Origin of the sequence: Picosynechococcus sp. PCC 11901 (assembly GCF_005577135.1) — a bacterium.
In the GTDB taxonomy this organism is placed as follows: domain Bacteria; phylum Cyanobacteriota; class Cyanobacteriia; order Cyanobacteriales; family MRBY01; genus MRBY01.
Genome location: NZ_CP040360.1, coordinates 2350658 through 2407212, shown reverse-complemented (window position 1 = coordinate 2407212; position 56555 = coordinate 2350658). Strand labels below are relative to the sequence as shown.

The following is a 56555-nucleotide window of genomic DNA, read 5'->3' as shown; positions in this document are numbered from 1 at the left end:
ATTTGATCATTTTGTTGATGCACTTACTGCAGTGGAACTTTCAGGCAGAGAAACGTTCTGGTAGCTGAGAGTCAACGATCATTGATCACCGTCGCCGCATTATTGACGAGTTAGAAGATTCTCCGAGTTTGCGGCCCTATTTACAGCAGATTTTAGCCTCTGCCTACACCACGGCACGGCAACGGGCAAAGGCAGAAACAGGTTTATCCCAAGACAGCTTTCCCCAGAAATGTCCCTACGATCTAGAACAGATTCTTGGTTTGGGTTAAGCCATTACAATCTCCATTTTTGTGAACCAAAACCAGCAAATTTACGTCAAAAATTGTGACTCAGGGTTTAGTAATGGCGGGGAAACCTCACCTAAACCGGGAGAATTCAATTGCTAAGATTGACGATAAAACCTCCTGCGGTGTCTCTCCAACGCCCGGCTCGATGTGGCCATCATCCTAAAACTTTATACAGACTGGATAGAAAAACTTCTATGAGACGATCAAAATTTGTCCAACGATTTACAACCCACATTGTTGCCCTCTGTGTGGGCTGTGCCATTACCTTCGGGGCAATGCAAGGCTCTAGCCAAACCCTCAACCAACCTTTAGCTGATACCAATCCGCCCCAGGAAGTGGCAGCGGTACCCGTAGCAGCAGGTCGAAGTTTTGTCGCCGATGCGGTGGCCAGGACAGGGCAAGCGGTAGTGCGTCTAGACACAGAAAAAACTGTGGTGCGCCGCTTCCAAGACCCGTTTATGAATGATCCATTTTTCCGGGAGTTTTTTGGCGATCGCTTTGGGATGCAATTTCCCGATGAACAGCGCCAGGTGGTTACCGGACAAGGCTCTGGGTTTATTACCGATCGGTCTGGGGTGATCCTCACCAATGCCCACGTCGTGAGCGGCGCTGACCGCGTTACTGTCACCCTAAAAGATGGCCGCAGCTTTGAAGGGGAAGTAAAGGGTACTGATGAAGTCACCGATTTGGCTGTCGTCAAAATTGACCCCAGAAATGAGTCTATTCCCGTGGCTCCCCTCGGTGATTCTGGGTCTGTGCAGGTGGGTGACTGGGCGATCGCCGTAGGGAATCCAGTGGGTTTGAATAATACTGTTACCCTCGGCATTATCAGTACCCTAGAACGGTCTTCGGCCCAGGCAGGGATTCCCGATAAGCGGGTCGATTTCCTCCAGACCGATGCCGCCATTAACCCCGGTAACTCCGGTGGCCCCCTCCTCAACGCCGACGGTGAAGTGATTGGGATTAACACCGCGATCCGCCGGGATGCGATGGGCATTGGATTTGCGATCCCGATCAACAAGGCGAAGGATCTTGAACCCACCCTCGCCGCTGGCAAAGAAGTGCCTCACCCCTTCATTGGGATTCGGATGGTGAGCCTCACCCCAGAGATGGCTAAGGAAAATAATGCCGACCCCAATTCCATCGTGCTCTTACCGGAAGTAAACGGAGCGCTGGTGCTGGGTGTGGTGCCGGGTAGTCCAGCGGAAACAGCAGGTCTGCGTCGGGGCGATGTGATCACGAAAATCAACGGTAAGGCGATCGCCAATGCCCAACAACTCCAGGAAACCGTGGAACAGAGCGGCGTTGATGCCAGCTTGAAAGTGGAACTGCGCCGGGGCGATCGCACCTCAGAACTCACCTTGAGAACGGCACAAATGCAAGGGGTTTCCTAGGTTCTTTTAGTTGAAATTTCCCCCAAGGTCTCCGGGTTCACAACCTGGGGACTTTTTTTGCGCTCTAGCCCAAAGATTCACCGACAGTTAAGCGCATCCCATTGACCATATCCCAACCGGACTGGGGCTTTTTGCCGCTGGGTTGCACCTGTTTGAGCAACAAAAGTCCGTCTCCCGTTTGGATGATGGGGCCAAATTTTTTGGCGATCGCCACGATTTCCCCAACCTTCCCTGTGTTCCCAACAAATTCCTTGAGGGGTTCATATGCTGCGGGATATTGCGCAAAACATTCCGGTACGAGGGGGATCGTTTCTAACACTTTTAACGGTTTATCGCGGCAGGTGGTGAGGCAGTTGGGATAGAAACCGCGCACTTGGTTATGTAAGGCGATCGCCCCTTTTTGCCAATCTAGCTGAAAATCTTCTTTCTGAATCAACGGCGCATAGGTGGCTTGGTCTGACTCCTGGGGGATGGGGGTGATGTTTCCCTGGGTTAGTTGAATTAAGGTTTCCGTCAGTAAAGCCGCCCCGGAGGTCGCTAATTTCACTGCCAAATCATGGGCATTATCCCAAAGATCAATGGGCGTTTCGGCTTTGAGGAGCATTGCCCCGGTATCCATCCCCTCATCCATGAGCATGGTGGTCATCCCCGTCACCGTTTCCCCCTGGACTAAGCTCCACTGGATCGGCGCGGCTCCCCGATATTTCGGCAACAGAGAACCATGGCCATTGACACAGCCGAGCCGGGGCATCTGGAGAATTTGCGGCGAGAGCAACTGGCCATAGGCGACCACCGCAAACACATCGGCTTGGAGATTTTCGAGAACCGCTAAGGTTTCAGGATCTTTTTTGATGCGCTTCGGTTGCCAGACGGGAAGATCATGGGCGATCGCCACCTTTTTTACCGCCGACGGAATCAGTTGACTACCCCGACCCCGCCGCTTATCCGGTTGGGTAACGACCCCCAGCACTTCAATGTCCGGGTGATTCAAAAGGGCTTCTAGGTAGGGCACTGCAAACTGAGGCGTACCGAAAAAGACAACTTTAAGCATGGGAAAAAGAGCAACCAAGCGTGCGATCAGCCTTTCACTTTAGCGCAGATCTCCCCCGACCTTAGCGATTATGCAAACCTCATCGGTCTTTTGAACTGCCCCTAAATCTCCCCCAAACTGGGGGCAGGGGGGCCTCGTTAATTAAGCACCGACAGACTCCTTAGCGGCGTAGAGCACTTCCAGGGAAATTTCACTGAGTCCCTGGGCGCGGGCATATTTTTCGGTGTTGCGCTTCACCTTGCCCCGCACAAATCCGGGGACTTTGTTGAGTTGTCCCTGGGCTTCCGTTGTCCAATTCAGATCAGAACTGGCCGACATGGTTGTGGTAATGACTTCTTTGGTATCGTGGCCGCCGAAAATTTCGAGCAAATGGTCTTCCATGCCTAGGGTAAAGGAGTTATAAACCAGATCCGCGATTTGGTTAGTGCCCTCATAACCCACGAAAGGCCGATAACCAATGGGAAAGTTTTGGATGTGGATCGGGGCGGCGATTACGCCACAGGGAATATTCAGCCGTTTACCCACATGGCGTTCCATCTGGGTGCCGAAAATGGCAGCAGGTTCTAGGCGGGCGATCGCATCAGCAATTTCGCCGTGATCTTCGCTAATTAAGATCTCATCACAGTATTCGCTCACCTCTTGGCGGAACCAGTCAGCATCATATTTACAATAGGTTCCCGCCAGCACCACATGGATGCCCATTTCCCGCGCCAGAATTTTCGTCATTGCCACAGCATGGGTATTATCCCCAAAGACGATCGCCTTTTTGCCCGTTAAATTTTGGCAATCAATGGAACGACTAAACCAAGCGGCCTGGGACACATGGAGGGTTTGTTCTTCGATAAAGGCTTCATAATCTGCCGTGGCTCCCTGGTCATTAATCACCTTCTGGATCGCGCGGATGCAACGGGCCGTTTCCACAACGCCCATCGGTGTAATGTCCACATAGGGTTGGTCAAATTCTTGTTTTAAATATTTTGCCGTGGGCAGGCCCAATTCCCGGTAGGGCACGAGGTTAAACCAGGCCTGGGGCAATTTTTTCAAATCATGGACAGAAGCCTTATCAGGAATTACTAAATTCACACTAATCCCCAACTCGGCCATCAAAGTCTTCAGTTCGCGGATGTCGTGGTTGTTGTGGAAACCAAGGGTCGAAATCCCAATAATATTCACCGACGGTTGCGGGGTTTTCTCCGTGGCTAAGTCACCTTTTTTTCTTGCTTTATTGATATAAAACTGGACAATTTGCTGGAGGGTGCGATCGCCAGCCTGGAGTTCATTGACCCGGTAGTGGTTCACATCCGCCAAGATGACATCACCCTGGGCATCTAATTGGGCGCGAGCGACGAAATTTTCGAGGTCTTCCTGGAGAATGCTTGAAGTGCAAGTGGGGGTCAAGACAATTAGATCGGGTCGTTCCTCTTGATCCTTGCGGACAATATTATCAACAACTTTTTCTTGGGAGCCCCGCGCCAGAACATTCCGATCCACAATGCTGGCGGTGACAGGGGTGAAATTGCGTTCCCGTTCTAACATCGAACGCATCACATTAAAGTAATCGTCGCCTAGGGGAGCGTGCATAATCGCATGGACATTTTTAAAAGAACTGGCAATGCGTAATGTGCCGATGTGGGCTGGGCCTGCATACATCCAATAGGCAAGTTTCATAGGTATTTTTACTCCCAAAAAAAACTGGTTTGTGATCAAAAGTGATCTCAGTCAGTGTCATTTTCGCAAATGATTTTCGGGTTCTCGGAGAAGAAAACAAAAGTCAATAAAACGATGTATCTCGCAAAGAAAATGGTTTCATTTCAAGGGATATTTCTATGAATAAAGGGTCATCGTCTGTTTCTTTCAACGAATTTCAAGCTTTGCCTCGATGATGATTCGCCGTCAAGAACTTTGGGGAAGGATATACAATGCACCTTATTAATGAATTTCGTTCGATTGCAATTGTCTCTGCTCCCAGCCATGACCCAAGTTTTTACACCAAAACCCATTCAATACGCTCCCAAAACGATACAGCGGGCACTGGTGGCTTTTGCTTGCACACCGCTCCGGTGGGAACTACTGGCAGCGATGAAAGATCAGAGTGTGGCGCTCCCTGATATTGCTGGAGAAGCTGGACTCCGGGCGGGTTATAGTGGGCGATCGCTGCCGGAAGGGGCCGTGGAAGAGTTGATGATGTGGCTGATTCAAGTGGGATTGCTCCGGCGGGAGGTTGATGGTCAAGGTTTGACAGATAGTTTTCGCTTAACGCCCCTGGGTCGTCAGGTGCTGGCCCAATGGCAATCGGCACCCCAGGCGGTAAAGGTGTCGTGGCTGGCTCGGTGCCAAAATGCTTTACAACGTTGGCTGAGTCGGTTTTCGGTCTAGACTGTACAATCTAAATCTATGCATCTATCTTTCGGTTTAATGTGAGGAAGCTTCATGCGGGCGATCGCCATTTTTAGCCCTAGTCGTCGGTCTGGAAAATCATGGTTAATTACGGCGCTGGCCCGTTCCCTAACTCGGCAAGGGTTGCGAGTTGTTCCTTTCCAAAGTCAAACGGAAATCACAAAAGGTTATCGGGTCAGTGCCGACGCAGAAGTCAGTCAATCAGCGGCTTGGCAAGCGTGGGCCGCAAAAATTCAACCAACAACCCATCTCAACCCAGTTTTACTAAAAGCCTGTAGCCCCCCTGGTGAATCAAAGCCCAAATTTCAACTGCTGATTCAAGGGCGGGGGATTGGTACTGTCAAACGAACGGCTTACTACGATAGTTATTACGATATTGCGCGACCGCTGATTCGAGAATGTTTGATGGCATTGCCGCCGAAATACGATGTGCTGCTATTCGATAGTTATCGCGACAGTCTTTACCATCCCCTCACCAGCGATACCGACCAAAATTTTGAGATTCTCAAGGGTTTAGAGGCGCCCGTCACGGGTATTATTTTGATCGACTGCACCCATGAAGGGGCCATTAATCAGCTCTGGGGCCTCTGGCAACGGCTTTCCCCAGAAAATCGTCAACTAATTCGGGGGGTAATCTTCAATCAGTGGCAAGGCGATCGCCCCCAAGAAACCCAAACCAGTCAATGGGTCAAAACGCATCTCAAACGACCCGTCCTCGGCTATATTCGGCCCCTCCAAAATCTGGCCTTTGACCCCGAAAGCCTGTGTACTACCGTTGCCCATAACCCTGTAAATTTGCCTCAAAATAAACTGCGCTTGCAGGTAATCCAGCTCCCCCACCTCTGTCCCTATGCAGACTTTGATGCCCTGATGGGTGAGGCTTCGGTACAGTTGGAATTTATTAATCCGACCGAGACCCTGGGTTATCCCGATGCGGTGATTGTGCCCCACACCAGCCAGGCGATCGCCGACCTCGACTATCTCCACAAATACGGCTATCCCCAACAGCTGCAGCAATATGTCAATGCAGGCGGCACGGTGTTAGGGATCGGCAATGGTGCCAATCTCCTCAGCAAAAAAATTGCCCTCCCTAGTGGCGATTTTCAACCAGCCCTCGGTTTAACGCCCTTTGATAGCCAACCCCATACCAAGGCCGCCCTCTTCCCCGCCGAAACATTTTCGCGCTTCCCCTTTCCAAATCTTCCCCTGAGCGGCATGACCCTCCCCTGTGACATCCTGAACTATGCTCCCAGTAGCGGTTATACCCAACTCTTTGAAACCCCAAATCTGGGTCTTGTTAACCAAAGTCAAAACATTTGGGCCGTCTACTTGCAAGGTTTGTTTAATAATGGCCCCTGGTGTCGCTTTTGGCTCAATGCCCTCCGCCAAAAACGGGGCCTCTCTTCTCTACCGACAGGTATTGCTAATTTCAACGAACGGCAAGAAGCAATCCTCGAAGCCCTCGCCAATCACCTTGAGCAATATGTTGATCCGACGATTTTATTAGAGGGTGCCGATTAATCGTCCTCGGTTGATAAAAAAACGGGCAATATTTTTGTTGGCGTAGATTACAGCAGGCGATCGCCTTTTGGGGCCGATGGTGACCTGAATGTTAGTATTTATTTGCAATAAGGCCAGATTGTTGCAAAAGTAGAAAAGGGCGTTTATTATTGTCAATAAGCTGAACTTGTTGAAAAATATGCTGGTACCTTCCTACGACGTAAGCGCCCTCAAGACCGAACTCAATGCTAAAGGGTGGCGGTTAACGCCCCAGCGGGAAAAAATTCTCCGCACCTTTCTAAATTTGCCGAAGGGGGAACACCTCAGCGCTGAAGATTTGCACAATGAGTTATTGGAGCAACAGGAAAAAATTAGTCTCTCGACGGTGTACCGTAGCGTAAAACTCATGACTCGCATGGGCATTTTACGGGAGCTGGAGCTAGCAGAAGGCCATAAGCATTATGAACTGAACCAGTCCCAGGCGCACCATCACCATTTAGTCTGTGTCCAGTGCAATAAAACCATTGAGTTTGAGGATGTCGCGATCAACAAACACAGCATCGCCCAATGCCAACAGCAGGGGTTCGAGTTACTCGATTGCCAGTTAACGATCACCACCATTTGTCCGGAGGCTCGCTTGATGGGTTGGCCCTCGGCGCTCCCCCACGATTGGGTCTGTTCGCGGGAAAAAGCCCAAACCCACCTCCATTAATCGAGGCGATCGCCTTTGACGGTAACATTGCAACCCCAATCGCCTTTATTGGTCACGGAAAATTTAACGGTGGGTTACCAACGGCGGGCCTTACTTCAGGATTTGAATCTGGCGATCGCCCAGGGTCAGTTTGTTTGTTTAGTGGGCGCGAATGGATCAGGAAAATCCACCCTAATTCGGACATTGGCAGGTCTTGAAGCGCCCCAAGCGGGTCAAGTTTGGCTGAACGGTACACCACTGACGGCCCTCAATGCGGCCCAGCGTGCCCAACGCCTCAGCTTGGTTTTAACGGAACGGGTTGATCTCGCCTGGATGTCGGTTACGGAATTAGTTGCCTTGGGGCGTTATCCCTATACCGATTGGCAAGGACGTTTGGGGCCAACGGATCGACAGATTGTCCGGGAGGTGATCGCCGCCGTGGGTTTGACAAATCTCCAGGCCCAACCCCTGAACAATATTAGCGACGGGGAACGACAAAAAGCGATGATTGCGCGGGCCTTGGCCCAGGCAACGGATTTGATGTTGCTGGATGAACCGACGGCCTATCTTGACGTGCCCCGCCGGGTGGAAGTGATGCAACTGCTGCGGTTTTTGGCGCACCAACAAGGACGCACCGTTTTGATGTCGACCCATGACCTCGATTTAGCCTTACGGAGTGCGGATCAGCTCTGGCTAATTACCCCCAGCCAAAAGTTAGTGGTGGGGACACCGGAGGAGTTGGCCCTAGAGGGATATTTGGGGACAACCTTTAGTAGCGATCGCTTTTACTTTGATCAGATGAGTGGTCAGTTTCAGTTACAGTACCAGCGGCGATCGCCGATCCAATTCATCGGTCAAGGTTTGGCAGCCACTTGGACAGAACGTGCTTTAACGCGTCTGGGTTTTGAAGCGGTACAAACGCCTTGTCCATTGCGCCTCGATCTCCAGGAACAGCCGACTCGCTGGCTTTTATCCCAGGGCGATCGCCAAGTGCAATTCATGAGCCTTGGAGCACTCAGCGCCCATCTCCAAGCTTTACAATGGGAAAACTGTTGACCAAAGCAACCATGGCAGAGATCAAAATTCCCCAACGCGACATCCTCAGTCTTAATTTGGCCCCCCTGAAAACCCTGGTGCAATCGATCCTGCTCGATGAGGCCCTCGCAGACCATGAGCAAAAGTTTCAGTTAAAGATCGATTTTCCCCAGGAAGCGAATGACCCACGCGAACTTTCAGAAATCCCAGAAATTCGTCTTTGGTTTGTGCGCCTCGATGCGATTTTTCCTTGGTTTCCCTTCCTCCTCGACTGGAAAGCAGGGGAATTAGGCCGTTATACGGCGATGCTCGTGCCCCATCAATTTCATCGCACCGAAGGTATTCAATATAACCCCGAAGCCCTCGAAATTTTTGTGATGAATAAAGTATTTTGCCTCAGCGAAACTTTACCGAAATTCGGCATTCAACCCCAGTCACGGGTAAAGGCGATCGCCCAATTACTAGGCTACGAACTAGACGACGACTTTTTAAATAGTCTTTAGGGAAATTTGATCTAGCTTTTGAATTTGAACGAGTAATATTCGGACAGACTAAGCCATTGGTTCTGTCACCGCAGCCCTAGATGTTGGTAGGATTTGGTATTCAATGGCCTGGGGATTATCAATGCGTTTTGAAGCTTGTAAAATCTCGATGCCAATGACCTGGCCTTTTTGATCATAGTCAAGAATGATGCCAGGATTTTCTTCGCCACTTTCCTCAATATCTACATCTTTGAAGGTGATGCGCAACACATCAACTTCAAGATCATACTTAACTTTCATTGCTCGAAAGTCGTTTGTCCTGAGCGATCCATCTCAAACATTTTATTGTTCGAGTGGATCGGGTTTTACCTGAATCTTAAATGCCTGCACCATCTAAATATTGTTGAATTTCCCGGTCAGACAAGCGACAGCTATCTTTGTGATTTTGACGACGGTGGGCTGTTACGAGATCCGGCTGCTGTTGACCTTGGAGAGTTTGGACTTGTTCTTCTAGGGCTTCAATGCGGTCTAAGAGGGTACGAATCACCGTTGCTTCCGAATCGGGTAGGCTGCCGTGTTCCAAAGGATTGACCTTGACCCCAGAACGATAGACAATCCGCCCCGGAATGCCGACCACTGTGCAATCCGAAGGCACATGGCGTAAAACCACTGATCCCGCGCCAATACGCACGTTATTCCCAATTTCAATATTGCCGAGCACCTTGGCTCCCCCACCAACAACGACATTTTCACCGAGGGTCGGGTGGCGTTTTCCAATCTCTTTCCCTGTACCGCCGAGGGTGACGCCTTGGTAGATCAAGCAATAGTCACCAACAATAGCCGTTTCACCGATGACAACGCCCATACCATGGTCAATAAAAACTCCGTGGCCAATGCGGGCACCTGGGTGAATTTCAATTCCCGTTAAAAAGCGGGCGATATGGGAGAGAAACCGGGGGATAAACGGCAGACCAGAGCGATAGAGGGCATGGGAGACGCGATGAAACAACAGCGCTTGGAGGCCCGGATAGCAAAATAGAACTTCAAGCCAGTTACGCGCAGCGGGATCTCGTTCAAAAATAATGCGGAAGTCGGCGAAGAGGGTGGAGAGCATAATGAATTCTAATCAGAGCGATAATTCATGCCAAAGGTCAAGGCCATTTTCTATAGTATCCCTTGGTTGTTCTGCCTGGGGCAATTTTTTAGATTTCATCATCCAGAGGATATTTACTTTAGGCGTCCTGACCGCAAAATACTAATGATTAGCCACAATCCTAAAAGACTGGCTGCCGCAAACAAAATTTCATTCACAATCATTAACTGACGGTTCGGCGAAATGGTAATGATCGCGGCTCCCATGATTAACGACCCCACCACAATACTGAAGGATAGGCGATTAGCGGAGTCGTCAATGCTGCGGCGCAGGCCGTCGAGTTCCCGCAGGTTTAAATTCCACTGGAGGGTTTCTGAGCTGAGGCGGTCGAGAATCACGTCAATCTGGCGCGGCGATCGCAAAGAAATGGTTTTCAGATCGAGAACCGTGCGGAACATGGTCTGAAACGGGGTGTCTCCCACCAATTGCCGCCGGAAAATATCAGTAATCAGGGGTTTAATTTCATCGAGTAAATTAACCTCTGGATTAAAACTGCGGGCGACCCCCTCCAAATTGGCGAGACTTTTGGCATACAAACCCAAATTTCCCGGCAGTTTAACCTTATTGTTGCGGGCTACCTGCAAAATTTCATAGAACACCTCACTAAAATTCAATTGTGTTAAGCTCCGGTCGTAATATTTACGCAGCAGGCGATCATAGTTAGCTTCTAGGCGGGCTAAGTTCGTCGTGTGCGCCCCTTCGGATAGTTCTAGGGTCAACTGAGCACAGCTCTGGGCATCCATATCCACAATGGCCAGTAGCATCTCTGTCAGTAGCTTCTGGGTGCGCGGATCAAGGCGACCAATCATCCCACAATCAATTAACGCCACCGTCTGACTATCGAGATAGAAAATATTACCGGGGTGGGGATCAGCATGGAAAAAACCATCCACAAAAATTTGCTGGAAAAAGGCCCGAAACAAAATTGTCGTGATTGCTTGACGTTGTTTTTCTGAAGTGACCTCCGCTTCAAGGAGGGGTTTTCCGTCGAGCCATTCCATGACCAGCAGCTTTTCGGTGGTCAGCTCCCAATAAATTTCTGGAATCGTCAGTTTTTGTTGATCGAACCAACTGCTTTTCGCTAAATTGCGCCGGAGCTGATCGGTATAACCTGCTTCAGTACGAAAATCGAGCTCCGCCTGGACAGCTTTTGTAAACTCTTTCGCGAGGGCAATCACATCATAATCTTGGCCAAATTCTGTGAGAGCAGCGAGTTCTGCAATTCCTTTAATAAGGGCAATGTCCTGGGCGACGATTTGATCGATGCCTGGCCGTTGTACCTTCAGGGCGACAGCTTGACCATTCCGCAGAACCGCCCGATGGATTTGGGCAATGGAACCCGCTGCAATGGGGTTGGGGTTAATTTCTTGAAAAACGTCTTCGAGGGGTTGAGAAAGTTGCTGACGAATGGTTTGCTCAATTTCAAACCAAGGCACCGTGGGGACTTTGGCTTGGAGGGCAGTGAGGGCCTCAATGTATTTCGGGGGTAGAAGATCGGGCCTAGTGCTCAGAAGCTGTCCGAGCTTGACATAAAAAGGCCCTAGCTCCACCAGAATATTGCGAAAAACTTCAGGGGGGGGGATCTGTGGTTTATCGGCTTTACCACCAGTCAGGAGACTCTTCATGAAGTCCCAACCATTACTGAAAACAATTTCAATAATTTCCCGCTGGCGTGAACTGCTCTGGGTCAGAGAAAAAACCATGGAACACCCGATGTAGAATTAGCTTGGTCTCTACTATACGTTAGTCGTTTCGGAAAATTCCACAGTGGCCAAAGAAAAAAATTCTTTAATTCTGGCTTTTTTTCGTGATAGTTGGATGGCCGAATGAGTCAAGAGGTTAAGGACTTGGTAAGCCAAAAATAAGGCAGGTCTATATGATATCGCCTATATCAAAAACTCTCTAAAGCCACTTATCTTTTACTGTGCTGACCTAAGTTATTTCATACTTGTTCTTTTAAATAATTGCTATCAGTCAAAGCAAACAAAAAGACATTGAAATAGCTGTAAATAATAATGCTCGATCAAAATCATTGGTTACCCTAGACGTTTTGAGAATAAAGAGTTAGTGGCATTCATAAACTCATCGAAGTCTGGGATTAATATTTATTATTTTTATCTTGGTATCCACTCAAATAATTTGATCGGAGGCAAGAAATTGTGGATCTAAGTGTTTTTGAAAATGGTGGTGGATGAGATCGGCCGCGGCATTGGGAGGAAAGTTACTGTACTTTTGTTTGTCGGGCATCACCATCAGATTAGGCGCTTTTTTACAGCGGCCCATGCAACCAGTGGTTTCGATACTAACTTGGTCAGCGATGTCTTGGTCACGGATCGCTTGTTGGAGACGGTCATAGATGAGTTGACCGCCCCGTTTCCAACAGGTGGATTTTTTGCAAAGAACAATTTTCTGAGCGCTATTGGTTTTTGCGCAGGGATTTTCTGCGATGTTGGTATCTTCGTTACCCGTTGAATCGGCAGTTTCTAGGGGGCGATCGCCAAAGGACTCATTAGGTGTTGCGCCTTGAGACTCTGACAAGAGAGCGATGTGCTGGATTTCTAACTTCTCTTTGGATTTTTTGGGATGACGCCAAATGATGCCCCGCACCTCTAGCTTGCTATGGAGTTCGAGCTGAAAATGGAGCCGTTTGTGGAGTTTGCTCGGAATCTTAAATCGGTAGGAGCCATGGTCCGTCTGGAGGTCAAAATGTCGAATCCGCTGGTGTTTGCCCAGTTTAAAGTTGCTGGCTGTACCGACAAAAGTGAAAGATCGATGGTGAACGGCTAGTGTAATCATAGATAAATAAAAATCTTTCTTAAACAAATGAACCAGATACAACCCTTGTTTTTGGCGATGATTTGAAGCTAAGGATGCTTTTTTCTGTAACGTCTTCAGGAAAATCTATGTTCTATTCGGAACGAGTATTTGGGAGATGACGCTGGGATGATTCGAGATTGGCCCGGAGTGAGACGGGGGAAGAAGGGGGATTTGTAGAAAGAGTCAGGGTGGTCTTGATGGCTTGTTTTAGTAGCGGTTTCCCCAATTTGAAGGTGGTCGATAAGGCGATCGCCCCCAACATCACCGTCCCGAGACTAGTTAGCGCCGTTGAATCACCCCGATGATAATCCTCAAAAATTTCCCTGAGATGCAAACTGAGGACGGACTTATTCCAGTGAATCAAAGACATGGCTAAATTTGAACCTCATTGAAAGTTTTGCAGGGTAAATCCGAGTTTATTATTGCACAGCTTTTGCAATTGAAGCATCTCTTATAGGGAAATTTAATGTATTAGGCTGGAGATGGCAACAGTGGCGACTTTTATTCTGTGACGAAATCTATAAACTCTTTCCCTAAAGACTTTTAGATATTGACACGAAATCAACAGAGAGCTATCTTGGGTGGTACTAAAAGGGTAATGACGGTTTTGTTAAGGTAGAACGGAAGTCATTGACTCCGACCCATGCCTCAATGTCCCAGCTGTCAATCCCAACATACAGTCAAAAATGGGCACATCCACAACGGTAAACAGCGCTTTCTCTGCAAGCAATGCGGTCGTCAATTCGTGGAACATCCCACCAATAAACTCATTGATGCTGAAACCCGCGCTCTGATTGACCGTCTGCTTTTCGAACGTATTTCGATGGCCGGCATCGCCAGAGCTGTTCAAGTTTCTGAACAATGGCTGCAAAATTACGTCAATATGAAAGCAGCACAAGTACCAAGAAGAGCCAAGGTTGTCCCCAAAAAAAGGGGTCTTTAAAGGTGCAGTGTGACGAACTCTGGTCTTTTGTTGACCACAAAGGCAATAAACAGTGGGTCTGGCTGGCCCTTGACGTTCAAACCCGGGAAATTATTGGTCTGCACGTTGGTTGCCGTGGTCGAGAGAGTGCAAAAGCACTGTGGGCGTCATTGCCTGGGGTATATCGGCAATGTGGAGTCTTCTACACGGATGAGTGGGAAGCCTACCGTGGCGTATTCCCTTCAAAGCGTCATCGGGTGGTTAGCAAACAGAGTGGTAAAACCAGTTATATTGAGCGCTTTAATTGTACTGTGAGGCAAAGGATGTCACGGTTTGTGAGACGCAGTCTAGCCTTCTCCAAGTGTGTATTTAATCACATTGGACTATTGTGGAATTTCATCCATCACTACAATTCCTCATTACCCCTTTAGTACTACCCTATCTTGAAGGTAGATAAAGTAATAGATTTCCCACATTTTTCAGGAGGAAAGATAATGAGAGGTAGAGGCGGAATGCGTCCCGGTGCAGGTCGTAAGAGTGCATGGCAGAGTGGCGCAACGAAAACGATTCGCGTCCCCGCAGCGATTGAAGAGGAGCTATTAACCTTGGGAAAGCATTTAGATCGCGGGCAGGCTGTTCTCACGGGGCAAACCCTCAAGCAACTCGAGGATATCTTGGTAAATTATCAAGCCCAGTGCGACACCAATCCCGGTGAAGCATGGGAACCGGTTCGTCAACTGATTGCAGAAATTCGGACCGTTCTTGATCGGGCCCCCCATCGAGGGCGTGGTGGAATGGGTCATCGAGGCATGACCGGGCAGGGTAACCGTTGCCGTGCGGGTCAGCCCTTGGAGATGGGGGGTGTTGACCTGGCGGCAGTGAATGTAGAGGCTCAAGCTCCAAAATTTCACTGCTAGCCAAAGGCGATCGCCCCCCGAAACATTAACGACAGCTCGTCCCACAGTGGCCAGACAGAGTTCTTCTGCGTTGACCATGTCGAAAGCCCCGCCCTTTCCTTCCCCCTGTGCCTCGTTGTCCATAGAATGTTGCCTGTTCGGGGTCGAGGGGTGGGGTATTGATCGGTAATCCTGCGGCCCGTTGGAAGGTGCGGAGGTGATTTTGTTGGGAAGCCCGTTGCAGATTGCGAAAGACCCGTTGCACATCGTCATAGCCTTCGCTGAGAGCAAGGAGTTTTTTGTACATTTCGCCATTTTCAATTTCCGCTTGTACTCCCGCTAAACAGGCCTCATGGAGGGTTGCGGGGGCAGGGATTTTGTTTACCCAAGGGTTAATGGGGATGGGCAGTTGATATTTACGAAAAAGGGGTAAAAGGGCGCGGATATGTCGTTTTTCAGCTTCGATAATGTTAATAAAAGGGCGCACTGCTCCAAATTTTTCAATGACAACATGGTAGGTTTCACAGGCTTTGTATTCGTCTTGGAGGGCTTCGTTCAGGGCAATTTCTAGATTTTTGAACATTTTAAAAAAGCAAAGATAAGTTAAGTTAGTGTCGGAAAATGACCATTGATTGTGCAACCCAACCGCTGGAGACGATTAGGACATAGTTTCTAATTGGTGTTGGAGCAGGGGACGGAGACTATTCAAACCAGCGGCGATCGCCGTACCGTTGTGGATCACCGTTGCCCAGAGGGGATTCAGCCCCACCGTGGCTGCCAGTCCCAAGCCGATCATATTGGGGGCGACCACCAGCAGGGTATTTTGTTCGATGAGGGCTTGAGTTTCCTTCGCAATGGCGATCGCCTCCAGTAATGTCCCCAAGTCATTATTCATTAGGACTACATCCGCCGTTTCCCGGGCAATGTCCGAACCATCGGCAAAGGAAATCGAGACATCCGCATAGGCGAGGGCGACCGAATCATTCAGACCATCCCCCACAAAGGCAACTACCCGACCAGACCGCCGTAAGTTGCGCACAATCCGCGCCTTATCCTCTGGGAAGGCTTCCGCATGGACATGGTGCGCGGGAATTTTTAGGGCGAGAGCCACCTGATGCGCCCGTTGGTGACTATCTCCAGTCAACACATGCACCGCCATTTGATGCTCATGTTGCAGCATCGCAATCAAAGACGCACTTTCGGGACGTAACGGATCGGTATAGGCCAGCCAACCGAGTAACGCTTGGTCAGAGGCGACATAAATCGTTGATGCCGCAAAATTATTAGTTTCTCGCTGATCGACGAGGGGACAAATGCCCTCTTGTTCAAGGAAAGTTGCACTACCGACGAGAATCGTTTGCCCCTCAATGGTGGCTTTAATCCCAAATCCCACCTGATAGTCCCAACCTTGACGGGGTAGGAGTTCAATGCCCTGTTGTTGGGCATGGTGGACAATGGCTTCGGCGACGGGGTGGGTGATCCGTTGTTCGGCAGAGGCTGCCAGTTGCAAGAGTCGTTCTGGGGAAAGGCGATCGCTCCAAGTCCCCCATGGTGTTACCGATTCAATAGCGATTTTTCCTTGGGTGAGGGTCCCCGTCTTATCGAAGACAATCGTGTCAATTTCCGCCAACAGTTCCAGGGTGCGCCCACTGCGGACGAGAATGCCGTGGCGGGTGGTATGGTTTAACGCCCCTAAAAAGGCTGTCGGCATCGATACCCGGACTCCCGTGACAAAATCAAGGGTCAGGATCGAGGCAGCCCGGGTTGGATCTTGGGTCGTGCCATACACCATGCTGGCAAGGACAAGGGACGGCAAAATCAGTTTATCGGCCAGCTGGGCGGCGTAGTTTGCCATGCGAGTATCGTGGACGGGGGCTTTTTCAAGCAATTCCACACTGAGGGCGGCTCTGGTATTGTGACCGACCCGCTCACAGCGAATCCGTAATTTTCCTGAACGGAGGAGGGTGGCGGCATAGACTTCTGTATCCACCTGGGCGACGATGGGCATCGATTCACCCGTCAGTTGCTGTTGATCGACGGTCGCTTCGCCACCAATGACCACACCATCGACAGGAATCCGTTCCCCTGGATAGACGATGACCGTTTCGCCGACTTGGACCCGATCACTCTCAATTTGAATAATTTCTCCCTCTCGCTCGACCCAAGCCCAACGCCCGATGGTATCCATCAAATTGGCGGTGGTGCGTTCCGTGGCGCGGGCGGTTTGTTCACGAATTAAATCCCCCAATTCATGGAGGGTAATTACCAAGGCAGGGGTGACGAGTTTGCCCTGCCAGCCGCTAAAAATCAGGGCAAGTAAATCTAGGCAGTCGATATTAAGTTTATGGTCTTGCCAAAGGCTGGCGATCGCCCGCTGTGCCACCGGAAAACCAGCCCCCAATAAAGTTAATCGCGCCAAACTTGTGAGCAACAAACTTTCCCACTGATTACTTGCTAGACCTAGTGCTGTTGCAAAGAGGGGTAGCGTTAAACTAGATTGCCGCACCTGTGTCCAGAGGGACAAAGCAGCGATTTTTGGGGGCGGACTGGCCGTTATTTGGGTTAGAGGTGCCGCCCGCAACTGTTCGGGTCTGTAGTAAATCACCACCGATGCGGCCCAAGGATTAATCCGAAAGGTTTCGACCCAAGGTAGTGTGGCGAAATAGGCTGATAAGCGACCGTAACCGTTCTCTGGAAAGGCGATTAACTTTAAACGAAGCCGCCCTACAAGTTGGTGGACAATCTTATAGTCAAAGGGAAAATCCCAGGTGAATTGCGAACTAAGCTGGAGAGAGGTCATTAATTTTCGATTGCTTGACTTAGGCGATCGCCTCACCGAGACGGGCTTTATTGAGAATATCCATCAGACGGAGCCCCAATTCCATATCCGAGAAGGAGCCGGCATCATATTGGATCGCCACCGAACTCGCCGAGGCATTAAAACGCACCCCCAGCACATGGTCATCATCCCGCAGCAGCCGTTCTAAATGTTTCGCAAAAAGGCGATCACCGGCAATTTGATCAATCCGGAGACGAATTCGACCGGGCACAGAATGAACAATTTTTACCCCATCCCCAAAGACATCACTGTGATCCATTTCTGGAGCTGTTGTTTTTTTCTCTGGGCTTACTGTGGGATGTTTTAACTCTTTAAAAACCTGCCGCAAAACAGTGGCAATCCCTAGATTTACCAACAGCGCATTTGCCCCTCGCAACTGGAGGCGACTGGTAATAAATAACCCTAACAAAACAGGCAAAATCATTTCGATTTTTTCATGCTCTTTGACAAAATTTGCCAGTTGAGTCACTTCTGAATTGGGGCTGGTTTGAGATGTATTTTCTACAGAGGTAATTGTGCTGACCATGGCACTATCCTTTTCATGGCAATAATTAACATTGAGACTGAAATTTCAGTCTTAAGAGGGTGTTTATAAAGTAAAGATAAAGAGAACAGGATTTTTGCCCGTGAAGTCGTTAAGGTCAAGCATAAGCGTAACGACACAGGAGAATAGCACCAATGTCTCAAGCTTCTTACCCCAGTGACCTGACCGATGCAGAATGGGCTTTACTAGAACCCTTGATTCCTGCTCCAAAGTCCGGCGGTCATCCACGTACTACTGATATGCGACAGGTCTGCAATGGGATTTTCTATCTCCTCAAAACCGGTTGTCAATGGGCCTATCTGCCCAAGGACTTTCCTCCCTCCTCCACGGTGTACTACTACTATCGCAAATGGCAGAGGCAGGGAGTTTGGGAAAACATCAACCATGCTTTGCGGACTCGCTGCCGTCAAGCAGTGGGGAAAACCCCAGAACCTAGCGTCCTGATTGCCGATAGCCAATCGGTCAAGACGACAGAAAAAAGGGCGATGTCTATGGCTTCGATGGCGGGAAACAGGTCAAAGGAAGACGGAGAAACTTGCTAGTCGACAGTTTAGGGTTACTTTACAAAGTGATAGTCTCCGAGGGAAATAGCTCAGAACGAACCTTTGCCCTTGCTGCAGTGATGGAGCTAAGGGAGCAGCAACAGCAGATGTTGAAGCGATTGCGGTTGATGTGGGTAGATGCTGGATATCGAGGAGGACGCTTTGCCTTAAGTCTCTGGTTAATGGTGCAAGCCAAGGTGGAAGTGATTAGTAGAAACAGTAAAGAATTCATGGTACTCCCGAAGCGTTGGATTGTTGAACGTACATTTGGTTGGTTGAATTATTATCGTCGCCTTAGTAAAGACTATGAGCAATTATCAGAAGTGTCGGAGGCAGGGATTTATGCTTCCATGAGTCGTCTGATGTTGCGTCGGCTAGTTTCCTAAAGATTTACTTTATAAATGGTCTCTAAGCATTGTGATCCTGTACGGCTTCGATGGCAGGAAGTTCTTGCTTAGCAGCCTGTTCCGCTAAAACTTCTGCCTTGGCTTCAGCGACAAGATCGCCAACTTGTTCTCCAGCTTCGGCGATCGCCCCTTTCGTTTTTTGATAGAGAACCACCCCTGTTTTAATGGAGGCTTTCGCCACTGGCTTCAGGATCGACGCAACGGCGGGGGCTAAGACCACAGCCCCTGCAACAAGGGCGACGGTTTTGAGGGTGCCGTGACGAGTTAAGGTTTGATTGTAGGCACTTTTGACTTGTTCTAACATTGATTTTCTCCAGAATTTCCGCGTTTTCGGTCAACTACTTTGAGGCTTGATGCTCTTGTGGGAACCTCGAAATTTTCAAAAAATGGATAGGCTTTGAGAAAAACTATCAGTCACAGCATAAAAGCAAAAATATTTGCTCATATGATGTTGTCAATTCACCCTATTTGCCTCCATTTTTTTTGATTTTAGGCACAAGATTGCTGCAAGTAGACGTACCGTCGGAAGTTGTAGGCTAAGTTCTTCAGGGCAATTTGTGTCTCAATACGAGCATGACCAATCACCCTTTCCATCTTGCCCCCCATAGAGGTCACAAAAGTACCAAAGATATGCTCCACTCTCGAACGGACATGAGAGCGTTCTTTATTTCTGGCTTTTTGTGTCTCACTTAGGGGATGATTACGGTTCCCCTTCTCATGAATATGACTGTCCATACCCATCAGTGCTAATACTCTTTCCCGTACTTGGATTTGGTAAGCACTGTCTGCCCAGATGCCATCCCCTCTATTACTGCCATCCAAGACTGCCGCAAACATTTGACTGTCATGCACTGAAGCTGCTGTCACTGCATATTTTCTGATGAGTTTATATTTCACATCGACATTGATGTGGTTCTTGTAGCCAAAGTGATTCTCCTGATTTTTCTTTGTCCAGCGAGCATCACAATCCTTCTGTCGCTTTTTCCTGGGCTTATCTTTCCAGTCTTCGGGAATTTTGCCTGATTTCACTACTTCATTCTCTTCCCGACGATTGCGCTGTCTCGGTACTGGGATGAGTGTTGCATCAATTATTTGTCCTTCTTCTGCTTGATATCCTTGTTTTTGCAAATAGCCTTCAAATTTCTCAAACAGTGCTGCCGCTAGCTTTTGCTCTACTAGCTTTTGTCTAAATAGCCAGACTGTTGTCGCATCTGGTACTTTATCTTCGATGCCCAAACCGACAAACTTCATGAATGATAGCCTGTCATTGACTTGATATTCTAGAGCTTCATCACTAATACCGTAGAGCCTTTGCAGTATCAGCAATTTGAACATTCGTACGGGATCTATTGCTTTCCTGCCCGCCTTACTTTTTCTCTCTTTTGGTTGAACCTGATTGAGAATCTCTCTAAATTCTTCCCAAGGAATCCATTCATTGAGCTTGACGAGGATATCTTGTTTCTCCTCCAAATACTGATGTCGTTTTTCCCAATCCCAGAATCCTAATTGACTCATCTTGAGACACTGCTTTGGCGATACTTTGGTATCTATGATCTCATATTCTTGCTTCGCTTCAAGCTATTTTTCGAGATCCCCTTGTCTTTATTATGGCATGGCCTAAGTTTTACCTTTATTAATTTTTACTGTGAATTTAAAAAGTTTTTTGGTGTTGTTTACAGGAATTTATATACACTTAATTTGTTGATTTTATTTCGCAAAAAATATTTTAAGTGCCAATATTTAATAGCAGAAAACTTTGGTAAACAACAAAACTAAAGATCCAAGCTGTAACAAAGGGAAGGATGATTGAAATAAGTAAATAACGCACTGACTTTGCCTCACCCCAAATAGCACCGAGGGTCGTCAAACAGGGCATATAAATAAGACTAAATAAACAGTAACTAAAACCCTGGGCAAAGGTAATACTATTGCTCAATTCTTGGGCTGTGGCGACTTCACTTAGGCCATAGAGAACAGCCAGGGCTGCAACTTGGACTTCTTTGGCAACAAAGCCAAACAACACGGAAATCGTCAAAAATGGATTAAAACCGAGGGGGGCCATTATGGGCTGAAATAAGCCGCCAATTTGTCCGGCGTAGGTGTCGAGCCCAGTACTGCCTTCTGGAAAGCTCGTAAGCAGCCAAATCAGACTACTGCCAATAATCATGAAAGTTGAGAGACGTACTACAAATTCTTTCATCTCTCCCCATACTCTCAGGGCGACTTGGGTGAGGGTGGGGAGACGATAGGGAGGCAGTTCTAAAACAAAGGGATCCCGCACGGCAAAATACTTAAAACGACTCAAACAAGCGGCCACGATAAAGGCGGTAACAAAACTCATGAGGTACAACACAAATAAGGCGATCGCCCCTTGGTAGCCCGGCATTACCGCTGCGAGAATAAACACAAACACTTGCAACCGCGCTGAACAGAGGGAGAAAGGAATCACCAGCATCGCCAAGAGGCGCATCCCCCGACTCCGCATCACCCTTGTGCCCATAATCGCCGGGACATTACAGCCAAAGCCCATCATTTGCAGCACAAAGGTGCGACCATCAAGGCCCAAACGCCCCATGAGAGAATCCATTAAATAGGCTGCTCTGGACAGATAGCCACTGCCTTCGAGGAAACTCATCACGATAAAAAAGATGGCCACCAACGGCACAAATGATAACAAGGCGGCAAAACCGGCCCAAACCCCATCTAGTAGTAAGTCATGGAGTAGCGTCGGCAAGGGAGACAGGAGCGGTTCTAAAATGATCTTCTGCAGCCAACTCGTGACGGCATCCACCGGATCAGCACTGGGTAAACCGACTGTCCAGATGAGCCAAAAGACCCTAAACATTGAGATGAAAAAGATCGGTAATCCCCAGACGGAATGCAACAAAATGCCATCCAATACATTGGTAAAGGTGCGGATAGTGGGCGAGGGCATCTGCAATACCCCTTCAAGGATGGCGTCTACTTCCTCGCTGTGGACGTAGTGGTCATGGAGCGATTGCCTTAAATCCTGAATACGATAGGCTTCTGCCTGTTCATGAACCGTGCGGGTAATGCATTGCAGAACACGGGGACAGCCTTCACCATATTTGGCACTAATGGCATACACGGGAACATTGACCCGTTCGCTGATTGTGGTGGCATCAAATTTGACCCCATAGCGTTTCGCTTCGTCGGCCAGATTTAACACGGCGATCGCCGGCAGACCGAGGGATTTTATTTGCAACAGGAGCCGTAACTGGCGATCAATCTGTGCCGCATTCAGCACCACCACCACCAAATTGACCGCATACTCCTCTAAAAACCGCCGTACCACCTGCTCGTCATCGGAATAACCATTAAGGTCATAAATTCCCGGCAAATCAATACATTCGACGATCTCTTGATCGAGCTTGATCACCGCCCGAAATAAGTCCACCGTCAAACCCGGCCAGTTGGCGATCGCCGCATTGGCTTTAGTGATCCGATTAAAAAACGTCGATTTCCCCGTATTCGGATGCCCCACGAAGGCAATTCGTCGCGTCACATCTTTCCGTTGCGAGTTGATCGGGGTTGCATGGCAATAGTGAACCATCAACTACACCTCAGCGATGCTCACAGAAATATGCTGGGCTTCATCCCGTCGCATGGCAACTTCCGTCGTACTACCAATCCGTAAATGGAGTGGCCCCCCAAGGGCCGCCTTCCGTAAAACCTGAATGGGTTTATCAGGAATAATTCCTAGTGCTTCTAGGCGTGTAATTAAACTTTGACCATATTTACTATCAGAAATTTCACGAACTAGCGCGATTTGCCCAACAGCTAAGTCTAAAAGGGTCATGCTGTTTGTCCTCTTAGCGGATTTAATTTTGAAGAGAATAATAAAAAATATTTGCATTTACTACTTTATAATATTTTTGCATACCGCTAAATCAATGAAATTTTTTGTAACCTAGACCCAGGTAGTCTAGACCTCGATCACCAAAGGCCCCACTTTCGCAACAAAAAGCCCTTGAACTAAAGAAAGCTCAAAGGCGTAGTTTGTCTTAGTTTTTCAGCGATCTAAGGGCGATAGAGTGGTTTACAGGAGCGCTTAAACCATGGATGAGTAACGCAGTTTTCTCAGCTAAATAGCGTAAATCACCATCGGGTTATTGAACCGTTTGGTTACGCCAAAGTTCTGGATCGATCGCCACGCCATTGACATAGAGTCCCCAGTGGAGGTGAGGCCCGGTGGAAGCACCACTAGAACCGACGGTGCCAATCGCTTGACCTGCTTGGACAAAATCTCCTTCCTTGAGGTTGCTGGGAATACTGTTGAGGTGTAGGAAAACGCTAATGACGCCCTGGCCATGGTCAATACCGACGGTATTACCGTGTACTTTAAAACCATTTTTCTCGAAGTCAATCAGGGCCACTTTACCGGCGGCAGGAGCGACCACCGGAGAACCATAGCCTGCTGCATAGTCAATGCCGCGATGGTAGTAATCTTGGGCAAAAACGCCATTGTAGTAGCGCCGCACGCCAAAAATCGTTGAAACGCGACCACTATTCGGCCGTAGGAAAGGGCCATTCCAATGTTTTGTGGGGGAGACAATGGCTTTGAGGGCGGCAACACGGTCAAGTTCGTATTGGGTTGCAGGTCCAGAGCCACTGCCAGAGAGGGTAATGCGTTGGGTCGGGAAACGGCGGTCTTGGATCCAAACGGCGAGGTTGCGGGCTTCATTACCATCACTCACCTGGAGGAGGGTTTTGCCGTGGGGTTCGAGGGGAGATGTCGGAATTAAAGCCCGGTAGCGATCGCCGGCCGGATCGAGAGGGAAAACAGGATAAGTATCGGCCTGGGTCGCGCCACTTTTGGTAAAGCGCACCGTTAAAGTATCGGCCTGTTGGGGATCGAGGGTGCCGGGGGGATCAATGATTACGGCCATGCTCTCCCCAAGTTTGGGACTGCTGGGATTGACTGTGACTTGGAGTTGCGGTTCGCTGGTGGCTGATTCTGAAAACCCCACAACTAGGGCAAGGCTGGCAACGAGGGGGAGAAAACGGGGGAAAGAAACAGTCATGGTAAATTGCGTTAGGTCAACAGATTAGAGGGACGGATCGCAGACGAAAAAGTTTACCGACAGTTTAAGCTTTGACGTAGGCGATCGCCTGGCGAGGAATCATAAATTCCCTAGTGGAGCTGCGGTCTACGACACAGAGACAGTGGGGATCTTGCCATAAAATTTTGCCAATGATGACATCATTGGTCAGGAGTTTAATCTCCACTTCCCCTTTTACTTTGACGAAGCTCTGGATGCGACGCACACTCGGATAGCCCGTATTAAATTCTGTCATAATGGCGAATTAACTTTTATTGATTAGCTTAACCGACAAGTATGGTGCTGGAATTTACGAAATATCAAGGTCTGGGTAATGATTTTATTCTGCTGGATAATCGCCAGCAAACGACGCCTCTCGTCACCCCGGAGCAAGCCATTCAACTGTGCGATCGCCACTTTGGCATTGGTGCCGACGGTGTGATTTTCGCTCTGCCAGGCCAGGCTGGTGCCGACTATACCATGCGCATTTTTAATTCCGACGGCTCTGAACCGGAAATGTGCGGTAATGGGATTCGTTGTCTAGCCCGCTTCATTGATCACCTAGAAGGAGGAAATTCGTCCGGTAAAACCTACAGCATCCATACCCTAGCGGGGATGATTCGACCCCGTTTAGAAGCCGATGAACTGGTGCGGGTTGATATGGGTGAACCGATCCTCACAGCAACAGATATTCCCACTACCCTCAAAGACGGTAACGCTCAGGCGGTGAATCAACCTCTCGACGTCGCTGGAAAAACCTGGACGGTGACCTGCGTGAGCATGGGGAATCCCCACTGTATTACCTTTGTCGAAGATGTGGCGGCGATCGCCCTAGAGACCATTGGCAAAGATTTTGAGCACCACCCGGCTTTTCCCCAACGGATTAATACTGAATTTATTGAAGTGGTTCGTCCCGACTACATCAAGATGCGGGTCTGGGAACGGGGCGCGGGGATTACCCTTGCCTGCGGGACAGGGGCCTGTGCGTCGGTGGTGGCTGGGGTCTTAACGGGCCATTGCGATCGCCTTTGTACCGTAGAACTACCGGGGGGGTGTCTCCAGATCGAATGGTCAGCGGCAGACAATCACATCTATATGACTGGGCCAGCGGCCATTAGCTTCCAGGGTCAAGTGACCCTCTAGGCTCTTGGGGCGATCGGCAAGCGAAACGAAAACGTCGATCCTTCCATCCAGCGGCTTTCAATCTCTAGGGCAGTGCCCATCTGGTTGAGGTAAGTCTGACAGAGCAATAACCCCAGGCCAGTCCCTTTCTCATTGTCGGTGCCTGGGGCTGACAGTTGGTAGCTATGGCTGCGAATTTTTTTAAGGGTTTCGGGCTTCATTCCCAGCCCCGTATCCCTGACCCCCAATTCCACATATTGACCACTCCGGCGCGCGAACAAGGTGATCGTTTCACCGTGACGGGAATATTTCACCGCATTGCCCAGGAAATTACGCAGCACAACCCCGATAAGTTCCAAATTTCCTAGGACTTGTAATTGGGGCTCCAGCTCAACTTGTAAGGTCACATTTTTTCGTTGGGCGCAGTCCTGGCACCAGGGCAACACATGGTCGGCGATCGCCTCGACTTTGATCATCTCAATGGGAACCACTTCCGTCTGGAGTTGCTGCTGCGCCCATTGCAACATCTGCATCACCTTCATTTCTGTTTGGTCAAACTTGTTGCAGACTTCGGGAATTAAAATTTCTAGCTCCTCCGGCTCTAGGGCCTGGGCGGCCAAGAGTTCTATCACCGACCGGAAACTAATCAGGGGACTGCGCAGATCGTGGGACAACACCGCTAACAGTTGATCCTTGAGGTTATTGCTTCGATCTAGGGATTGTACTTGCACCGTGAGCAGCTTAATTTTGTTTTGCTTGCGTTTTAGATTACGGCGTAAACGGAGCAAATCTTCTACCTGGTGCGCCAGCATTTGCAGCAGTTCCCGTTCAGTGGCCGTCAATTTACGGGGTTGTTCATCAATTAAACACAGGGTACCCAGGGGATAGCCGTCCCCAGAGCGGATGGGATGACCCGCGTAGAAACGAATGTAGGGTTTTCCAGTGACAAGGGGATTGTCCCAAAAGCGTTCATCGGCCAAGGTATCCGGGATTTCAAAAATGTCTGCCTCTCGAATCGCATGGCCACAGAAGGAAACATTGCGGGGGGTTTCCGTTGCCGTTAAGCCGACCTTAGCCTTAAACCACTGCCGACAATCATCCACGAGGGAAATCAGAACGATTTTGACCCCAAACAGTCGCGCCGCGAGGTTGACAATGCGATTAAATTCAGGCTCCTGGGGGGTATCTAAAAGATCCTGTTGGAACAATGATTTGAGACGTTCTGCTTCATGGGGCAAAGGTTCGGGGGTTCGCATCACTTCAGGATTTCCTTACTGCTGTGAAAAGATTATTTTCTCTCTCCAAGGTACCCAAACTAGAAATATTTTGTGCGCCCCTGAAACCTCAAAGGAGCCTTCAAATCAAGTCTCTGTCGCTAGGGGATCACTTTGGCTCAATTTTCAAATGACCTTTCAAATGACCTTTAGAGGGTCGCAAAGGCTGGGGCGATCGCCAAATTACTGGTGACCGTTTGCACATCATCAAGGGCTTCGATCGTTTCGATCATTTTGAGGATCGTTTGGATCTGTACTTCGTCGGTGAGGTTCATTTCTGTCTCCGGGAACCAGCGCAACTCCGCCTCTTTTACCGTAAAGCCCGCATCCTGCAAGGTTTGGTTGAGGTATTCTAGGTTCTCAACGGCACTGAGGACTTCCACCTCATCGCTGTCTTCGATGGCACTATAGCCTTCTGCTTCGCCAATTAAGGAAGCTTCTAGTAGGGCTTCTTCGTCGATCTCCCCCGTGAGCGTCACCACACCTTTGTGGCTAAACATCCAGCTCACACAACCCGTTTCTCCCAAATTGCCACCATTTTTACTAAAGGCAGAACGTAAATCCGCCGCTGTGCGGTTGCGGTTGTCGGTGAGGGCTTCGATCAAAATCGCCACGCCCCCGGCCCCATAGCCTTCGTAGCGAATTTCTTCGTAATTGGCTTCGCCATCATTGTAGGTACCCGCTCCCTTGGCGATCGCCCGTTCGATATTTTCATTGGGGATACCCGCAGCCTTTGCCTTTTCAATGGCAGTACGGAGTTGAAAATTCCCCGCCGGATCAGGGAGACCATGGCGCGCCGCAACAATGATCGCCCGGGATAACTGAGTAAACGTTTTCCCCTTCTTGGCATCAACCCGTGCCTTTTGTCGTTTAATATTTGCCCACTTACTATGTCCAGCCATGGTGAATGCTCATCAAATCATCACTGTTGCTTTCTTCTTAAACCATAACAGGCCACCAATACACAGCAGATTTTGAACCTGTCAGTAAAACTTTACCTTAGGTAATCCACCCGAAAGATTAGGTTATCCTGATTGTAATTGACAATTCCTGTATTTTTTGACCAGCGTTGGATGGGGGCACCAGTGAGCAACAACAGTCATAATGAAGCGCATAACTATCAAGATTCCGAGTTTGAAGACGAACTCCTAGAACTGTTTGAAGACCTCGACGCAGAAACCTCTGCCCCCCCAGCGACCGATTTTCCCAAGGAGATCGATCCGAAAGTTTCATTTATCAGCTTCGCAAATAACTTTGAAGAACTTTTAGCCTTCGAGGAAGTGACCTCCCCCCAGTCCCAAACGCCTCAGCAAGCCTCGTCCCAAAACGAAGCAGACCTCGAAGCCGATTTAGAAGCTCTCCTCCAGGATACTGATCCCAACCAACCCTCCGAAACAGAAACTTACGCCACCGAGAGCGAACCTTATTTTCCCCTCGAAGACCCCGTTTCCCCGCCCCTCAAACGCCCCAAGGCCATTTCCTCCCAGATCTCCCCGGTCACCAACGGTCAGATCACCTACTACCCTCCCCTAGAGGATCTCGGTCAATACCTAGAAGTGTCACCAAGCTCGTCGGCCAACTCTGTTGACTGGCAAGCCCTCACCCAACTCATTGAACAAAATCCGAGTGTTCCTAGCCCTAGTCCCTCTCCCAAAAAACGCCCCCAAATCACTATTTCCAAACAGACGGACTTTGGTGAATTAGAAGCCCTGCTCCAACAGGCAGACACCATGGGAGGGCCTCCCATTACCACCACCAGCGGCCCTAGTACAAATCGTCAACGCTCCCAAAAGGTCAACAGCTTTGAGCAGACCATGCGGATTCCCGTCAAGCAACTCGATAACCTCAGTAACTTGATGGGAGAACTCGTTGTCAACCGCAATACCCTCGAACAAAGCCAAGAAAAACTCCGGCAATTCCTCGACAATCTCACGGGCCAAGTCCAACGGCTCAATGACATTGGTAGCCAGATGCAAGATCTTTATGAACGTTCTCTCCTGGAGCGTTCCCTGCTGGCCAGTCGTGGTCAAAGTAGTGAATATCACTTTCCCCCAGGTTTCACCGATAAGGCGGATGCCCCCGGTCGCCATCGTTCCCAAGAATATGATCCCCTAGAAATGGATCAGTTCACCGGCTTTCACCTCCTTTCCCAAGAGATGATTGAACTGATTGTGCGGGTGCGAGAATCTTCTTCGGATATCGAATTTCTAGTCGATGACAATGAACAAGTTGCCCGTAATCTCCGGCAGGTCAGTACGCAGCTCCAGGAAGGCTTGACTAAATCACGGATGATTCCCTTTGCCCAAGCAGCCGATCGCCTGGTGCGCCCCGTCCGAGAAATTTCCCTCAAACTCAATAAGCGAGCCTCCCTCAATGTCGAAGGTCGAGAAGTGCTCATTGACAAAATGATCCTAGAGCAGCTCTATGATCCCCTGACTCACCTGATCAACAACGCCATTACCCATGGGATTGAGTCCCCGGAAGTACGCCTCAGTAAAGGTAAGCCTGCGGCGGGGGTTGTCTCCCTCAAAGCCTATATTCAGGGAAATCAAATTGTGATTGCCATTGCCGATGATGGTGCGGGGATGGATTCTGAAGCCCTCGTCCACAAAGCCCTCGAAAAAAACCTGATTACCCCTGATCAATTATCGGATCTCAGTCAACAGGATATTTATGATTTTATTTTTCATCCTGGCTTTACCACCAAGGCGCAGGCCGATGACTTTTCTGGTCGGGGGGTTGGCATGGATGTGGTCCGCACTGCCCTGGGGAGTATTCGAGGCACAATCACCATTGACTCCGCCCTGGGTAAAGGTACAACGTTTACCATCCGGCTACCCCTCACCCTCAATATCTGCCGCGCTTTATTTTGTCTCAATCGCCACGCCCGCATTGCTCTGCCCATGGATGGGGTTGAAGATATGCAGACCTACACCCTCGACCAAGTGGAACAGGAAGGCCGCAGACGTTATATTCGCTGGCGAGATTCTCGATTGCGGGTTTATCCCCTCAGTAATCTATTGACGCTCCAACGACAAATTGGGCGGGGCTCAATTTATGGAGGGGTTGGGGATCCTGACCAAATTCCCGTTGTGATCCTGCGCAGTGCGGGCAATCTCCTGGCGATTCAAGTGGATCAGGTGCTAGGGGAACAAGAAATCGTGATTAAACAGATCGAGGGGCCGATTCCGAAACCAGCGGCGATCGCCGGGGCGACAGTCCTGGGGGATGGCACGGTTATGCCTGTGGTTGATGTGTTAGAGCTGATTGAACTTGCGGCCCAGGGACGGGTCAGGGCCAAGGCTACCACCTGGCAAGATAATCCAGCCTTACACTTGCTCGTGCCAGAGATGGTACAAACGGAGCCCATTGTGTTGATTGTGGATGATTCGATCACGGTGCGCGAACTCCTCTCGATGAGTTTCACAAAGGCTGGCTATCGGGTTGAGCAAGCCCGGGACGGCCAGGAAGCTTGGGAAAAACTGCGGGGAGGCTTACCCTGTGAACTGGTCTTTTGCGATATTGAGATGCCGCGCATGGATGGCCTGGAGCTATTATCTCGCATTCAAAAAGACCCGAATTTAGAAAAAATTCCGGTGGCCATGCTGACATCAAGGGGGGCCGATCGCCACCGACAAATGGCCGCTGAACTGGGGGCAAGTGCCTATTTCACGAAACCCTATTTAGAAGAAGTGCTGTTGGATGCGGCCCAAAAAATGCGCCAAGGGGACGTGTTACTGCCGGGCAGTACGAAACAGCCTACGGTCTCGGAGCCTGGGGACGGGATGGGCGATTTTGAACCCCTAGATGATGTGTCGGTAAAAATAACGGCCCCAAGGATTTTGATTGTGGATGATTCGGTGACGGTGCGAGAATTGTTAGCCATTACCTTCCAAAAGGCGGGCTACCATGTGGAGCGGGCCCGGGATGGAGAAGAGGCTCTAGAGCAGTTGTTGGAAAATCCCGATTTTAGTTTGGTGTTCTGTGATATTGAGATGCCGCGCCTAGATGGTTTAGCGCTGCTCGAAGAAATTCAACAATATCCTGAATTGGCTCACATTCCCATTGCGATGTTGACCTCGCGCGGGGCCGGACGACACCGGAAAATTGCGGCGGCACGGGGGGCAAAGGCCTATTTCACAAAGCCCTATGTGGAAGATCATTTGCTAGAAGCAGCGGCCCGGTTAATGGCTGGGGAAATTTTACTAGACGAAAATGGTAAGGTGGTGGCGTAACTTTGGGCTGGCGATCGCCGTCTATATTTTCATCAATTGTTTTAGGTGTCAGGGGACTCGCCATGGTGCGCAGTGCTAAATTTCAGGGGCAGTGGCTCGGATTGGGGCTATGGATCGGACTTGGACTATGGGGGCCGGGGGCTTTGCCCGGTAATGCCGTTGAGATCGAAGTGGGCATTGTCCAACGATTCGGAGAAGAGCAAAACGATACTTTGACCATCTCCAGTCTGTCGGGCGATCGCCTTGAGGTGGACATTATCAGCGGCGGCCAACAACAGACGCTCCAGACCAATCAAGTCACCCTAGAGGTCGCCCAGCAACCTTTGCCCCAGGCGGAATTAGCGGAATATATCGTCCTCAGTGACCAGGGCACCTTTGAGACGGCAGAGGACAGCGCAAAATTTTGGCGTTCTCTTGGCATTGAAGTAGAAATTACCCAACCCGGTCGCTGGCAAGTCTGGGCGAAACGGGATGTCTACCAAACGCCTCTCCTCCGGCGGTTGTTGCTCCAGGAATTAAAAGCGAAGGGTTACACCACCCCTTATCTCAGTTCGACGGTGCGTACCGAAAAGGCGATCGCCTCCTTTGTGGTGGGGGGGTACCGGTACAATCGGGCCAATGTGACGATCCGTTCGCGCAACGGTTTGTTTAATGTCCAAGAAGATGGCGGCCCAGAAAGTCGCTTTGCCGGGGAACTGAGGCTCCAGCCCAACGCCTACGGCACTTTTACCCTTGTTAATGACGTCGATATTGAGGTGTATCTGCGAGGTGTTGTGCCCCACGAAATTGGCCCCAATGCCCCCGATAATGCCGTCGAAGCCCAGACAATCATTGCCCGCACCTACGCCCTGCGCAATTTACGGCGTTTTGAAGCTGACGATTACGAACTCTGTGCCACGATCCATTGCCAGGTTTATAAAGGTCTCCAGGGCACCAGTCCCCGCATTGACCAGGCGATCACCCGCACCAAAGGTTTAGTGCTCACCTACAACAACGAATTAGTCGATGCCCTGTATTCCTCTACCACTGGCGGCGTAACCGCTTCCTTTAGCGATGTGTGGGATGGGGCAGAGCGGCCTTATCTCAAAGCCGTGATTGATTCTCCGAATCCGGTTTGGGATCTAAAAGGCAACTCCCTCGCCGATGAACAGGCTTTTCGGAAATTTATCGCCCTCAACCAAGGCTTTAACGAAACGGGGCGGACTGTCTTTCGCTGGGAAAGATCCGCCACTCTCCAGGAATTAGCCACGACTCTACAAACCTATCTAGAGCGCACCCAAAATCCCCTCGCGGGCATCCAAACGGTACAAAAACTAGAGATTAAGCGGCGATCGCCTTCGGGTCGTGTCCTGGAGTTGGATGTCACCACCGACCGGGGCATTGTCAAACTCCTGAAAAATGAAATTCGCAGTGCCCTGGGGCCGCCCCGCAGTACCCTGTTTTACCTACAACCCAACCTCAATCCCCAAAATCAGCTCACGGGCTATACCTTTGTGGGGGGAGGGTTCGGCCATGGGGTCGGCATGAGTCAATATGGCTCCTACAATCTCGCTAACTTGGGCTGGTCAGCGGCGCGGATTCTCCAGTTTTACTATCCTGGCACCACCCTCCAACCCTTGGATGAGTCCATTGTCTTTTGGCGAGAAACCCCCTAGAGATAGGTGGCAACAGCGCGTAAAGAGTCAGGGATGGCGATCGCCTCAGGAAATTCTAAAGTTGTTTCCGAACTGCCGAGGTACCCGGAGGTGGTAAAGGCCATCAACATCCGCCCTAAAGCAACCCACACCACCCGGTCAAATTCCCAATCTCCCTGGCGCGGCGTGTAGCAAGCAATGGATTTCAACGCCCAAAAATAACTATTGCGCACCACCGAGCCGCCTTTTTTGTAGGGGGGCAAATCATCTTGGTGAATACAGAGAATGTCATCCTGGAGAGCTACAACACGCATAAACACTGATCGGCGAAACACACACAGGCCCATTTTAAATCACCGCAAAATTCTCAAGGTCAAGCCGAGCCGCTGCATCGGTTAATTTCTGTGATAAACAATTCGTGAAATTTCTGCTAATTTCTTGGGGGCGATCGCAATTGTGGTGTTGCGAGCAAGGGGTAAAATATGACCTTGCCCCCCGACCTAGGAGACCCCCTTTAAAATGCTCGCCAAACGAATTTTGCCTTGCCTCGATGTGAATGCTGGACGGGTTGTCAAAGGTGTGAATTTTGTCGATCTCAAGGATGCTGGCGATCCGGTGGAGTTGGCGAAGGTTTATAACGATGCGGGGGCTGACGAATTGGTTTTCCTCGATATTACCGCCACCCACGAAGACCGCGACACCATTATCGATGTGGTCTACCAAACCGCAGAACAGGTCTTTATTCCCCTCACCGTCGGCGGTGGCATTAGTACCACGGCCCAGATTAGAAACCTCCTGCGGGCCGGGGCCGATAAAGTCAGTATCAATTCTTCGGCGGTGCGGAACCCGGATTTTATCAATGAAGCAGCCGAACGATTTGGCAATCAGTGCATTGTGGTGGCGATTGACGCCCGGCGTCGGCCAGATCCGGCAAATCCGGGTTGGGATGTTTATGTGCGGGGCGGCCGCGAAAATACCGGCATTGATGCCCTGGGCTGGGCGAAGGAAATGGCCCAACGGGGCGCTGGGGAACTGCTTGTCACGAGTATGGATGCTGATGGTACCCAAGCGGGTTATGACCTAGAACTTACCAAGGCGATCGCCAATGCCGTCGAAATTCCGGTCATTGCCTCCGGGGGAGCGGGCAACACCCAGCATATTTACGAAGCCCTGACGACGGGGAAAGCAGAGGCCGCCCTTTTAGCCTCATTGCTCCACTATGGTCAACTGACCGTCGCCGAAATTAAGACCTACCTCCAACAGCATCAAGTGCCCGTGCGCCCAACCCAAATCACTCAGTAAGCGGCAGTAACCGTTGGCCGTAAACCAAGGCCTGGTGGCAATAAACGAGTCCTTCGGCTCGGCTGGCGATCGCCTGAGGTTTGAGCATTAATTTTTCCTGGGGGAGCACACCAATTTTCGCTTGGAGAGCTGCCGCCACCGCTGCCTGGGCATAGGGGGGAATTTCCTCCTGATCTGCGTAGTGTTCTGTTAGGGCAATGTCCCCTGGTGGTAAACGCAGGCCCTGGGCGATCGCCACGAGGAGATGGACGCGCCGTAGGGGTTGCTGGGGTTGGAAAGTGTGGTCAGGAAAACCAGAGAAAAAACAGCCTTGATATCCTTGTTGAATGGCCTCGGCGGCAGGCAAATGGGACGGCACATCGAAAAATTGTTTCCGGGGGCGTTGGGGACTGGGGTGAAATATGGCCTGGATCCACAGGGCAAACTGGGCGCGATTGAGGGGCTGATCGGGGAAAAATTGGCCCTGGGCTGAACCGTGAATGTAGCCAAGATTGGCGATCGCCTGGATAAAGGGTTTGGCCCAGTGGTTTTGCACATCGCTAAAAGTCGGCAGATAGGGCAGCGGATCGACCAATCCAGGCGCAGCCAAAACGGGTAATTCCCCCTGTAAAACCAAGGCTTGGTGCAAAAAAGCGGCCATTTCCCCCCAGGTGATTCGCTGGAGGGGTCGCAGATCAACTTGGGGCTGGGTCACGACCAAATGGTGTTGAGTTGCAGCGGCGATCGCCCCCATCACCGTCGAAGGAATCTGGGCATAGTCTCGAAAAGCCCGTAATACCGCTGGATTCCCTGGACTCAACCCTAAACCCCGTACCAACGCTTCTAGCACTTCAAACCGTTTCAGCACAGCTTGGGGGCGAAAGGTGTCATCGGGATAACCCGTCAAAAATCCCATGGAGACCGCTTGGGCGATCGCCGCTTGGTCTTGGCGCGCAACATCTGGAAATTCCGGCACAAAAGTGCCCCAGGGTCGTGGCAGATCAAAACATTGGGCTAGCACCCTGGCAAACTCAGTCCGGGTCAGTGGTCGAGCCGGATCAAACCCAGACCCAAACCAAGCCCCTAAACCCTTCACCGTGGCTAACTGATTAGTGAACGATGTGGCCCAATGGTCAGAGGGAGAAACCAGGGGATCAGGATTAGAGCGATTCATATTGGGCATAGTTAGGGATGCAACCGAGGCAAATCACTCGGCCACGGATTGAACACAGGCGCAAATTGTCCCCATGATAGATTCTTCCGCAGGACTTGCCAGATTTTTGTCAGATTATTGAGTTCTGGCCCTTTTCCTTTCTTGAGGTTTGTAACATCCGGAACAAAAAGCCCCAAAATCAATGCAGTAAACTCATTGGGCACATGACAGGAAAACATTTAACCAAGGGGATGACCCATGCGCCTGGAGCAATTGCAAGCATTTTTGGCGATCGCCGCCACCGGAAATTTTGGTCAAGCAGCCCAGCAATGTGGCGTCACCCAATCCACCGTCAGTCGCCAAATTCAAAGCCTTGAGGCCGCCGTCGGGATGCCCCTTTTTCACCGCAGCGCCCAGGTTAAACTCACCCTGGCGGGGGAACGGTTTCTGCCCTACGCCCGCAAAATTTGTAGCAGTTGGGACAATGCCCGTGCTGAAATCAATGATCTTCTCGCGGGCAATCAATCGGAACTCTGCGTCGCTGCCATTCACTCCGTCTGTGCCTACCATCTGCCGCCCGTACTCCAACAATTTTGTCGGATGTACCCCCAAACCCAACTGCGAGTCACCGCCCTCGGTAGTGATCGCGCCCTAAAAGTGCTGCGGGATAGCCTTGTGGATGTGGCCATTGTCATGAATAATCGCTTCCTCACCGCCAGCCCCGATATGGTCGTGATGCCCCTCTACAAAGAAAGCGTTGAAGTCCTCCTCAGTAGACATCATCCCCTCGCCCAGAAGGAAAAATTAAGCTGGATCGATATCGCGAGCTACCCCCAAGTGGTCTTTAAGGACGGCTATGGTATGCAACGTTATGTGCAAGATCAGCTCGCCAACCACGGTCTCGCCCCCACGGCCACCGTTGAACTTAATAGCCTCGATGCCTTCCGTGGCCTGGTACGCCAGGGTGATATGATTGCCCTTCTGCCCCAATCTGCCCTCGTCGAAGCCCGTACTGATTCTGCCCTTGTGGTCAAACCTCTGCCCGATGCCATGGATATGCGGGAAGTTGTCCTCGTCACGACTAGCGATCGCCTAGAGATTCCCCCAATTCAATATTTTTGTAGTCTCATTACCCAACTTCTTTCTCAACCGCGCCTCGATACCCTTAGTGCCTAGGTCTCGGTTTAGAAAAAGACCCATAAAAAAATTGCCCCGACCAGGGTCAGAGCAAGGAACTGAGGTGACAGCCCACCATTGGTGTAAGTTAGTTGCCGTCAACTAATTTAGAGATCCACTTCGCTCAGTTCACGGGTCATGTGGTCAAACGGTTCATCGATAAAAGCCGTATTCGCGATGCCAGCCGCCGCCGCCATTTCCTTAATCGCATCCTTAAGGAATTGAATTCCCCGAACCGTCGGTGCAATGGGCACCCCTAGGGAATTATAGGTTTCTCTCAAACCCTGTAGAACCCGCTCGTTGAGAACGTCCATATCCCCAGCAATTAAGGCATAGGTGCCATAGCGGAGGTAGTAGTCCATGTCCCGCAAGCAAGCAGAAAAGCGACGGGTCGTATAGGCATTGCCCCCAGCTAAGAGCAGTTCAGGGACCGCTTCAAAGAGACTATTGGCCGCGGCCTTGACGATCTCCGCAGATTGACTATTGATCATCGCCGCAACGGTGATTCGGTCATTCCCCGAAGCAAAGTAGTCTTTGAGGCTCTCGATGGCATCACGGTCAAAGTAACGCCCGGTGGTATCGTAATTTCTGATCAGACTTGTAACAGCGTCCCGCATTAAATTTTCTCCGAACAGCAGTTTTATTAAGCGCGTTTAGAAAAGGATCATCCCAGGGGGATGAGAAGCTTCGTTTTATATTGACATACTCCCATGACTGAAGTACATGGTTTTTCCTTCGGGTAAAGACCCCAGGACGAGCCTGTTTTACGTCGCCCAAAGGAGTGGAGGATGTCTTCTCCCGTAATTTTATACGGCATTTATAATCCCAGGTTTCGGGCCGTATTGATTACATTTCTTTAAAAAAAATAATAAAACTGCTCTAAATCTGAGATCTAAAAGACGATTTTTGTTTTTCCCAAGCTGTACCGAGGCTGTGGCCATCCATGCCAGATGGGGCGACTTTCTGTAAATATTTTGGTGAAATTTTGGCGATCGCCTGACCCGGAGCTTTAAATCTAACCTACCCTGACAGTAAACAGTTCCTGGGCCGCAACCAGTGGAGATGTGACCCAGACTACAACGAACTGCCATAACTCTTTCTAGGATCAAGCGAACTGTGTCGGCGTGAATCCCATCGCTTGCCGGATCCTACCAGTGAAGATTAAGAATTGTTTGTGAGGCACCCCACCATGACCCAGACAGCAACCGATGTTTTACGGCTGATCCAAGAGGAAAATATTCAAATTATTGACCTCAAGTTTGTTGATCTGCCAGGCATTTGGCAACATTGCTCGTTTTACCAAGATCAACTGGACGAAGCTTCCTTTGTTGATGGGGTGCCTTTTGACGGTTCAAGCATTCGAGGCTGGAAAGCGATTAACGAGTCTGACATGGCGATGGTGCCTGATCCCACAACTGCTTGGATCGATCCATTTTGTAAAGAAAAAACCCTCAGCCTCATTTGTTCGATCAAAGAACCCCGCACGGGGGAGTGGTACAGTCGTGATCCCCGCAGCATTGCCCAAAAAGCCGTGGACTATCTCACAGCCTCCGGCCTGGGTGATACCGCCTATTTTGGCCCCGAAGCAGAATTTTTCGTGTTTGATGATGTGCGTTTTGACCAGACGGAGAATAAAGGGTTTTATTACGTTGATAGCATCGAGGGTCGCTGGAATTCAGGCCGCAAAGAACCGGGGGGCAATCTCGCCCACAAACCGGGCTACAAACAGGGGTATTTCCCCGTACCACCAACGGATACCCTCCAGGATATGCGCACAGAAATGCTGCTGACCATGGCGAAATGCGGCGTTCCCATCGAAAAGCACCACCACGAAGTCGCCACCGGGGGCCAAAATGAATTGGGGTTTCGCTTTGCAACGCTCCTCAAGGCCGCAGATTATTTGATGACCTATAAGTATGTGATCAAAAATGTCGCCCGTAAGTATGGCCGCACCGTGACATTTATGCCGAAACCACTGTTTAACGACAACGGCTCCGGGATGCACACCCACCAATCCCTCTGGAAAGGAGGTCAACCACTATTTTGGGGCGATCGCTACGCCAACCTCAGTCAACTGGCCCTCCATTACATTGGTGGCATCCTCAAACACGCCCCAGCCCTGCTCGCTTTTTCTAATCCCAGCACCAATTCCTACAAGCGTCTCGTTCCCGGCTTCGAGGCCCCGGTTAATTTAGCCTATTCCCAAGGAAATCGTTCGGCGTCGGTGCGCATTCCCCTGTCTGGGCCAAACCCCAAAGCCAAACGCCTTGAATTCCGTTGCCCTGATGCTACAGCCAACCCCTATCTAGCCTTTGCGGCGATGCTCTGTGCAGGCATTGATGGTATTAAAAACGCCATTGATCCAGGTGATCCCCTAGATGTCGATATCTACGATTTGACCCCAGAGGAACTGAGCAAAATTCCTTCAACTCCCGCTTCCCTAGAAGCCGCCCTCGAAGCTCTCCAGCAGGATCATGATTTTTTAACGGCGGGCGGTGTTTTTACGACAGATTTCATTGAGAATTGGATTGAGTACAAATTAGACGCCGAAGTGAATCCCCTCCGGTTACGGCCCCATCCCTACGAATTTGCCCTTTATTACGATTGCTAAATGGCAACCTAGCTCCACAAAAAAATCCCACTGCCGATGGTAGTGGGAAACAAATTAATTTATTTGTGACGACAGCTAGATTAAACGGCTGTGTCGAGTAGTAATGCTACGAAAAATGCTTTAGTAGCGGCTACGGCCACCCCCACGGGAAGCCGGACGACGGTCTTCACGGGGTTTTGCTTTGTTAACCTTGAGGTCACGACCCATCCATTCAGCACCATCTAGGGCTTCAATGGCCGCATTTTCTTCGTCTTCGCTAGACATTTCCACAAAGGCGAATCCTCTCGGTCTGCCAGTTTCCCGGTCAGTGGGAACTTGGACACGGTTTACCTTGCCATATTCGGCGAAGGTTTCTTTTAGATCCTCATCAGTAACCTGATAGGACAAATTTCCAATGTAAATCGACATAATTAACGAATATTCTTCCGAATCGGAGAATCGTAGAGGGCAGAGATTCGGAAAGCTACGCAGTCAGGAAAACTTTAGACAATCTTACTTAACTGGATCAAATCCTTATCTTGTTACGTTTGATTATAGCTGCTCGATTTGATTTTTAATCAGATGTTTCAATTTTTGAGGGTCTTGGGCAGGGAAAAGTTAATCCTACGACTCTCACTGCAAAAATTCTTTACAATCCTGGGAGGATAAGTTGCTGATTTGGGGGGCATTGTATGGGGTTTCCGGTTGTTTATCATCCTGATTATGTGACGCCGATTCCGGAGGAGCATCGTTTCCCGATGCCGAAGTTCCGGTTATTGCATGGGTTGCTGTTGGGGGATGGGGTGATTCAACCGGAGCAAGTTTACCAACCGCAATTGCCAGATCGAGCCTGGCTAGAACTTGTCCACGAGCCGGATTATGTGACGGCCTATTGCCAGGGAACCTTGACCTCAAAGGCCCAACGGCGCATTGGTTTGCCCTGGAGTGCGGGGGTCGTCCAACGGACTTTGACGGCGGTGGGAGGAACGATTTTGACGGCACAGTTGGCCCTAGAGCATGGGTTGGCCTGTAATACGGCGGGGGGAACACACCATGCTTTTCCGGGCTATGGGTCAGGATTTTGTATTTTGAATGATTTGGCGATCGCCACCCGGACAATTCAGCAACGGGGCTTGGCGCAGCGGATTTTAATCGTCGATCTCGATGTGCACCAGGGGGACGGCACGGCGTTTATTTTCCAAGATGACCCGACGGTATTTACCTTTTCGATGCACTGCGAGGTGAATTTTCCCAGCCAAAAGCAGCGCAGTGATTTAGACCTTGGCCTACCGGAAGGATTGGACGACGATGGCTACCTGCAAATTTTGGCGCACCATCTAGAAGATCTTTTGAGTCAGGTGAAGCCGGATTTGGTGTTTTACGATGCGGGGGTGGATACCCATGTGGGCGATCGCCTCGGTAAATTAGCGATGACGAACACGGGTCTGTATCGGCGGGAACGGCTGGTGTTGAGTACCTGCTTGGCGGCGGGTTATCCCGTGGCCTGTGTGATTGGTGGAGGCTATGCAAAAAATATCCATGACCTTGTATATCGCCATTCCCTGCTCCATCGGGCGGCGCGGGATGTTTACTGATTTACTGAATTAAACGGCCAAAAATTCCTGGATGACAGCCTGACTTAACTCATGGGTACTCCCAGAAGCAACAATGCCCCCTTTCTGCATCGCGTAGTAACGGTCAGCTTGGCGCACAAAGTGCAAGTGTTGCTCGACTAAAAGCACTGAAATCCCCGTTTCCGCAATAATTTGTTTCACAGCCGCTTCGATTTCTAAAATGATCGACGGCTGAATTCCTTCGGTGGGTTCATCCAGGATTAGTAACTTTGGTCGGCCCATTAAAGCACGGGCGATCGCCAACTGCTGCTGCTGCCCCCCACTCAAATCGCCCCCCATCCGGTGCAGCATCTCCTTAAGCATTGGGAATAAATTCAAAATTTCTGAGGGAATATTACTCTTATTGCGACGGCCCTTGGGTAAAGCTTCTAGGCCGAGGAGGAGATTTTCCTTGACCGTGACCCGGGGAATAATTTCTCGTCCTTGGGGAACATAGCCAATCCCAGACCGGGCACGGCGATCCGTCGCGAGGGAATTAATTTCCTGGCCCATAAAACGCAGTTTTCCGGTGCGGGGCGGCAACAATCCCATAATTGTTTTCAGAAGCGTTGTTTTGCCGACGCCATTGCGACCAATTAGACAAACCATCTCCCCTTGGGGCACATTCAAATCCACATTCCGCAAAATGTGACTTTCACCGTAATAGACATTGAGATCAGAAACATTCAGAACTGGGGCATCGTTAGCTTGGGTCATGGTTTCAGAAAAACAAAAAGGGGGAATATTGGCTCCCTAATCATAGACAGGAATTCTCCCCCCATTTCGTAACAAAAACAGCAGTATTTTTTTAAATGCGTCCCGCGCTGCCAGATTTAGAGCTCACCACAATCGGCGATCGCAATTTCCTGTTTCGGGGCACCACTACCAGAACCTTGGGCCTCCATGGCTTTGACTACATCCATACCTTCGATAACCTTACCGAAAACCACGTGCTTACCATCAAGCCAATCGGTTAAGGTTGTGGTGATAAAGAACTGAGAGCCATTGGTATTGGGGCCACGGTTCGCCATACTCAGCAACCCAGGTACGTTGTGGCGTAGTTCAAAGCTTTCGTCTTCAAAAGTGTCTCCATAAATGGATTCACCGCCAGTGCCGTTGCCATTGGTAAAGTCTCCCCCTTGGCACATGAATCTAGGGATCACCCGGTGGAATTTAGAGCCTTTGAAATGGAGGGGTTTGCCCCGTTTGCCGATGCCTTTTTCGCCAGTGCAGAGGGCGCGGAAATTTTCAGCGGTTTTGGGGGCAACGTCGGCCCGTAGTTCAAAAACAATGCGTCCGGCACTTTCGCCGCCGATGGTGATATCAAAAAAAACTTTGGGGTTGGGCTGTTCGCTCACGATTTCTTGTCCTAAAAAATGTCGTCTCTTTAACCAAATGGTACTGCAAGGGTGGTCAGGGGCGATCGCCCGTAAAGAAATCGAGAAGTACATTCTTCATCCACAACGTTATTGGCAGTTGACATATGGCAACTGCAGGGCTAGATTGAGTATTACTATTCCAATCAAAATAAAGATGACCAGTAACATGGGACGTCAATGGGCAAGCTACACCACAACAAAGAAATCGCGGCCGCCATACAAGAAGCATTAGAGCAAGGTTGGACATTCAAAAAATCTAGTGGTTCTGCCCATGCTTTTGGGGTTTTGCTTTGTCCAGAACATAATCGTTTGGGTTGTAAAAAATCAGTTCTGTCTACACCCCGCAATCCTGAAAATCATGCTAAGCAAATCAGAAAAGCCATTAAACAATGTTCCCATTCAGAAAACAATGAATAATTATGAATTTTCGTTGGTTTTAGCAAATGTTCGCGACTTTGATGAACAGCTTGTTGATCGCATTTTTGAAGCAGGCTGCGACGATGCTTCGTTATTAACCCGTAATGGTGTAGTTTATCTAGATTTTGATCGTGAAGCAACTTCTTTTACTGAAGCCGTTTGGTCGGCGATTCGTCAAGTTGAAAGTATTGCTCAACCTAAGATTCGTGTCGATAGTATTCAGCCAGATGATTTAGTGACAGTGTCGGAAATAGCGCGTCGTATCCAAAAAAGTCGTGAATATGTACGTTTGCTCATTAATGGTGAAAGAGGTACAGGCAATTTTCCGTTACCTATTTCTGGGATGAGTCAAAAATCAATGATCTGGAGTTGGTCAAGGGTTGCTCAATGGCTATTTAAACAGGGTTTAGTTTCAGAAGAACAAGTGGCGATCGCCCAAGAAATTGCAGACATTAATCAATATCTCTTTCATCGAGATCATTGGCGAGAATTTAATCAACGAATGAAAAAAATTGAAGCTCATCTATTGGCTGTTTAGCTGACCTGTTCAATTTGGCGTACAGCGGTCAGGGCAGAATAACTTACCCCAGCCGTACCTTCCCCCGGATGGACAGAATCTCCCACGAGCCAAACATTTTTAAACGGTGTTCTGGTGGCGAATCCAAAGGGCGCAAAGGTGGAAATTCGCTGTCCCACACCGCCAACAAAGCCTTTGTGTCGGGCCGTATAGAAAGCAAAGGTGCGCGGCGTTCCGGCTTCTTGAACAATGATATTTTCTGGGGAAAGGTCAAAATAGCGATTTAATTTGGCGATCGCCTCCTGGGTATAACGCTCCTTCCGTTCGGCGTAATCTTCCCCAAACCAAGGATCAGGATCGACAAAAGAGGAGGCGATAATCGTTCGATGACCCTCTGGGGCGCGACCATCATTCGGCTTACTCACCGAAACAAAGAGGGAATTATTTTCGCCAATTGCTTGGTCATAATCATAGAGAAATTGCAGGTGAGGTGGACAATTTTTGGGAATTGCCGCTTCCTTGACCCCTAAATAAATGACAAAGGCCCCCGATGGATCGGGCAAATTTTCAATGCGTTTTTGATAGATTTTTTTAAAAATTGATTCGGGCGGATGCTCTGAAATTTTAATTAAATCTTGAACCGTAGTGTTCGCGACTACGTGATCAAAGGCTTGTGTAACAATTTCATTTTGACGCTGATCAAAGACTGTTAATTGAGGCTTGGTTTGACCCAAGTTAATTTCCTTAATGCGGTGGCGAGTGAGTAATTTCCCCTCATGTTTTTCGAGGGCTTCGATCAGGCGATCGCTCAAGGCTTGCATACTACCCTGGAGATGAAATAAACCTTGGGGCGTTTGGGAAACGGCGAGGGCCGTCGCACCGTAGAGTAGTGCGGTTTCGGAACTATCAACTTGGGAGTACAGCTTTAACTGCAAATCCAAAAAAGTTTTTAATCTTTGATCTGCCGCAACACCACATAATTTCAACGCGTCTAAAACCGTCATCAAAGCAAAGGGAACTGTGATCAATGTATCTAAACGAAATGCCTTAATCAATTGGAAAATATCCCAAGGATTACGGGGTGGCACCACCGGATCGCGGCCTTGAAATTGCCAACTCGCCGCAAATAAAATCTTTAATAAATGCCAAAATTTTTCACTTTTGGGAAATTGTTTAAGGCGTTCAACTTCCCATTTTTCCGCATCACGCCAAACGTTGATGGGTTCTGTTTCGCCCGGTAAAAACACCGCACAAGCCGGATCACAAACTGTGGCTTCGGGTAAAGCGACGTCCAATTCTTGAAAAATACGCTGGTGAATCCCCCCTGCTTCTAAGCCCGCCACCTGGGTCGCCCCTACATCGAAGGTAAAACCCCGACGCTTAAAAGTGGATGCACAGCCCCCGGCGATCGCCGCCTGTTCATAGACCGTGACATCGTAGCCCCGTTTCGCCAACAGAGCCGCCGCCGTTAAGCCACCAATGCCCGCCCCAATAACCGCAATCTTGCCCTTACTCATCCCGAAACATCCGTTACAATTCTTTACCTTTCCCTATTGTCCAAAATTTTGCCTTTCTTGACAAAAAGGCGATCGCCCCTGATAAAGAGAGATTGCCGAACCTGCTACAGTCCGCAACTTGGTAAAGTATTTAGACAGTCACTAAACAGCCCACCCAGAGAAAAGACCTATGTTTGACGCCCTAGCCGAACGCCTAGAAGATGCCTGGAAATCCCTCCGGGGCCAGGACAAAATCAGCGAATCTAACATCAAAGAAGCCCTAAAGGAAGTTCGTCGCGCCCTCCTCGAAGCCGACGTCAACCTCCAGGTGGTCAAGGGCTTTATTTCTGATGTGGAAAAAGCGGCAGTCGGTGCAGAAGTTATTTCTGGCGTTAACCCAGGGCAACAGTTCATCAAAATTGTCTACGACGAACTCGTCAAAATCATGGGGGAAAGCAACGTTCCCCTCGCCGAAGCAGAAAATAAGCCCTCCGTAATTCTCATGGCCGGGCTGCAGGGGACGGGGAAAACCACCGCCACCGCCAAACTTTCCCTCTATCTCCGCAAGCAAAATAAAACTGCTCTGATGGTCGCAACCGACGTTTACCGTCCAGCGGCGATCGATCAGCTGAAAACCCTCGGTGAACAAATTGACGTGCCCGTGTTCGACCTGGGCAGTGACGCCAATCCCGTTGACATTGCCAAACAAGGGGTTGAAAAAGCCAAAGAACTCGGTGTTGATGTCGTCCTCGTGGATACGGCGGGTCGCTTGCAGATCGATGCCGACATGATGGCCGAACTCAAGCAAATTAAAGAAAGCATTAATCCCGACGATACTTTGTTAGTCGTTGACTCGATGACGGGCCAAGAGGCTGCTAGTTTAACCCGCACCTTCCACGAAGAAATTGGCGTTACCGGGGCCATTCTCACCAAGATGGATGGGGATACCAGAGGTGGTGCGGCCCTATCTGTGCGGATGATCTCTGGTCAACCGATCAAATTTATTGGGGTTGGTGAAAAAGTAGAAGCCCTAGAACCATTCTATCCAGACCGTTTAGCGTCCCGTATCCTCAACATGGGCGATGTACTCACCCTCGTTGAAAAGGCCCAGGAAGCCGTTGATCTGTCCGACGTCGAGGAAATGCAGGCCAAGTTACTCGAAGCCCGCTTTGACTTTGATGACTTTCTCAAACAGATGCGCCTGTTAAAAAATATGGGCTCCCTGGGCGGCATGCTGAAGCTCATCCCTGGCATGGGTAACAAGATTGATAAAAATATGCTCGAACAGGGGGAAGTGCAACTAAAGCGCGTGGAGACCATGATCAACTCCATGACCAAGGAGGAGCGCAAAAATCCGGATGTATTAGCCCAAACGCCCAAACGTCGCACCCGTATTGCCAAGGGCTCTGGGTTATCAGAAAAAGATGTCTCAAAACTCATTGCTGACTTTACCCGGATGCGGAAAATGATGCAGCAGATGGGTCAAGGGGGAGGCTTACCTGGAATGGGTGGACTCGGTGATCTGTTCGGTGGGGGAATGCCTGGGATGGGCGGACGTCCCGGTCGTGGTGGCGCACCGAAGAAAAAGAAAAAGGCGAAAAAGAAAAAAGGTTTTGCTGACCTCTAGGTTTTCGTTGCTACGATGAATGAAATGGTGCCAAATAAACGGAGATTCGTCCATGGCTAGTTTGTATGAAAAGTTAGGCGGCGCAGCGGCAGTTGATCTGGCGGTGGAAAAATTCTACGGTAAGGTTCTGGCCGATGAACGAGTTAATCGTTTTTTTGTCAATACTGACATGGCCAAACAGAAGCAACACCAAAAGGATTTTATGACCTATGCTTTTGGGGGCACGGATCGCTTTCCGGGCCGTTCGATGCGGGCTGCCCATCAGGACTTAGTTGAAAATGCGGGTCTAACGGATGTCCATTTCGATGCGATCGCCGAAAATTTGGTGTTGACCCTCCAGGAATTAAATGTGTCCCAAGATTTAATCGATGAAGTCGTCACCATTGTGGGTTCAGTGCAGCACCGCAATGATGTTTTAAACCGTTAGTCGTTAGTATCGATCGACCATTGCACAGTGAAATCAGACGATGGATGGGGAACAATGACCAAAAAGCCCCATCTTTTTTATGGCTATGATTAATTCAGAGCAGTTAAAACCGCCCCTAAAGTGGGCTGGGGGTAAGCGTTGGTTAGTCCCTAAATTACGGTTAATTTGGCAAGGCTACCAAGACTATCAATTAATTGAGCCGTTTTGTGGTGGCTTGGCGATCGCCTTGGGTTTGGTTCCGCAAAAAGCAATTTTAAATGACGTTAATTTCCATTTAATTAATTTTTATCAGCAGCTCAAAAAAGGCCTAAAAAGTAGTATTTTAATGGCAAATGATGCTGGCTTTTATTATCAATGCCGAGACCGTTTTAATGAATTGATTGAAAATAATCAGAGCGAGACCCAAGAAGCCGCGATTTTATTTTATTATTTAAACCGGACTGGGTTTAATGGCTTGTGTCGATTCAATTCCCAGGGAAAATTTAATGTCCCTTTCGGGCGATATCGTTCGATTAACTATAAGGATGATTTTTTTGCCTACAAAAAGTTATTTCAAGCTTGGCAGTTTCAATGGGGAGATTTTGAGAAAATTCCAGTTGCTGACCATAGTTTTATTTATGCTGATCCGCCCTATGATGTGGAGTTTCGTCAGTATGCCGCCGGGGGGTTTAGTTGGGCCGATCAAGAGCGATTAGCCACCTGGCTAGCAGCACAAACCGCGCCAACAATTGCCTCTAACCAAGCCACGCCCAGAATTTTAGATCTGTATCAAAGTTTGGGTTTTACCGTGACGACCTTAAGCGCCCCACGACGCATTGCCTGCAACGGCGATCGCACTCCGGCTAAAGAGATGCTCGCCTTCCGTAATTTGGCAGCAAAAGATTTGTTGAATACATAGGGTTCATGCAATTTCTGCAACTATTTCAGGCACCCTGTAAATTGTGATACCAGTTTTCCGGCGAGAGGAACTTACCTTGAAGGTCTGTCAACTTTTTATGTCTTGGTAAGGGGAGTGAATTCATGGGGCGAAGAAATACAGCACTGTCTGATGTTGCCCAACAGCCAACACTCCAGGAATTTTTGCAGTTATGTACAACGGCGGATCTTCGCCAGGAACCCACCGCCCAAGCCTGGGCCTTTCAGTTACTCCGGGAAGGAACATTTCAAGAACGCTGGCGACTGGTTAAGGTTTTTGCAAAATTAGGCCCAACAGCGATCGCCCCTCTCCTAGGCATCGCTGAAGATCACACCGCTGAAACAGAATTACGGTGGTTTGCGATTCGTATTTTGGGACAATACCAAGATCCTGAGGCGATCGCCCGTCTGATCTTGCTCATTGACCATTGTTCAGAAGAATTCCTCCTCGAAGAAATCATGAGAACGTTGGTGCAGCTAGAAGGAAAGGCCGTGGATTATTTAGTGCCGCTGTTGGCCAAGCCAGAAAGTCGTAGCCTCGCCGTAAACGCCCTTTGTAAATTACGCTATCCGCAAATTATTGATCCCCTGCTGACGGTCATTGATGATCCAGATCCGCAAATCCGTTCCTTAGCCATTGAAACCCTCAGTCAATTTCGCCAACCAGAAATTTTTACCGCCCTGTTGTCTGCCCTCACAGATACGGCGGCCCCAGTGCGTCGGGAAGCAGTTAAGGGTTTGGGCTTTTGGGGCCAGTCCGTTGATCCGGTTTTGTTGTGCGAAAAAGTACAGCCGTTGCTCTACGATTTCAACCTGGAGGTTTGTGCCCAGGCCGGGTTTACCCTCAGTCGTTTCCCGATTCCCCAGGCTGCCGAGGCGATCGCCACCGTGCTGCAATCTCCCCATACGCCCGAACCCTTGCAATGTAACCTGATCCAAGCCCTCGGTTGGTTAGCCATTCCAGAAAGTTTAACCCGGCTCGAACCCTTGCTTTACCATGGGGCTGACGCAGTAGTTTTAGAAACCCTCAAGGCATTTGGCCGAATCACCGAACCGAACCTGCGGGGGCAGGGAACAACAATTTTGCTGCAGTTTTGGCAAAAGGTTTCCCAGCCCCAACCCCTGCCGATTCAACAAGCATTCATTTATGCCCTCGGCCAGCTCCAGGATCTCCGCGCCCAGGCTTTGCTAACTGCCTTTAGCCAAAGCCCCGACAAACCGATCCAACTCCATGCGATCGCCGCCCTGAAAAAAATTGGCATCGCCGCAAGTTCCGAAGTTAGCTGATTTTTAGAAGCCAATCAGTTAAGCTAATTATTTCTTAATCTGAGAACATCCATTCCCCACCCACAGCAAGGCCCCATGAGTACCGAATTTCGTGAGCTACTGAAGAAAGTTGGCAGCGGTAAACACACCAGCAAAAGTTTGACCCGTGCCGAAGCGGCGATCGCCCTAGACATGATGCTCGATGGTACCGCGACTCCCGCCCAAATCGGGGCCTTCCTCATTTCCCAACGGATTAAACGACCCACCGGGGTAGAACTGGCAGGGATGCTCGATGCCTATGACCGCCGCAGCCAAAAATTAGACCCCCTCCCCAACGGAGAAAAAGTATTTATCCTAGGGATTCCCTACGATGGCCGCACCAAAACAGCCCCCATTGCACCAATCACGGCTTTGATCCTTAAAACCGCTGGGGTGCCCGTGCTCATGCACGGTGGCGATCGCCTGCCGACGAAATATGGCCTCCCCCTCGGAGAAATTTGGCAAGCCCTGGGCCTCGATTTCCAAGCCCTCAGTTTTGCGCAACTACAAAGCTACTTCCAGCGCACCCACTTTGCCTGCTGCTATACGCCGACGCTCCTGCCCGCTAGCCAAACCCTGATTTCCTACCGTGAAGAATTAGGCAAACGCCCGTCCCTGGCAACCCTCGAATTGGTCTGGTCGCCCTCTGGCGATCGCCAAGCCCACACCATCGCGGGTTATGTACACCCCCCCACCGAAGTGATTATTCGCGATACTTTTACAGAACGGGGCAATCCTCCCTACACCCTGATCAAGGGCTTAGAAGGTAGTGGCGATCTACGGATTTCCCAGACCACCATTGTGGTCACCAATCAAACCGAATCCGCCGATGGATTTGTCTATCTCAAACCCAATCCCTATGACTACGGTTTAGGGGGTGAAGACATTCACCTAGAAAGCCCGGAGCAATACTATCAAGATCTCGCCGCGCTTCTCCAGGGACAGCCTTCACCGCTAACCGATTCTGCTGTGTGGAATGGGGGCTTTTATTTGTGGCATTGTGGGCAAGTCAAAGATCTCCAAAGTGGTTTAGATTTAGCCCAAACCTGGGTCAAAACCGGAAAATTACAAGCAACCCTCACGGCCCTCAAGGCTGATTTAGGGGCAAGAATCGCCTCCTAAAATTTCAACAATCACACCAATGATTGCCATCTAATATTTTTATTGTTCACAATCTTAAAAATTTGTAAAAACAACGTTTTCCGTCTAGACTAAAGGGAAGATACCGGAATAATACTTTTTCGTTAATAAAAGGACTGGGCTTGTTTTTTGTGGCGGTCCATCGTTATATATGTGAATGTGAGAAATTTCGCCTGGCGTTTTTCTCAACCATTGATACCAAAAGCCAGTCTTGTTTTTTGGTGCATTTAGTAAAGGGTAATGTGATCTTGTAATATTCGTTGACATTAGGGAGGCAGAGTCAGATGATGACAAACCATGCTGTACAACGGTTGGTGGAATTGGCCGAAGGCATTTACATCGAAACTGCGATCCCTAGGGAAAGTCATCCTGCGCTGCGGTCTGGCTTTGCGGGTTATCCCAGCAATCCCCGTTGGAATGTCCGCAAATATCAGGCTTGGAAACAGGGCAAACAATGGCGACAAGCTTTAGATAATGGGCAACTGGTGGTTGAAGAGCAGCACCTAGTCCCCGTGGTACAACCGGAATGCCAAGCCCCACCTCTCCCCAAGAAAACAACGCGAGATTGGCGATCGCCCCTCAAGAAATTAACCTTTTCGTTGAACTAGACTTTCGTGGATTGACGGGATGGGGTTACAGTAAAATCCTCACACTTTATCTGTCCTAAAATTCCCGTTGGCGATCGCCCTATGCATTGCGATTATTTGATCCAAATTTTAAATGCCCGCGTTTACGACGTAGCCCAAGAAACTCCCCTCGAAATGGCCCCCAATCTTTCGCGCCGCCTGCACAACCATGTGCTATTGAAGCGGGAGGATATGCAGTCGGTCTTTTCTTTTAAGCTGCGGGGCGCGTACAACAAGATGGCGCACCTAACCCCAGAGCAACTGCAATGTGGCGTGATCGCTGCCTCCGCCGGAAACCATGCCCAGGGGGTGGCCCTTGCCGCGACAAAGTTGGGCACGAGGGCAGTGATTGTAATGCCTGTGGTGACACCCCAGGTCAAGATCAATGCCGTTAAAGCCAGGGGTGGCGAGGTGATCCTGCATGGAAATGCCTATGATGATGCCTACGCCCACGCCCGCAAACTCTCGGAGGAACAGGGCTTAACGCTCATTCATCCCTTTGATGATCCCTATGTCATCGCTGGCCAGGGCACCATCGGCATGGAGATTTTACGCCAGTGCCAACAGCCCATCCACGCGATTTTTGTGGCGATTGGCGGCGGCGGATTAATTGCAGGCATTGCGGCCTATGTGAAGCGGGTGCGGCCGGAGATCAAAATTATTGGCGTCGAACCTGTGGATGCCGATGCTATGAAACAATCCCTTGCAACAGGGGAACGGGTGCAGTTATCCCAAGTGGGGTTGTTTGCCGATGGGGTGGCGGTGCGCTATGTCGGGGAAGAAACATTTCGCCTGTGCCAGGAATATGTCGATGAAATTATTCTGGTCTCCACCGATGATACCTGTGCGGCCATTAAAGATGTATTTGAGGACACCCGCTCTATTTTGGAGCCGGCTGGGGCATTGGCGATCGCCGGGATGAAAGCCTATGTGGAGCGGGAAGGCATTCAGGACGAAACCTTAGTGGCCGTTGCCTGTGGGGCCAATATGAACTTTGATCGCCTGCGGTTTGTGGCCGAGCGAGCCGAATTAGGGGAAGGGCGAGAAGCAATTTTTGCCGTGACAATCCCAGAACAACCGGGCAGTTTGCGGAAATTTTGCCGTTGCATGGGCGATCGCAATTTAACGGAATTCAACTATCGCATTGCCGATGAACAGGAAGCCCATATTTTTGTGGGGGTACAAATTGCTGACCGCAGTGAAATTAAGACCCTCGCCGAAACCTTCGAAGCGAATGGCTTTAAAACCCTCAATCTCACCGATGACGAACTGACGAAATTACACCTGCGTCACATGGTCGGTGGCCGCAGTCCCAAGGCAACCCATGAGTTGTTCTATCGCTTTGAGTTTCCTGAATATCCAGGGGCGTTGATGAAATTTGTCGATACCATGAGCCCCCATTGGAATATCAGTGGGTTTCACTATCGCAATAATGGTGCTGATTATGGAAGGATTGCGATCGCCGTCCAGGTGCCTCCGGCAGAAATGGACGATTGGCAAACGTTTCTCGACCAACTCGGCTATCGTTACTGGGACGAAAATCAAAATCCCGCCTACAAGCTCTTTTTGGGCTAAGGTTTTGTCCTACTCCCAAAGCACGGCAGCCCGCTCTTGAACCACACGTTGGTAAACCTGCTCCGTGGCGATCGCCAATTTTGCCCAATTAAAACGCCGGGGCAGATCCGCGTAGGCATTTTCTACGAGGATTTTGGCATATTCTGGGTGTTGTAAGACCTCCAAAATTCCCCAGGCGAGGGAACTGGCCACATTCGCATAGGTGACAATGCCCGTTTCGCCGTGGGTGACCACCTCCGGTAAGCCTCCCGTATTGGACACCACCACCGGGACTTTCGCCGCAAAACTTTCGAGGGCAACAATCCCAAACGGCTCATACAAACTAGGGAACACGGCACAATCGGCGATGGTTTGGAACTTATCTAAATCCTCGTCGGACATAAATCCCGTGAAATTACACTGTTCCCAGATGCCCAAATTCCAAGCCTGTTCCTTCAGGCGATCGCCATTGCCCCCCCCAATAATCACAAACCGGACTTTCCCCCGCATCACCTCCAGAATCCGAGGCGCCGCACTCAGGAGCACATTAATTCCTTTTTCGTAGGTTAAACGTCCCACATAATAGACAATTCGATGGTCATCGGGGGCAAACTGACGACGAAAAGACTGACGGTCAAAACTGACGGCATGTTGTTTTTTTTCTGGCCGAATCCCATTAAAAATCACATCCATTTTCGGCCAGGGGGTTTGCAAGGCCCGCTCCAGCTCATGGCGCATGTATTGACTACAAACGATCACCCGCCAGGCCTCGTGGGACAGCATTTTTTCCTTACGGGCGATGTAGCGGTGGGTGTCGGTGTGAATGCCATTGTGACGACCATATTCCGTGGCGTGAATGGTGGCCAATAGGGGAATTTTAAACTGATGTTTGAGGGCGATCGCCGCATCAGCGACTAACCAATCATGGCTATGGATCAATGCACAGGAGCCTGTTTTTTCTAAAAAAGCAGCACCATAGGCCAGCATTTCCCGGTTCATCGCCCCCACCCACTGGAAAAAATCAGGATGATCCGGCACGACGACCCGATGCACATGGATGCCCTCGACAATTTCATAGGCTGGTGCTAACCCTGTGGCCAAGGTCAACATATGCACTTCATGGCCCAGGCGGACAATTTCTGGATACAGTTCCCCCACATGGCGAGCAATTCCACCCACAACCCGGGGGGGAAACTCCCAACTGAGTACTAAGATGCGCATTATTCCATCTCCCTCACCGCTTGCAAAAATACCCTTTCTTTCCCCATTCATTTAATCCCTTAAAGAAATTTCACAGCTCGCCGAGTGGGTCTGAACAAACGCTCTTTTTTCCTTTACAATAGAGGTGGGCAAAAACTTTTGCGATAAAGAATGAAAGTTTTTGTTCACTCCTCACACCATACTTCGTCCGAATCGCCATAGTATTCGGGCGTTTTTTTTGTCAGTAATTTAACCAGATTGTTGCGCTCAAAGTTGCCGACTCTCCCTGGGATCAATCACATTTCTTGGTAGGGTTTGCTGCTGTCATATTCCCCTAAGCGATGGAGCATAGAAAAAGCTCGCTATATCCTAGCATTGGTTTTCCTTCAGTTTTCAAGAAAGCATCAAACGCAAAATTTTCTATCATTTTGCCTAAAGTTCCAGATGGGTCGGAGCCTTTATGCTAGAATCCCTAGGTATCCTTAGAAAAATCTTGTATAAATTAGGAATTTAGAGGCATGTCAAAAACTGCCGCAGTCACAGACGCAACCTTTCAAGAAGAAGTCCTCGAAAGTGACGTCCCTGTACTCGTCGACTTCTGGGCTCCTTGGTGTGGTCCCTGTCGTATGGTTGCTCCCGTCGTGGAGGAGATCGCCGAACAATACCAAGATCAAATCAAGGTGTTTAAGCTCAATACTGACGAAAACCCTGGTGTCGCCAGCGAATATGGTATTCGGAGCATCCCGACCTTGATGATTTTCAAAGGGGGCAAAAAGGTCAGCATGGTAGTCGGTGCTGTGCCCAAAACAACCCTCGCTGCTGCGATTGATAAAGAACTTTAAAAAAATTCTCTTAAGAACTTCAACGCACTCCTAGACAGCAACGGCATCATTTAACATCAGGCTTTTGCACTCAGCCCTAGTGTATTCCTAGGGTTTTTTAGTGTCTGGCTGGGTGGCGATCGCCTTGAGTTTTTGATAGGCATCGGAATTTGCCAACTCCGGTGGTGGCGAAAAGGTGGCAATGCCTAAACTTGGGGACGGTAGTGCTGAAGCGATAGAGGCTTCGGGGCGAGATTGTACAGGCGGAGTGGGGGCGACTTTGGTCGGCAGTTCGGCACAGATCAGGCTTTCAAATTCTCGATTGAACTGGACTTGGGGCTTTTCCCAGCGCTGCCAAACCCGCAGGATTGCCGTAACCGAAATTTTTTTATAGCGCCCCCGATATAGGGCTTCGAGGACAGCTAGACGAACCCAGGCGACGGGACTATGGGCACACCATTGCTCAATGGTGGCTGCAGCGGTCTGACCATTGAGTTCAAAGCCATAATATTCTAAGAGGGCAATCGTTTCGGCGATCGCCTGCTGTTCTGGGATGCTCTCCCCCATAGCAACTGTTCTCCTCTTGGTGACTGGTTTCTATCATCCCCTAAAGGTGAGGTTCACAACAATCTAAAGGTGAACATTTTGCTGTCAAATTTCTGAGCGGTTAACACGGTTACGCACTTTAGCAATGGTTTGGGGCAGTACCCCGACCAACTCAGCAAAAACATCATCGGACAGTTGGGCGGCTGTGTCGAGGTCAAACCAATTTTCAAACTGATTTAAAATAATTTGGGCCCGCTGTTCTGGTACGGGTTTGTCGGTGATCTGCTTCAGGAGTCGGACCCACTGCCGCCGAATGAGGTAGGCTTTTTCCCGCTCAGTACCGGGCGCTGGCACCAACAGGGACAGGGCCCCCACGGGAATTACCGATTCTACATCTTGATCAAAAACGCCACCAATGATCGCCCCTGGGCCAGCAAAATCGCCGTGGTAGGCTTTGCGCAAAATCAGTCCATTTTTACGGCGGGGGTTCACCATCAAAAGCTCTCCCTGCTTCAATTGGGCCAAAATTTCAAGATGGTCTATGGGAGAATTTGTCGTTGAGGGGGGAGTAGAGCCCATGGCAAAGGATAAAGAACAGTGGCGATCGCCACATCAGCGGCGGTGAACTAAGAAACAAAAAGACTTAGGGAGATAAACTCTTTTGGACAAAGAGACGGCGCGGCCGACGCAGGAGCCAAGCACTTAGGGGACGTTCTGCATATTTAATATCATACCCACAACTGAGATAGAGTTGTTTGGCAGCTTCATTATTTTCCAAAACATGGAGGGCCACACTGCCATAGTGCCAGTAACGAACTTGGGTTTCACAACGGGCCAAAAGTTTTCGGGCAATGCCCAGGCGACGGTATTGGGGATTTACTGCCAAATTAGAAATATAGGGGGCTTTGGCGGGGGCGATCGCCAGCGCATTTAAATAACGTACAGAGATTTCCACTGTGCCGACAATTTCCTGGGCTGTCGCCGTTTGCATTGCTGCCACAAAACAAGCGTGGTGCTCTTTGGTCTGTTTGAGACGATGGTGCAAATCTTCATAGACCCCCAGGCGCAGGAGAGGCGTCAGCCAGCCCCAAGTGCCTTGGTAGTGGTGGAAACTATGGGTCAAGACCGTTGCTAGGGCGCGGGCATCCTCCAGGGTAGCAGGCCGAATACTCAGGGTACTCTGGCTGAGGGCCACATCGACTGAGGATAGTTGCGGGATATTCCAAACAGAAGAAAGACGAGGATTCACCAAGCCTCCGGAAACAAGGGTAAAATTTTTCTAGAAAAACTTGAAACCACAAACCATTGTGCCAATTTTATGAATGGCTTGTCGAGGGATAGATTTTGCCAATCATCTGTAAGGCTCTAAATTTGTGGGCCACCATTCTGATCATGATGCCCACCGACAATCGGTAAACAAGTCTTGCATGAAGGGCGTTTGAGTAACGGAAGGCGAGCCGATGCCATCTTCAATGCACGTTTGAAAGCGGCACTGCATATTGTGAGGGAATCTTTACCATGGGACGAAAATCTAAACTAAAAAAACAGCGTAAAGCGATCGCCCAAAATCCATCCACTGCCAAGTCTCCATCACCCAAGGGGGATATCGAGACCCTGAATCAGCTTGGCTATGGCGAACACAATCGACTGCGATCGCCAGAAATTCCCGCCGATCGACCAGAACCCCAGTTATAAAGCTGTAATAAAAATCCCCCCTCGCCTGGAGGAGGGGGCAATTGATCACTCAACTACGGAATTAGGCGCGGTTCGCCTCATTAATTTCAGCCAAAATCTTGTCTGCTCCCTGGGCGATCGCCTTTTGGGCTAATTCAATGCCCAATTTCTCTGCATCGGCGCGGCTACCACTGACTTCATCGCGGATGAGGGTTTGGCCATCAAGGCTCGCAACCATCCCCACTAAGGTTAGGCGATCGCCTTCAATGGTTGTGTTGACCCCAATCGGTACTTGGCAGCCCCCCTCCAACTGACGCAGGAAAGAGCGTTCTGCATAACAGCGATCGCGGCTCTCGGCATGTTCGAGTACAGGCCGCAACAGACCCAAAATCTCCTCATCCCCATCCCGGCATTCGATACCCAAGGCCCCTTGGCCCACGGCATGGAGGGAAATATCATTAGAAATAATCTGGTGGATGCGATCGCCAAAATCAAGCCGTTGCAGACCCGCCGCCGCCAAAATAATCGCATCATACTCGCCCCGGTCTAACTTCGCTAGGCGCGTATTCACATTGCCGCGAATATCTTTAAATTCCAAATGGGGGAAGTGGTGCCGCAGTTGGGCCAGACGCCGTAGCGAAGAAGTGCCAATCACCGAACCGCTTGGGAGGGTTTCTAGCTTTTGATCCCGATGCTTTTCGTTAACCACCAGGGCATCCGCCGGGTCAACCCGTTCCGTGACACAGCCGAGCATCAACCCCTCAGGCAAATTCGTGGGCAAATCCTTCAGGGAATGCACCGCAAAATCCGTCT

At 49.8% G+C, this 56555-nt stretch carries 57 protein-coding genes and 1 pseudogene (2 of these 58 running past the window's edge); 28 read left to right on the top strand and 30 right to left on the bottom strand.

Annotated features, from left to right (window positions below; translation table 11 throughout):
- Positions 1–269: pseudogene (locus tag FEK30_RS12615) on the top strand (DUF29 domain-containing protein); it begins 172 nt to the left of the window's first position.
- Between the two features lie 212 nt (positions 270–481).
- Positions 482–1681, top strand: a complete 1200-nt coding sequence (locus tag FEK30_RS12610; RefSeq protein WP_138073371.1) for an HhoA/HhoB/HtrA family serine endopeptidase — start codon at positions 482–484, stop codon at positions 1679–1681.
- Between the two features lie 64 nt (positions 1682–1745).
- Here the strand turns inward: FEK30_RS12610 and fmt are convergent, their stop codons facing one another.
- Both fmt and bchB read right to left on the bottom strand, forming a co-directional pair.
- The gene (fmt, locus tag FEK30_RS12605; RefSeq protein ID WP_138073370.1) at positions 1746–2732 is read right to left on the bottom strand and encodes a methionyl-tRNA formyltransferase; all 987 of its coding nucleotides are present in this window, start codon (positions 2730–2732) and stop codon (positions 1746–1748) included.
- A 141-nt stretch (positions 2733–2873) separates the two neighbouring features.
- Positions 2874–4400, bottom strand: coding sequence for a ferredoxin:protochlorophyllide reductase (ATP-dependent) subunit B (gene bchB, locus FEK30_RS12600; protein ID WP_138073369.1), 1527 nt, complete (start codon positions 4398–4400; stop codon positions 2874–2876).
- 303 nt (positions 4401–4703) lie between these two features.
- On the opposite strand from bchB, the gene FEK30_RS12595 reads away from it, so the two are divergent.
- The 5 genes from FEK30_RS12595 (at position 4704) to FEK30_RS12575 (ending at position 8858) form a co-directional block, all read left to right on the top strand.
- Entirely contained in the window at positions 4704–5108 is a 405-nt protein-coding gene (locus tag FEK30_RS12595) for an Npun_F0494 family protein (protein WP_065710802.1), read from the top strand.
- A gap of 54 nt (positions 5109–5162) precedes the next feature.
- Positions 5163–6650 carry a nucleotide-binding protein gene (locus tag FEK30_RS12590; RefSeq protein ID WP_138073368.1) on the top strand — a complete coding sequence of 496 codons (1488 nt, stop codon included), beginning with the start codon at positions 5163–5165 and terminating at the stop codon, positions 6648–6650.
- Positions 6651–6828: 178 nt separating this feature from the next.
- The gene (locus FEK30_RS12585) at positions 6829–7341 is read left to right on the top strand and encodes a Fur family transcriptional regulator (RefSeq protein ID WP_030006969.1); all 513 of its coding nucleotides are present in this window, start codon (positions 6829–6831) and stop codon (positions 7339–7341) included.
- A gap of 15 nt (positions 7342–7356) precedes the next feature.
- Positions 7357–8376: an ABC transporter ATP-binding protein gene (locus FEK30_RS12580; RefSeq protein ID WP_138073367.1), complete on the top strand. Its 1020-nt coding sequence runs from the start codon at positions 7357–7359 to the stop codon at positions 8374–8376.
- Between the two features lie 11 nt (positions 8377–8387).
- Positions 8388–8858 carry a CRR6 family NdhI maturation factor gene (locus tag FEK30_RS12575; protein ID WP_138073366.1) on the top strand — a complete coding sequence of 157 codons (471 nt, stop codon included), beginning with the start codon at positions 8388–8390 and terminating at the stop codon, positions 8856–8858.
- A gap of 48 nt (positions 8859–8906) precedes the next feature.
- On the opposite strand, the gene FEK30_RS12570 is transcribed toward FEK30_RS12575, so the two are convergent.
- The 5 genes from FEK30_RS12570 to FEK30_RS12550 all read right to left on the bottom strand — a co-directional run bounded on the left by FEK30_RS12570 (position 8907) and on the right by FEK30_RS12550 (position 13177).
- Entirely contained in the window at positions 8907–9137 is a 231-nt protein-coding gene (locus FEK30_RS12570) for a DUF2283 domain-containing protein (protein WP_138073365.1), read from the bottom strand.
- Between the two features lie 76 nt (positions 9138–9213).
- Complete coding sequence (gene cysE, locus FEK30_RS12565) at positions 9214–9951, bottom strand: serine O-acetyltransferase (RefSeq protein WP_065710799.1); 738 nt, start codon at positions 9949–9951, stop codon at positions 9214–9216.
- Positions 9952–10064: 113 nt separating this feature from the next.
- Positions 10065–11693, bottom strand: coding sequence for an ABC1 kinase family protein (locus FEK30_RS12560; RefSeq protein ID WP_012307258.1), 1629 nt, complete (start codon positions 11691–11693; stop codon positions 10065–10067).
- Positions 11694–12120: 427 nt separating this feature from the next.
- Entirely contained in the window at positions 12121–12786 is a 666-nt protein-coding gene (locus tag FEK30_RS12555) for a (2Fe-2S) ferredoxin domain-containing protein (RefSeq protein ID WP_138073364.1), read from the bottom strand.
- Between the two features lie 112 nt (positions 12787–12898).
- Positions 12899–13177, bottom strand: coding sequence for a hypothetical protein (locus FEK30_RS12550; RefSeq protein ID WP_065710797.1), 279 nt, complete (start codon positions 13175–13177; stop codon positions 12899–12901).
- A gap of 273 nt (positions 13178–13450) precedes the next feature.
- Here FEK30_RS12550 and FEK30_RS12545 point away from each other — a divergent pair.
- Positions 13451–14160, top strand: a protein-coding gene (locus tag FEK30_RS12545; protein WP_232321324.1) for an IS1 family transposase whose coding sequence is annotated in 2 segments (ribosomal slippage) — positions 13451–13745 and positions 13745–14160 — 711 coding nt in all. Because the reading frame shifts where the segments join, the coding sequence is not laid out codon by codon here.
- A 63-nt stretch (positions 14161–14223) separates the two neighbouring features.
- Positions 14224–14646 carry a hypothetical protein gene (locus FEK30_RS12540; protein ID WP_138073363.1) on the top strand — a complete coding sequence of 141 codons (423 nt, stop codon included), beginning with the start codon at positions 14224–14226 and terminating at the stop codon, positions 14644–14646.
- Positions 14647–14671: 25 nt separating this feature from the next.
- Here FEK30_RS12540 and FEK30_RS12535 read toward each other — a convergent pair whose 3' ends face one another.
- The 3 genes from FEK30_RS12535 to FEK30_RS12525 form a co-directional block, all read right to left on the bottom strand.
- A complete protein-coding gene (locus FEK30_RS12535) occupies positions 14672–15208 on the bottom strand; it encodes a ferritin-like domain-containing protein (RefSeq protein WP_138073362.1) in 537 nt (178 codons plus the stop codon).
- A gap of 75 nt (positions 15209–15283) precedes the next feature.
- Positions 15284–17425, bottom strand: coding sequence for a heavy metal translocating P-type ATPase (locus FEK30_RS12530; protein ID WP_138073361.1), 2142 nt, complete (start codon positions 17423–17425; stop codon positions 15284–15286).
- Between the two features lie 19 nt (positions 17426–17444).
- Positions 17445–17990 (bottom strand): HMA2 domain-containing protein, encoded by a 546-nt coding sequence (locus FEK30_RS12525; protein ID WP_181445661.1) that lies wholly within the window; start codon positions 17988–17990, stop codon positions 17445–17447.
- 152 nt (positions 17991–18142) lie between these two features.
- On the opposite strand from FEK30_RS12525, the gene FEK30_RS12520 reads away from it, so the two are divergent.
- Positions 18143–18936, top strand: a protein-coding gene (locus FEK30_RS12520) for an IS5 family transposase (RefSeq protein WP_138072138.1) whose coding sequence is annotated in 2 segments (ribosomal slippage) — positions 18143–18476 and positions 18476–18936 — 795 coding nt in all. Because the reading frame shifts where the segments join, the coding sequence is not laid out codon by codon here.
- A 22-nt stretch (positions 18937–18958) separates the two neighbouring features.
- On the opposite strand, the gene FEK30_RS12515 is transcribed toward FEK30_RS12520, so the two are convergent.
- From FEK30_RS12515 to FEK30_RS12490, 6 genes are all read right to left on the bottom strand, one after another.
- Positions 18959–19261 (bottom strand): DUF5132 domain-containing protein, encoded by a 303-nt coding sequence (locus tag FEK30_RS12515; protein WP_065710792.1) that lies wholly within the window; start codon positions 19259–19261, stop codon positions 18959–18961.
- Between the two features lie 185 nt (positions 19262–19446).
- Positions 19447–20472 (bottom strand): IS5 family transposase, encoded by a 1026-nt coding sequence (locus FEK30_RS12510; RefSeq protein WP_138071033.1) that lies wholly within the window; start codon positions 20470–20472, stop codon positions 19447–19449.
- Between the two features lie 211 nt (positions 20473–20683).
- On the bottom strand, positions 20684–22531 hold the full coding sequence (feoB, locus tag FEK30_RS12505; RefSeq protein WP_138073360.1) for a ferrous iron transport protein B: 1848 nt from the start codon (positions 22529–22531) through the stop codon (positions 20684–20686).
- 3 nt (positions 22532–22534) lie between these two features.
- On the bottom strand, positions 22535–22777 hold the full coding sequence (locus FEK30_RS12500) for a FeoA family protein (protein ID WP_065710790.1): 243 nt from the start codon (positions 22775–22777) through the stop codon (positions 22535–22537).
- A gap of 310 nt (positions 22778–23087) precedes the next feature.
- Entirely contained in the window at positions 23088–24002 is a 915-nt protein-coding gene (locus tag FEK30_RS12495) for a M23 family metallopeptidase (RefSeq protein WP_138073359.1), read from the bottom strand.
- Between the two features lie 64 nt (positions 24003–24066).
- Complete coding sequence (locus FEK30_RS12490; RefSeq protein ID WP_062434363.1) at positions 24067–24276, bottom strand: Hfq-related RNA-binding protein; 210 nt, start codon at positions 24274–24276, stop codon at positions 24067–24069.
- Between the two features lie 41 nt (positions 24277–24317).
- On the opposite strand from FEK30_RS12490, the gene dapF reads away from it, so the two are divergent.
- On the top strand, positions 24318–25163 hold the full coding sequence (dapF, locus tag FEK30_RS12485; RefSeq protein ID WP_138073358.1) for a diaminopimelate epimerase: 846 nt from the start codon (positions 24318–24320) through the stop codon (positions 25161–25163).
- Here the strand turns inward: dapF and FEK30_RS12480 are convergent.
- Both FEK30_RS12480 and FEK30_RS12475 read right to left on the bottom strand, forming a co-directional pair.
- Entirely contained in the window at positions 25160–26398 is a 1239-nt protein-coding gene (locus FEK30_RS12480) for a GAF domain-containing sensor histidine kinase (RefSeq protein ID WP_030006977.1), read from the bottom strand. The two genes, dapF and FEK30_RS12480, sit on opposite strands and share 4 nt — an antisense overlap.
- A gap of 167 nt (positions 26399–26565) precedes the next feature.
- A complete protein-coding gene (locus FEK30_RS12475; protein ID WP_138073357.1) occupies positions 26566–27318 on the bottom strand; it encodes a YebC/PmpR family DNA-binding transcriptional regulator in 753 nt (250 codons plus the stop codon).
- 183 nt (positions 27319–27501) lie between these two features.
- On the opposite strand from FEK30_RS12475, the gene FEK30_RS12470 reads away from it, so the two are divergent.
- The gene (locus FEK30_RS12470) at positions 27502–30651 is read left to right on the top strand and encodes a hybrid sensor histidine kinase/response regulator (RefSeq protein WP_138073816.1); all 3150 of its coding nucleotides are present in this window, start codon (positions 27502–27504) and stop codon (positions 30649–30651) included.
- A 62-nt stretch (positions 30652–30713) separates the two neighbouring features.
- Positions 30714–32306, top strand: a complete 1593-nt coding sequence (locus FEK30_RS12465; protein WP_138073356.1) for a SpoIID/LytB domain-containing protein — start codon at positions 30714–30716, stop codon at positions 32304–32306.
- Here the strand turns inward: FEK30_RS12465 and FEK30_RS12460 are convergent.
- Positions 32303–32599, bottom strand: a complete 297-nt coding sequence (locus tag FEK30_RS12460) for a hypothetical protein (protein WP_030006981.1) — start codon at positions 32597–32599, stop codon at positions 32303–32305. The two genes, FEK30_RS12465 and FEK30_RS12460, sit on opposite strands and share 4 nt — an antisense overlap.
- A gap of 205 nt (positions 32600–32804) precedes the next feature.
- Between FEK30_RS12460 and hisF the strand changes: the two genes are divergently transcribed.
- Complete coding sequence (hisF, locus tag FEK30_RS12455) at positions 32805–33587, top strand: imidazole glycerol phosphate synthase subunit HisF (protein WP_012307249.1); 783 nt, start codon at positions 32805–32807, stop codon at positions 33585–33587.
- On the opposite strand, the gene FEK30_RS12450 is transcribed toward hisF, so the two are convergent.
- Entirely contained in the window at positions 33577–34749 is a 1173-nt protein-coding gene (locus tag FEK30_RS12450; protein WP_138073355.1) for an S-layer homology domain-containing protein, read from the bottom strand. The two genes, hisF and FEK30_RS12450, sit on opposite strands and share 11 nt — an antisense overlap.
- A 228-nt stretch (positions 34750–34977) precedes the next feature.
- Between FEK30_RS12450 and FEK30_RS12445 the strand changes: the two genes are divergently transcribed.
- Positions 34978–35895: a LysR family transcriptional regulator gene (locus FEK30_RS12445; RefSeq protein WP_012307245.1), complete on the top strand. Its 918-nt coding sequence runs from the start codon at positions 34978–34980 to the stop codon at positions 35893–35895.
- Positions 35896–36002: 107 nt separating this feature from the next.
- Here FEK30_RS12445 and apcB read toward each other — a convergent pair whose 3' ends face one another.
- Positions 36003–36512 (bottom strand): allophycocyanin subunit beta, encoded by a 510-nt coding sequence (apcB, locus tag FEK30_RS12440; protein ID WP_012307244.1) that lies wholly within the window; start codon positions 36510–36512, stop codon positions 36003–36005.
- 572 nt (positions 36513–37084) lie between these two features.
- On the opposite strand from apcB, the gene glnA reads away from it, so the two are divergent.
- A complete protein-coding gene (gene glnA, locus FEK30_RS12435; protein ID WP_030006983.1) occupies positions 37085–38506 on the top strand; it encodes a type I glutamate--ammonia ligase in 1422 nt (473 codons plus the stop codon).
- A 120-nt stretch (positions 38507–38626) separates the two neighbouring features.
- On the opposite strand, the gene rbp is transcribed toward glnA, so the two are convergent.
- Complete coding sequence (gene rbp, locus FEK30_RS12430; RefSeq protein WP_012307242.1) at positions 38627–38914, bottom strand: RNA-binding regulator; 288 nt, start codon at positions 38912–38914, stop codon at positions 38627–38629.
- Positions 38915–39177: 263 nt separating this feature from the next.
- On the opposite strand from rbp, the gene FEK30_RS12425 reads away from it, so the two are divergent.
- Positions 39178–40080 carry a histone deacetylase family protein gene (locus FEK30_RS12425; protein ID WP_065710782.1) on the top strand — a complete coding sequence of 301 codons (903 nt, stop codon included), beginning with the start codon at positions 39178–39180 and terminating at the stop codon, positions 40078–40080.
- A 9-nt stretch (positions 40081–40089) separates the two neighbouring features.
- On the opposite strand, the gene urtE is transcribed toward FEK30_RS12425, so the two are convergent.
- The gene (urtE, locus tag FEK30_RS12420; RefSeq protein WP_030006985.1) at positions 40090–40815 is read right to left on the bottom strand and encodes an urea ABC transporter ATP-binding subunit UrtE; all 726 of its coding nucleotides are present in this window, start codon (positions 40813–40815) and stop codon (positions 40090–40092) included.
- 116 nt (positions 40816–40931) lie between these two features.
- Positions 40932–41549: a peptidylprolyl isomerase gene (locus FEK30_RS12415; protein ID WP_315862694.1), complete on the bottom strand. Its 618-nt coding sequence runs from the start codon at positions 41547–41549 to the stop codon at positions 40932–40934.
- Positions 41550–41654: 105 nt separating this feature from the next.
- Here FEK30_RS12415 and FEK30_RS12410 point away from each other — a divergent pair, with 105 nt between their 5' ends.
- Together FEK30_RS12410 and FEK30_RS12405 are read left to right on the top strand one after the other, a co-directional pair.
- Entirely contained in the window at positions 41655–41894 is a 240-nt protein-coding gene (locus tag FEK30_RS12410; RefSeq protein WP_012307238.1) for a hypothetical protein, read from the top strand.
- Positions 41887–42432 (top strand): hypothetical protein, encoded by a 546-nt coding sequence (locus FEK30_RS12405; protein WP_138073354.1) that lies wholly within the window; start codon positions 41887–41889, stop codon positions 42430–42432. The genes FEK30_RS12410 and FEK30_RS12405 overlap by 8 nt, the downstream gene beginning before the upstream one ends.
- Here the strand turns inward: FEK30_RS12405 and crtD are convergent.
- Positions 42429–43928: a C-3',4' desaturase CrtD gene (crtD, locus tag FEK30_RS12400; RefSeq protein WP_138073353.1), complete on the bottom strand. Its 1500-nt coding sequence runs from the start codon at positions 43926–43928 to the stop codon at positions 42429–42431. The genes FEK30_RS12405 and crtD overlap by 4 nt on opposite strands.
- Before the next feature lie 169 nt (positions 43929–44097).
- Between crtD and ffh the strand changes: the two genes are divergently transcribed.
- The 7 genes from ffh to ilvA all read left to right on the top strand — a co-directional run bounded on the left by ffh (position 44098) and on the right by ilvA (position 51522).
- Positions 44098–45534 carry a signal recognition particle protein gene (ffh, locus tag FEK30_RS12395; RefSeq protein WP_138073352.1) on the top strand — a complete coding sequence of 479 codons (1437 nt, stop codon included), beginning with the start codon at positions 44098–44100 and terminating at the stop codon, positions 45532–45534.
- Positions 45535–45586: 52 nt separating this feature from the next.
- On the top strand, positions 45587–45961 hold the full coding sequence (locus FEK30_RS12390) for a group I truncated hemoglobin (RefSeq protein ID WP_012307234.1): 375 nt from the start codon (positions 45587–45589) through the stop codon (positions 45959–45961).
- Between the two features lie 79 nt (positions 45962–46040).
- Complete coding sequence (locus FEK30_RS12385) at positions 46041–46859, top strand: DNA adenine methylase (protein ID WP_138073351.1); 819 nt, start codon at positions 46041–46043, stop codon at positions 46857–46859.
- 122 nt (positions 46860–46981) lie between these two features.
- A complete protein-coding gene (locus tag FEK30_RS12380; RefSeq protein WP_138073350.1) occupies positions 46982–48163 on the top strand; it encodes a HEAT repeat domain-containing protein in 1182 nt (393 codons plus the stop codon).
- A 75-nt stretch (positions 48164–48238) separates the two neighbouring features.
- Positions 48239–49303 (top strand): anthranilate phosphoribosyltransferase family protein, encoded by a 1065-nt coding sequence (locus tag FEK30_RS12375; protein WP_138073349.1) that lies wholly within the window; start codon positions 48239–48241, stop codon positions 49301–49303.
- 302 nt (positions 49304–49605) lie between these two features.
- A complete protein-coding gene (locus tag FEK30_RS12370; protein ID WP_012307230.1) occupies positions 49606–49929 on the top strand; it encodes a hypothetical protein in 324 nt (107 codons plus the stop codon).
- Positions 49930–50010: 81 nt separating this feature from the next.
- A complete protein-coding gene (gene ilvA, locus FEK30_RS12365; protein ID WP_065716511.1) occupies positions 50011–51522 on the top strand; it encodes a threonine ammonia-lyase, biosynthetic in 1512 nt (503 codons plus the stop codon).
- 9 nt (positions 51523–51531) lie between these two features.
- Here the strand turns inward: ilvA and FEK30_RS12360 are convergent, their stop codons facing one another.
- Positions 51532–52722, bottom strand: a complete 1191-nt coding sequence (locus tag FEK30_RS12360) for a glycosyltransferase family 4 protein (protein ID WP_065710775.1) — start codon at positions 52720–52722, stop codon at positions 51532–51534.
- A 497-nt stretch (positions 52723–53219) separates the two neighbouring features.
- On the opposite strand from FEK30_RS12360, the gene trxA reads away from it, so the two are divergent.
- Positions 53220–53543 (top strand): thioredoxin, encoded by a 324-nt coding sequence (gene trxA, locus FEK30_RS12355; protein ID WP_012307227.1) that lies wholly within the window; start codon positions 53220–53222, stop codon positions 53541–53543.
- Between the two features lie 87 nt (positions 53544–53630).
- On the opposite strand, the gene FEK30_RS12350 is transcribed toward trxA, so the two are convergent.
- The 3 genes from FEK30_RS12350 to FEK30_RS12340 all read right to left on the bottom strand — a co-directional run bounded on the left by FEK30_RS12350 (position 53631) and on the right by FEK30_RS12340 (position 55317).
- A complete protein-coding gene (locus tag FEK30_RS12350; protein ID WP_065710774.1) occupies positions 53631–54089 on the bottom strand; it encodes a hypothetical protein in 459 nt (152 codons plus the stop codon).
- An 84-nt stretch (positions 54090–54173) separates the two neighbouring features.
- Positions 54174–54647 carry a hypothetical protein gene (locus FEK30_RS12345; protein ID WP_030006998.1) on the bottom strand — a complete coding sequence of 158 codons (474 nt, stop codon included), beginning with the start codon at positions 54645–54647 and terminating at the stop codon, positions 54174–54176.
- 64 nt (positions 54648–54711) lie between these two features.
- Positions 54712–55317, bottom strand: a complete 606-nt coding sequence (locus tag FEK30_RS12340; RefSeq protein ID WP_041443511.1) for a GNAT family N-acetyltransferase — start codon at positions 55315–55317, stop codon at positions 54712–54714.
- A gap of 269 nt (positions 55318–55586) precedes the next feature.
- On the opposite strand from FEK30_RS12340, the gene FEK30_RS16780 reads away from it, so the two are divergent.
- On the top strand, positions 55587–55763 hold the full coding sequence (locus FEK30_RS16780; protein ID WP_168191149.1) for a hypothetical protein: 177 nt from the start codon (positions 55587–55589) through the stop codon (positions 55761–55763).
- Positions 55764–55824: 61 nt separating this feature from the next.
- On the opposite strand, the gene hemC is transcribed toward FEK30_RS16780, so the two are convergent.
- Positions 55825–56555, bottom strand: partial view of a hydroxymethylbilane synthase gene (hemC, locus tag FEK30_RS12335; RefSeq protein WP_138073348.1) — the 3' portion only. It continues 235 nt past the right edge of the window; 731 of the gene's 966 nt are visible here — the last part of the coding sequence; its start codon lies beyond the right edge, outside the window; the stop codon is at positions 55825–55827.

What these genes read in the sequence shown, in the direction of transcription:
- FEK30_RS12610 (WP_138073371.1), top strand. Translation starts at nt 482, where the DNA reads ATGAGACGATCAAAATTTGTCCAACGATTTACAACCCACATTGTTGCC.
- fmt (WP_138073370.1), bottom strand. Translation starts at nt 2,732, where the DNA reads ATGCTTAAAGTTGTCTTTTTCGGTACGCCTCAGTTTGCAGTGCCCTAC.
- bchB (WP_138073369.1), bottom strand. Translation starts at nt 4,400, where the DNA reads ATGAAACTTGCCTATTGGATGTATGCAGGCCCAGCCCACATCGGCACA.
- FEK30_RS12595 (WP_065710802.1), top strand. Translation starts at nt 4,704, where the DNA reads ATGACCCAAGTTTTTACACCAAAACCCATTCAATACGCTCCCAAAACG.
- FEK30_RS12590 (WP_138073368.1), top strand. Translation starts at nt 5,163, where the DNA reads ATGCGGGCGATCGCCATTTTTAGCCCTAGTCGTCGGTCTGGAAAATCA.
- FEK30_RS12585 (WP_030006969.1), top strand. Translation starts at nt 6,829, where the DNA reads ATGCTGGTACCTTCCTACGACGTAAGCGCCCTCAAGACCGAACTCAAT.
- FEK30_RS12575 (WP_138073366.1), top strand. Translation starts at nt 8,388, where the DNA reads ATGGCAGAGATCAAAATTCCCCAACGCGACATCCTCAGTCTTAATTTG.
- FEK30_RS12570 (WP_138073365.1), bottom strand. Translation starts at nt 9,137, where the DNA reads ATGAAAGTTAAGTATGATCTTGAAGTTGATGTGTTGCGCATCACCTTC.
- cysE (WP_065710799.1), bottom strand. Translation starts at nt 9,951, where the DNA reads ATGCTCTCCACCCTCTTCGCCGACTTCCGCATTATTTTTGAACGAGAT.
- FEK30_RS12560 (WP_012307258.1), bottom strand. Translation starts at nt 11,693, where the DNA reads ATGGTTTTTTCTCTGACCCAGAGCAGTTCACGCCAGCGGGAAATTATT.
- FEK30_RS12555 (WP_138073364.1), bottom strand. Translation starts at nt 12,786, where the DNA reads ATGATTACACTAGCCGTTCACCATCGATCTTTCACTTTTGTCGGTACA.
- FEK30_RS12550 (WP_065710797.1), bottom strand. Translation starts at nt 13,177, where the DNA reads ATGTCTTTGATTCACTGGAATAAGTCCGTCCTCAGTTTGCATCTCAGG.
- FEK30_RS12540 (WP_138073363.1), top strand. Translation starts at nt 14,224, where the DNA reads ATGAGAGGTAGAGGCGGAATGCGTCCCGGTGCAGGTCGTAAGAGTGCA.
- FEK30_RS12535 (WP_138073362.1), bottom strand. Translation starts at nt 15,208, where the DNA reads ATGTTCAAAAATCTAGAAATTGCCCTGAACGAAGCCCTCCAAGACGAA.
- FEK30_RS12530 (WP_138073361.1), bottom strand. Translation starts at nt 17,425, where the DNA reads ATGACCTCTCTCCAGCTTAGTTCGCAATTCACCTGGGATTTTCCCTTT.
- FEK30_RS12525 (WP_181445661.1), bottom strand. Translation starts at nt 17,990, where the DNA reads ATGGTCAGCACAATTACCTCTGTAGAAAATACATCTCAAACCAGCCCC.
- FEK30_RS12515 (WP_065710792.1), bottom strand. Translation starts at nt 19,261, where the DNA reads ATGTTAGAACAAGTCAAAAGTGCCTACAATCAAACCTTAACTCGTCAC.
- FEK30_RS12510 (WP_138071033.1), bottom strand. Translation starts at nt 20,472, where the DNA reads ATGAGTCAATTAGGATTCTGGGATTGGGAAAAACGACATCAGTATTTG.
- feoB (WP_138073360.1), bottom strand. Translation starts at nt 22,531, where the DNA reads ATGGTTCACTATTGCCATGCAACCCCGATCAACTCGCAACGGAAAGAT.
- FEK30_RS12500 (WP_065710790.1), bottom strand. Translation starts at nt 22,777, where the DNA reads ATGACCCTTTTAGACTTAGCTGTTGGGCAAATCGCGCTAGTTCGTGAA.
- FEK30_RS12495 (WP_138073359.1), bottom strand. Translation starts at nt 24,002, where the DNA reads ATGACTGTTTCTTTCCCCCGTTTTCTCCCCCTCGTTGCCAGCCTTGCC.
- FEK30_RS12490 (WP_062434363.1), bottom strand. Translation starts at nt 24,276, where the DNA reads ATGACAGAATTTAATACGGGCTATCCGAGTGTGCGTCGCATCCAGAGC.
- dapF (WP_138073358.1), top strand. Translation starts at nt 24,318, where the DNA reads ATGGTGCTGGAATTTACGAAATATCAAGGTCTGGGTAATGATTTTATT.
- FEK30_RS12480 (WP_030006977.1), bottom strand. Translation starts at nt 26,398, where the DNA reads ATGCGAACCCCCGAACCTTTGCCCCATGAAGCAGAACGTCTCAAATCA.
- FEK30_RS12475 (WP_138073357.1), bottom strand. Translation starts at nt 27,318, where the DNA reads ATGGCTGGACATAGTAAGTGGGCAAATATTAAACGACAAAAGGCACGG.
- FEK30_RS12465 (WP_138073356.1), top strand. Translation starts at nt 30,714, where the DNA reads ATGGTGCGCAGTGCTAAATTTCAGGGGCAGTGGCTCGGATTGGGGCTA.
- FEK30_RS12460 (WP_030006981.1), bottom strand. Translation starts at nt 32,599, where the DNA reads ATGCGTGTTGTAGCTCTCCAGGATGACATTCTCTGTATTCACCAAGAT.
- hisF (WP_012307249.1), top strand. Translation starts at nt 32,805, where the DNA reads ATGCTCGCCAAACGAATTTTGCCTTGCCTCGATGTGAATGCTGGACGG.
- FEK30_RS12450 (WP_138073355.1), bottom strand. Translation starts at nt 34,749, where the DNA reads ATGCCCAATATGAATCGCTCTAATCCTGATCCCCTGGTTTCTCCCTCT.
- FEK30_RS12445 (WP_012307245.1), top strand. Translation starts at nt 34,978, where the DNA reads ATGCGCCTGGAGCAATTGCAAGCATTTTTGGCGATCGCCGCCACCGGA.
- apcB (WP_012307244.1), bottom strand. Translation starts at nt 36,512, where the DNA reads ATGCGGGACGCTGTTACAAGTCTGATCAGAAATTACGATACCACCGGG.
- glnA (WP_030006983.1), top strand. Translation starts at nt 37,085, where the DNA reads ATGACCCAGACAGCAACCGATGTTTTACGGCTGATCCAAGAGGAAAAT.
- rbp (WP_012307242.1), bottom strand. Translation starts at nt 38,914, where the DNA reads ATGTCGATTTACATTGGAAATTTGTCCTATCAGGTTACTGATGAGGAT.
- FEK30_RS12425 (WP_065710782.1), top strand. Translation starts at nt 39,178, where the DNA reads ATGGGGTTTCCGGTTGTTTATCATCCTGATTATGTGACGCCGATTCCG.
- urtE (WP_030006985.1), bottom strand. Translation starts at nt 40,815, where the DNA reads ATGACCCAAGCTAACGATGCCCCAGTTCTGAATGTTTCTGATCTCAAT.
- FEK30_RS12415 (WP_315862694.1), bottom strand. Translation starts at nt 41,549, where the DNA reads ATGTACTTCTCGATTTCTTTACGGGCGATCGCCCCTGACCACCCTTGC.
- FEK30_RS12410 (WP_012307238.1), top strand. Translation starts at nt 41,655, where the DNA reads ATGGGCAAGCTACACCACAACAAAGAAATCGCGGCCGCCATACAAGAA.
- FEK30_RS12405 (WP_138073354.1), top strand. Translation starts at nt 41,887, where the DNA reads ATGAATAATTATGAATTTTCGTTGGTTTTAGCAAATGTTCGCGACTTT.
- crtD (WP_138073353.1), bottom strand. Translation starts at nt 43,928, where the DNA reads ATGAGTAAGGGCAAGATTGCGGTTATTGGGGCGGGCATTGGTGGCTTA.
- ffh (WP_138073352.1), top strand. Translation starts at nt 44,098, where the DNA reads ATGTTTGACGCCCTAGCCGAACGCCTAGAAGATGCCTGGAAATCCCTC.
- FEK30_RS12390 (WP_012307234.1), top strand. Translation starts at nt 45,587, where the DNA reads ATGGCTAGTTTGTATGAAAAGTTAGGCGGCGCAGCGGCAGTTGATCTG.
- FEK30_RS12385 (WP_138073351.1), top strand. Translation starts at nt 46,041, where the DNA reads ATGGCTATGATTAATTCAGAGCAGTTAAAACCGCCCCTAAAGTGGGCT.
- FEK30_RS12380 (WP_138073350.1), top strand. Translation starts at nt 46,982, where the DNA reads ATGGGGCGAAGAAATACAGCACTGTCTGATGTTGCCCAACAGCCAACA.
- FEK30_RS12375 (WP_138073349.1), top strand. Translation starts at nt 48,239, where the DNA reads ATGAGTACCGAATTTCGTGAGCTACTGAAGAAAGTTGGCAGCGGTAAA.
- FEK30_RS12370 (WP_012307230.1), top strand. Translation starts at nt 49,606, where the DNA reads ATGATGACAAACCATGCTGTACAACGGTTGGTGGAATTGGCCGAAGGC.
- ilvA (WP_065716511.1), top strand. Translation starts at nt 50,011, where the DNA reads ATGCATTGCGATTATTTGATCCAAATTTTAAATGCCCGCGTTTACGAC.
- FEK30_RS12360 (WP_065710775.1), bottom strand. Translation starts at nt 52,722, where the DNA reads ATGCGCATCTTAGTACTCAGTTGGGAGTTTCCCCCCCGGGTTGTGGGT.
- trxA (WP_012307227.1), top strand. Translation starts at nt 53,220, where the DNA reads ATGTCAAAAACTGCCGCAGTCACAGACGCAACCTTTCAAGAAGAAGTC.
- FEK30_RS12350 (WP_065710774.1), bottom strand. Translation starts at nt 54,089, where the DNA reads ATGGGGGAGAGCATCCCAGAACAGCAGGCGATCGCCGAAACGATTGCC.
- FEK30_RS12345 (WP_030006998.1), bottom strand. Translation starts at nt 54,647, where the DNA reads ATGGGCTCTACTCCCCCCTCAACGACAAATTCTCCCATAGACCATCTT.
- FEK30_RS16780 (WP_168191149.1), top strand. Translation starts at nt 55,587, where the DNA reads ATGGGACGAAAATCTAAACTAAAAAAACAGCGTAAAGCGATCGCCCAA.